Source organism: Streptomyces sp. NPDC001634, assembly GCF_040298185.1.
Classification (GTDB): Bacteria; Actinomycetota; Actinomycetes; order Streptomycetales; family Streptomycetaceae; genus Streptomyces.
Genome location: NZ_JBEOZU010000003.1, coordinates 1 through 57671 on the forward strand (window position 1 = coordinate 1; position 57671 = coordinate 57671).

44 protein-coding genes and 2 pseudogenes (1 of these 46 running past the window's edge) are annotated in these 57671 nt (G+C 69.4%); 30 read left to right on the forward strand and 16 right to left on the reverse strand.

Annotation, left to right across the window (positions count from 1 at the left end):
- Positions 1–444: 444 nt before the first annotated feature.
- A pseudogene (locus ABT186_RS02570) lies at positions 445–618 on the forward strand (helix-turn-helix domain-containing protein); the annotation flags it as partial.
- Positions 619–682: 64 nt separating this feature from the next.
- On the opposite strand, the gene ABT186_RS02575 reads toward ABT186_RS02570, so the two are convergent.
- Positions 683–1315 (reverse strand): DUF2461 family protein, encoded by a 633-nt coding sequence (locus ABT186_RS02575; RefSeq protein ID WP_351226585.1) that lies wholly within the window; start codon positions 1313–1315, stop codon positions 683–685.
- A gap of 693 nt (positions 1316–2008) precedes the next feature.
- Between ABT186_RS02575 and ABT186_RS02580 the strand changes: the two genes are divergently transcribed.
- The 8 genes from ABT186_RS02580 to ABT186_RS02615 all read left to right on the forward strand — a co-directional run bounded on the left by ABT186_RS02580 (position 2009) and on the right by ABT186_RS02615 (position 13027).
- A complete protein-coding gene (locus ABT186_RS02580; RefSeq protein ID WP_351923249.1) occupies positions 2009–2863 on the forward strand; it encodes an aspartyl/asparaginyl beta-hydroxylase domain-containing protein in 855 nt (284 codons plus the stop codon).
- A gap of 118 nt (positions 2864–2981) precedes the next feature.
- Entirely contained in the window at positions 2982–3929 is a 948-nt protein-coding gene (locus ABT186_RS02585) for an LLM class flavin-dependent oxidoreductase (protein WP_351923251.1), read from the forward strand.
- The gene (locus tag ABT186_RS02590) at positions 3926–5467 is read left to right on the forward strand and encodes an acetolactate synthase large subunit (protein ID WP_351226577.1); all 1542 of its coding nucleotides are present in this window, start codon (positions 3926–3928) and stop codon (positions 5465–5467) included. Before ABT186_RS02585 ends, ABT186_RS02590 begins: the two co-directional genes overlap by 4 nt.
- 103 nt (positions 5468–5570) lie before the next feature.
- Positions 5571–6419, forward strand: a complete 849-nt coding sequence (locus tag ABT186_RS02595; protein ID WP_351226575.1) for a 2OG-Fe(II)-dependent halogenase WelO5 family protein — start codon at positions 5571–5573, stop codon at positions 6417–6419.
- A gap of 36 nt (positions 6420–6455) precedes the next feature.
- On the forward strand, positions 6456–7253 hold the full coding sequence (locus ABT186_RS02600; RefSeq protein WP_351226573.1) for a phytanoyl-CoA dioxygenase family protein: 798 nt from the start codon (positions 6456–6458) through the stop codon (positions 7251–7253).
- Between the two features lie 45 nt (positions 7254–7298).
- Positions 7299–8396, forward strand: coding sequence for a zinc-binding dehydrogenase (locus ABT186_RS02605; RefSeq protein WP_351923253.1), 1098 nt, complete (start codon positions 7299–7301; stop codon positions 8394–8396).
- Positions 8393–11572 carry a non-ribosomal peptide synthetase gene (locus ABT186_RS02610; protein WP_351923255.1) on the forward strand — a complete coding sequence of 1060 codons (3180 nt, stop codon included), beginning with the start codon at positions 8393–8395 and terminating at the stop codon, positions 11570–11572. Before ABT186_RS02605 ends, ABT186_RS02610 begins: the two co-directional genes overlap by 4 nt.
- A 180-nt stretch (positions 11573–11752) precedes the next feature.
- Positions 11753–13027: an MFS transporter gene (locus ABT186_RS02615; protein WP_351226567.1), complete on the forward strand. Its 1275-nt coding sequence runs from the start codon at positions 11753–11755 to the stop codon at positions 13025–13027.
- Positions 13028–13050: 23 nt separating this feature from the next.
- Here ABT186_RS02615 and ABT186_RS02620 read toward each other — a convergent pair whose 3' ends face one another.
- Positions 13051–14427, reverse strand: a complete 1377-nt coding sequence (locus ABT186_RS02620; protein WP_351923256.1) for an aspartate aminotransferase family protein — start codon at positions 14425–14427, stop codon at positions 13051–13053.
- Positions 14428–14761: 334 nt separating this feature from the next.
- Between ABT186_RS02620 and ABT186_RS02625 the strand changes: the two genes are divergently transcribed.
- From ABT186_RS02625 to ABT186_RS02665, 9 genes are all read left to right on the forward strand, one after another.
- A complete protein-coding gene (locus ABT186_RS02625) occupies positions 14762–16924 on the forward strand; it encodes a SidA/IucD/PvdA family monooxygenase (protein WP_351226563.1) in 2163 nt (720 codons plus the stop codon).
- Positions 16917–17141 carry an MbtH family protein gene (locus ABT186_RS02630; RefSeq protein WP_351226561.1) on the forward strand — a complete coding sequence of 75 codons (225 nt, stop codon included), beginning with the start codon at positions 16917–16919 and terminating at the stop codon, positions 17139–17141. Before ABT186_RS02625 ends, ABT186_RS02630 begins: the two co-directional genes overlap by 8 nt.
- Positions 17142–17169: 28 nt before the next feature.
- Positions 17170–17679, forward strand: coding sequence for a VOC family protein (locus tag ABT186_RS02635; RefSeq protein ID WP_351923258.1), 510 nt, complete (start codon positions 17170–17172; stop codon positions 17677–17679).
- Positions 17680–17710: 31 nt separating this feature from the next.
- Positions 17711–18598 carry a 3-methyl-L-tyrosine peroxygenase-related protein gene (locus ABT186_RS02640; RefSeq protein ID WP_351226557.1) on the forward strand — a complete coding sequence of 296 codons (888 nt, stop codon included), beginning with the start codon at positions 17711–17713 and terminating at the stop codon, positions 18596–18598.
- Positions 18599–18661: 63 nt separating this feature from the next.
- The gene (locus ABT186_RS02645) at positions 18662–20995 is read left to right on the forward strand and encodes a non-ribosomal peptide synthetase (protein ID WP_351226555.1); all 2334 of its coding nucleotides are present in this window, start codon (positions 18662–18664) and stop codon (positions 20993–20995) included.
- A 6-nt stretch (positions 20996–21001) separates the two neighbouring features.
- Positions 21002–24979, forward strand: coding sequence for a non-ribosomal peptide synthetase (locus tag ABT186_RS02650; protein WP_351923260.1), 3978 nt, complete (start codon positions 21002–21004; stop codon positions 24977–24979).
- A 127-nt stretch (positions 24980–25106) separates the two neighbouring features.
- Entirely contained in the window at positions 25107–31679 is a 6573-nt protein-coding gene (locus ABT186_RS02655) for a non-ribosomal peptide synthetase (RefSeq protein ID WP_351923262.1), read from the forward strand.
- Between the two features lie 30 nt (positions 31680–31709).
- The gene (locus tag ABT186_RS02660; RefSeq protein WP_351923264.1) at positions 31710–32702 is read left to right on the forward strand and encodes an alpha/beta fold hydrolase; all 993 of its coding nucleotides are present in this window, start codon (positions 31710–31712) and stop codon (positions 32700–32702) included.
- 170 nt (positions 32703–32872) lie between these two features.
- Entirely contained in the window at positions 32873–33382 is a 510-nt protein-coding gene (locus ABT186_RS02665; RefSeq protein ID WP_351226548.1) for a hypothetical protein, read from the forward strand.
- A gap of 191 nt (positions 33383–33573) precedes the next feature.
- Here ABT186_RS02665 and ABT186_RS02670 read toward each other — a convergent pair whose 3' ends face one another.
- Positions 33574–33696: a hypothetical protein gene (locus tag ABT186_RS02670; protein WP_351226546.1), complete on the reverse strand. Its 123-nt coding sequence runs from the start codon at positions 33694–33696 to the stop codon at positions 33574–33576.
- Positions 33697–33720: 24 nt separating this feature from the next.
- Positions 33721–34668 carry a helix-turn-helix domain-containing protein gene (locus tag ABT186_RS02675; protein ID WP_351923266.1) on the reverse strand — a complete coding sequence of 316 codons (948 nt, stop codon included), beginning with the start codon at positions 34666–34668 and terminating at the stop codon, positions 33721–33723.
- A 349-nt stretch (positions 34669–35017) separates the two neighbouring features.
- On the opposite strand from ABT186_RS02675, the gene ABT186_RS02680 reads away from it, so the two are divergent.
- Both ABT186_RS02680 and ABT186_RS02685 read left to right on the forward strand, forming a co-directional pair.
- Entirely contained in the window at positions 35018–35605 is a 588-nt protein-coding gene (locus ABT186_RS02680) for a hypothetical protein (protein ID WP_351923268.1), read from the forward strand.
- Between the two features lie 27 nt (positions 35606–35632).
- The gene (locus ABT186_RS02685) at positions 35633–36013 is read left to right on the forward strand and encodes a hypothetical protein (protein WP_351923270.1); all 381 of its coding nucleotides are present in this window, start codon (positions 35633–35635) and stop codon (positions 36011–36013) included.
- A gap of 12 nt (positions 36014–36025) precedes the next feature.
- Here ABT186_RS02685 and ABT186_RS02690 read toward each other — a convergent pair whose 3' ends face one another.
- Positions 36026–36154 carry a hypothetical protein gene (locus tag ABT186_RS02690; RefSeq protein WP_351226539.1) on the reverse strand — a complete coding sequence of 43 codons (129 nt, stop codon included), beginning with the start codon at positions 36152–36154 and terminating at the stop codon, positions 36026–36028.
- A gap of 114 nt (positions 36155–36268) precedes the next feature.
- Between ABT186_RS02690 and ABT186_RS02695 the strand changes: the two genes are divergently transcribed.
- Together ABT186_RS02695 and ABT186_RS02700 are read left to right on the forward strand one after the other, a co-directional pair.
- Positions 36269–36907 (forward strand): hypothetical protein, encoded by a 639-nt coding sequence (locus ABT186_RS02695; protein ID WP_351923272.1) that lies wholly within the window; start codon positions 36269–36271, stop codon positions 36905–36907.
- Between the two features lie 92 nt (positions 36908–36999).
- On the forward strand, positions 37000–37806 hold the full coding sequence (locus ABT186_RS02700) for a nucleotidyltransferase domain-containing protein (protein WP_351226535.1): 807 nt from the start codon (positions 37000–37002) through the stop codon (positions 37804–37806).
- A 37-nt stretch (positions 37807–37843) separates the two neighbouring features.
- Here ABT186_RS02700 and ABT186_RS02705 read toward each other — a convergent pair whose 3' ends face one another.
- From ABT186_RS02705 to ABT186_RS02720, 4 genes are all read right to left on the reverse strand, one after another.
- On the reverse strand, positions 37844–38464 hold the full coding sequence (locus ABT186_RS02705) for a GNAT family N-acetyltransferase (RefSeq protein WP_351923274.1): 621 nt from the start codon (positions 38462–38464) through the stop codon (positions 37844–37846).
- 169 nt (positions 38465–38633) lie between these two features.
- Positions 38634–41387, reverse strand: coding sequence for a SpoIIE family protein phosphatase (locus ABT186_RS02710; protein WP_351226531.1), 2754 nt, complete (start codon positions 41385–41387; stop codon positions 38634–38636).
- Between the two features lie 417 nt (positions 41388–41804).
- A complete protein-coding gene (locus ABT186_RS02715) occupies positions 41805–42935 on the reverse strand; it encodes a PP2C family protein-serine/threonine phosphatase (RefSeq protein ID WP_502973131.1) in 1131 nt (376 codons plus the stop codon).
- Between the two features lie 480 nt (positions 42936–43415).
- On the reverse strand, positions 43416–44117 hold the full coding sequence (locus ABT186_RS02720; RefSeq protein ID WP_351226528.1) for a hypothetical protein: 702 nt from the start codon (positions 44115–44117) through the stop codon (positions 43416–43418).
- On the opposite strand from ABT186_RS02720, the gene ABT186_RS02725 reads away from it, so the two are divergent.
- Together ABT186_RS02725 and ABT186_RS02730 are read left to right on the forward strand one after the other, a co-directional pair.
- Entirely contained in the window at positions 44098–44718 is a 621-nt protein-coding gene (locus ABT186_RS02725; protein ID WP_351923276.1) for a LysR substrate-binding domain-containing protein, read from the forward strand. The genes ABT186_RS02720 and ABT186_RS02725 overlap by 20 nt on opposite strands.
- A gap of 479 nt (positions 44719–45197) precedes the next feature.
- Positions 45198–45368 (forward strand): hypothetical protein, encoded by a 171-nt coding sequence (locus ABT186_RS02730; RefSeq protein ID WP_351226524.1) that lies wholly within the window; start codon positions 45198–45200, stop codon positions 45366–45368.
- 1 nt (position 45369) lies between these two features.
- On the opposite strand, the gene ABT186_RS02735 is transcribed toward ABT186_RS02730, so the two are convergent.
- Positions 45370–45588 (reverse strand): hypothetical protein, encoded by a 219-nt coding sequence (locus ABT186_RS02735; protein WP_351226522.1) that lies wholly within the window; start codon positions 45586–45588, stop codon positions 45370–45372.
- A 381-nt stretch (positions 45589–45969) separates the two neighbouring features.
- Between ABT186_RS02735 and ABT186_RS02740 the strand changes: the two genes are divergently transcribed.
- Complete coding sequence (locus ABT186_RS02740; RefSeq protein ID WP_351923278.1) at positions 45970–46626, forward strand: SRPBCC family protein; 657 nt, start codon at positions 45970–45972, stop codon at positions 46624–46626.
- Entirely contained in the window at positions 46607–46939 is a 333-nt protein-coding gene (locus ABT186_RS02745; RefSeq protein WP_351923280.1) for an SRPBCC family protein, read from the forward strand. Before ABT186_RS02740 ends, ABT186_RS02745 begins: the two co-directional genes overlap by 20 nt.
- Before the next feature lie 76 nt (positions 46940–47015).
- Here the strand turns inward: ABT186_RS02745 and ABT186_RS02750 are convergent, their stop codons facing one another.
- Positions 47016–48047, reverse strand: coding sequence for a LacI family DNA-binding transcriptional regulator (locus tag ABT186_RS02750; protein WP_351923282.1), 1032 nt, complete (start codon positions 48045–48047; stop codon positions 47016–47018).
- 329 nt (positions 48048–48376) lie between these two features.
- Here ABT186_RS02750 and ABT186_RS02755 point away from each other — a divergent pair, with 329 nt between their 5' ends.
- Entirely contained in the window at positions 48377–49396 is a 1020-nt protein-coding gene (locus ABT186_RS02755) for a sugar ABC transporter substrate-binding protein (protein ID WP_351923284.1), read from the forward strand.
- Positions 49397–49468: 72 nt separating this feature from the next.
- A pseudogene (locus tag ABT186_RS02760) lies at positions 49469–49982 on the forward strand (5-deoxy-glucuronate isomerase); the annotation flags it as partial.
- Between the two features lie 156 nt (positions 49983–50138).
- On the opposite strand, the gene ABT186_RS02765 reads toward ABT186_RS02760, so the two are convergent.
- From ABT186_RS02765 to ABT186_RS02780, 4 genes are all read right to left on the reverse strand, one after another.
- Positions 50139–50561, reverse strand: a complete 423-nt coding sequence (locus ABT186_RS02765; protein WP_351237291.1) for a low temperature requirement protein A — start codon at positions 50559–50561, stop codon at positions 50139–50141.
- A 122-nt stretch (positions 50562–50683) separates the two neighbouring features.
- Complete coding sequence (locus ABT186_RS02770; RefSeq protein ID WP_351237293.1) at positions 50684–51463, reverse strand: carbohydrate ABC transporter permease; 780 nt, start codon at positions 51461–51463, stop codon at positions 50684–50686.
- 50 nt (positions 51464–51513) lie between these two features.
- Complete coding sequence (locus ABT186_RS02775) at positions 51514–52440, reverse strand: carbohydrate ABC transporter permease (RefSeq protein ID WP_351237289.1); 927 nt, start codon at positions 52438–52440, stop codon at positions 51514–51516.
- A 178-nt stretch (positions 52441–52618) separates the two neighbouring features.
- Entirely contained in the window at positions 52619–53896 is a 1278-nt protein-coding gene (locus tag ABT186_RS02780) for an extracellular solute-binding protein (RefSeq protein ID WP_351923286.1), read from the reverse strand.
- Positions 53897–54234: 338 nt separating this feature from the next.
- Between ABT186_RS02780 and ABT186_RS02785 the strand changes: the two genes are divergently transcribed.
- On the forward strand, positions 54235–54987 hold the full coding sequence (locus tag ABT186_RS02785) for a DeoR/GlpR family DNA-binding transcription regulator (protein WP_351923287.1): 753 nt from the start codon (positions 54235–54237) through the stop codon (positions 54985–54987).
- Positions 54984–56345: a 6-phospho-beta-glucosidase gene (locus tag ABT186_RS02790; protein WP_351923289.1), complete on the forward strand. Its 1362-nt coding sequence runs from the start codon at positions 54984–54986 to the stop codon at positions 56343–56345. Before ABT186_RS02785 ends, ABT186_RS02790 begins: the two co-directional genes overlap by 4 nt.
- 538 nt (positions 56346–56883) lie before the next feature.
- Here the strand turns inward: ABT186_RS02790 and ABT186_RS02795 are convergent.
- Positions 56884–57671 carry the 3' portion of an amino acid permease gene (locus ABT186_RS02795; RefSeq protein ID WP_351233796.1) on the reverse strand. It continues 658 nt past the right edge of the window, so only the last 788 of its 1446 coding nucleotides appear in the window; its start codon lies beyond the right edge, outside the window — the gene reads right to left on this strand; its stop codon occupies positions 56884–56886.

Sequence of the window (57671 nt, forward strand, 5' to 3'; positions counted from 1 at the left end):
GCGCGAAAAGGGGGTGACGAGGCCGACACACCCGACCTCGTGGACCTCACACCAGCCGAAATCCGTCGTCTGCTGGCAACTGAACCCCGTCGCCATGCTGCACGCCGCGACCACGCGGTGAACTGGTCCCGATGGAGGCGCCGCCACCAAGCACGTGCCCGACGCTGTCACTACATGCGGCGCGGGCACCCGTTGGTAGGACGGTCAGCCCAAGACCGCCCCACGCATACTGAGCCCCCGCTACACTCCCCACCGCCAGGCCGTTGACCAGCAGAAATACAGAAGTCCGGCTGGAGTACTAAGAGATGACGACCCTGGTACTGGATTCCGCTTTCGCCTGACGGCTCGGCCGTGCCCGTAACACCACCGTCCAGCATCCGTGACGAGGACGAGGAACGGGGCGTGCGACGGCTCTCGCGAACCCGCAAGGCACGGCGTGATCTGATGGTGCGGGCTCAGATGGTCGAGCTGAGCTGGTCCGGACAGCGAGTGGCGGCCATCGCGGACGAGTTGAGGTGCAGTCCCAAGACGGTGCGGCGCTGGCTGCACCGCTTCAACCGCTTGGGCCCGGACGGGCTCGAGGACCTGGGTGGGCAGGGCCGCAAGCGGCGGATCACAGAGGCGGAACGCGTACGGCCCTGGAGCTCCTGCCCGACCCGATCGCGCCCGGCTGCGCGCGTACTCATGACGTACGGTTCACATGGTCCGCGAGCCAGTTCAACAAAGGATCAAGATCCTGGCAGGCCTGATAAACCTGGTCGACTCCGTCGGGATTATGCAGCCAGTCCTCGCACCCCAACGGCCGTGCCGCAATGAGTGATCGGTGCAGGAGCAGCGAGAGGCGCGGATGGTCGGCGGAATAGCCACGGGGAGGACGTTTCATAATGTCGCCCGTGATCTCGTACTCCATGGCCTGCAGCGATTCGACGATCTTGGTCAGTTCACCGCCTTGTCGCTCGTCGGCCACCGCCCTGCGAAAGCAAGCCACTTGAACGGGTTCCGGGTACCACCACGCACCCTGGATCCGCAGACCGTCCAGGTCGAACCGAATACCGATCTCCACGTTCCGCGCCATTCGGATGACTCCGCACTGATGCTGCCACCACCATGAGGTCTTACGGAAGCTCCACACGGAGAAGTCCTCATAGGCGGGATTCATGTCCGCCAGGTCATTGAAGAGGGCGATCATGGGCTGCCGCACGAGATGTTCCCTGTCTTTTCGGTAAATTTCACGCTCGTGCGGTGAGGGCTCCCCCTGCAGATGCAGCAACACATCGAATGCCCGTTCTGGCCAGCCCGTGAACCGTCTACGCATGGTCCTACCGTAAAGCCCCGTTCACCGTCTTCGCAGCCGGCGTTCGTTCGCGGGAGCAGCCGCTCGAGCGCGGCGGTTGAGAGCCGGGTGGCCCCAGCACCTGCAACCGTCCCGCTCCGGGCAGCCCCCCGGCCCCCCAGCCCCCCAACTCGCCCGACGAGATCGCCGATATCGCGATCGCCACCCGCGCCGGACAACGGCGTCGTGCTCCAGACGTTCACCGGTCAGCGGTTGCGGGGTGAGGGTTCGGCGAGCGCCAAAGAGGCGGCTTCGAGCCGCAACGGCGTGCCAGCGAGGCCAGGCAGTGACGGTTTTTGTTCGGCACCATTGGCCGAGAACTGCTCCACAGCCGCTGCCGTCATGCCAGTTCACGCACCTCTTCGTGCCGAGTACCTCCTCATGGCGTTCCGTGTCGGCAATGGCCGGAAACCCTATCTCAATCTTTCTCCTTCACCACTAACCAGCCACGGGCAGGGAGTTGACTCGATATTGGGATGCTCCTAGGGTCAGGTCTGTTCGTCCGAGCCACCCCCTTTCGGTCATTCCCGTGAATTGCGGCCGGTGGTGGCTCGTCGAGCCGAGCCCATGGCCGCGTAATAGCCACCTGCTGAGCCCGTGCCGATTGCGCGGCGCCGGTTCTCTGCCCCACTGGGACTGCTTACGACAAACCTCCGTTCCGAAGGGTTATTCGTCATGCATACGGGTCGGGTTAGCGCGCTAGAGCTGGACCAGGAGAAGCTGCGCAGCGAGATGGAGCTGACCCGCACTTTCCGCTTCACTGAGGCCTACCAGGAATTCGTCTCGGGCAAGCTCTCGAAGGACGTGATGCTGTGGACCCCGGGCGGCGTGAGCGGTGACGGCATCATCGCGCACTACGACCAGAGCCTGGAACCCCGGATCACGGAGTACGGCGAGCGGCTTCCCTATCTGATGCAGACGGTCGAGGAGAACTTCGCGACCGAGCACATTCGCTTCGCGCGCCTCGCGGTCCTGTCCGAGATGGTGCACATTCCGCATCGGGACTACGTGGAGTTCGCCGGCGCGGCCAGTCAGGCCACGCCCGCCCACCGTCTCCACCTGCCGATCATCACCAACCCGAGTTGCCTGTTCAGCGAGGACAACACTGTGTACCGGATGAAGGTTGGCGAGGTGTGGTTCCTGGACGCCTCCCGTGAGCACGGTTCGGCAGCCCTGTCCGCGGAGACGCGGATCCATCTGATCGTCGATTTCACCGACGAGGCGGGAGACACCGGTCTGGTTCGCGGGGCCGGTGAAGAGCCCGTCTCCATACCCCAGTCGCATCTCGTCCACCGCGAACCGCTGTCGGACGAGGAGCGTGCAGGGCTGTACTCACTCGCGTCGATCGTCGACCGGGACAACCTCAAGGACGTGCTCGCCATCATCGCGAAGAAGCACTACCGGCGCGACGGCGGCGACGGATTCTTCTGGAACACCGTGGACGCGCTCGTCGAGCGGATACCGGACCGTGAACTGGCCAAGCACGTCGCCGGCCTGCGGGAGTACTTCCTCCTCGACCGCACCGAATGACCGTCCGATCGGACCACACGGCAGGACATCCCGTTGGTTCTGCAGGCCCAAGAGGCAGGACCGGCCACAGGCCGAGGACCGCAGGCCCCACACACTCCGACGCGGAAGGGCACCACCCGTGCGCCACGGCATAGTCATCCTCCCGGACTCGCCATGGTCCGAAGCCGCTCGGCGGTGGCGGCGCGCCGAACAGCTCGGTTTCGATCACGCATGGACCTTCGACCATCTGATGTGGCGCACGCTGCGGGAACACACCTGGTTCTCCGCCATCCCCACGCTCACCGCGGCCGCCGGCGTAACCCGCCGCATCCGTCTCGGCACGCTGGTGGCAAGCCCCAACATCCGGCATCCGCTGACCTTCGCCAAGGAGGTCATGACCTTGGACGACATCTCCGGCGGCAGGGTGGTGTGCGGCATAGGTGCCGGCGCCTACGGATTCGATGCCGAGGTGTTCGGTGATTCCCCGCTTCCGGTCGGCGAACGGCACGCGCGGTTCAAGGAGTTCACGGAGCTGACCGATCTGCTGCTGCGGCAGAGCGAGACGGACTACTCCGGCGCCTACTACCGAGCCCGCGGCGCCCACATGGCCCCCGGCTGCATTCAACGACCGCGGGTGCCGCTCGCCGTGGCCGCAGGCGGCCCCCAGGGCATGAGGCTCGCGGCACGGCTGGCGGAGTCGTGGATCACGGTCGGACTGCCCGGCCTGGGTGAGACCGCGCGGTTCGACGAGGCGAGCGGGCTCCTGCAGGATCAGGCCAAACGCCTCGACGAAGCCTGCGGGGCCGAGGGACGTGATCCGCGGTCCCTCGGCCGGACCGTGGTGGCCGGAGCGCAGCTGGGCGGCGTGCTGTCGTCGCGGGACGCGTTCGAAACGGCTCGGGGCATGTTCGAGGACCTGGGATTCACCGACATGGTGGTGTTCTGGCCGCGGCACGAGGAGCCCTTCCAGGGCACCGAGGACGTACTCGATGACATCGCACCCCTGCTGGGGGCGGCACCGGACGATCCCGAAGGGTCCGGCGGCGACCCGGGCAGCCGGGTGCGGCCGGCAGGAGGGCAGCGGTGAACGGTGCGCAAGCGCTGATCGGCACGCTGGCCGCCTCCGGCATCGGGGTCTGCTTCGCCAATCCGGGGACGTCCGAGCTTCATCTGCTCCAGGCGGTCGACGAGCATCCGGACCTGCGCGGGGTCCTCTGCCTGTTCGAGGGGGTGGCGACGGGGGCGGCCGACGGCTACGGCCGGCTTGCCCCGACGCCCGCTGCCACATTGCTGCACCAGGGGGCCGGCCTCGCCAACGGCCTGGCTCATCTGCACAACGCCCGGCGCGCCCACACCCCGCTGGTCACCCTCGTCGGTGACGGCGCGACCACACGCTCCGCCCTTGACGGGCCCCTTGACTGCGACGTCGAGGCCCTGGCCCGCCCCATGTCGTGCTGGGTCGCGACCGCGACCGCGGCCACAGACGCCGCGGCCGCCGTGGAGGCGGCCACACGTGCCCCGGGTGGTCCGGCCACCCTGGTCGTACCCGCGGACGTGGCGTGGTCGCCGGCGGAACCCGGCCCGGCGGCGACGCCGCCCCCACCCGCTCCCGCCGTCGACGAGGAAACGCTGGCCCATGTCGCCAAGGTGCTGCGGGCGGAACCGCACACCATGCTGCTGCTGGGGGGACCGGCACTGACCCCTCGCGGGCTCGCCGCAGCGGACCGCATCGCCGCAGCAACCGGTGTTGCCGTCCTCACCGAGGCCTTCCCCGCCCGGCTCCCGAGGGGCACCGGCCTGCCGCGCGTGGAACGGCTGAGCGGAGACCCTGCCGCGGCCCGCGCGCGGCTCGAGACGTTTCGGCATCTGGTACTGGCCGGTGCCTCCCGGCCGGTCGCCGCCTTCGCCGAGCCCGGACGCCCGGGCGAACTCCTCCCCGCCGACTGCGCCATCACATCGCTCGGCACCTGCGGTGACGACCTGGTCACCGCGCTGGAGAACCTGGCCGACGGCCTCGCTGCGCGGAGCCGACCGCGGCTGCTGCGGCGCCGGCCGCCCGCGCCGCAGGCACCGGAGCGGCCACTGGACGGCTCCACCCTGGCCTCTCTGGTGGCGGCGGCGCTGCCCGAGGACGCCATTGTGGTGGACGAGTCCAACACCTTCGGCGGCGTACTGTCGGACGCTCTGGCCACGGCCTCGCGCCACGACCTGCTCACCCTGTGCGGTTTCGCGATCGGTCAGGGCCTGCCCCTGTCCATCGGCGCGGCATTGGCCTGTCCGGGACGTCCGGTGCTCTGCCTCGAGGCGGACGGCAGCGCAATGTACTCCCTCAGCGCCCTGTGGACCCAGGCACGCGAGGGGCTCGACATCACCACCGTCGTCCTCGACAACGGGGGTTACGCGATCCTGCGGCGCGAGAGCAGACGTCTTCTGGGCGAACAGACCGTCCTCTCACCCCTGTTCGACATCCGTGCGCCCGCTGTGGACTTCGCGGCCCTGAGCACGGGGCTCGGCGTCCCCGCCTCACGTGCCCACACGTCCGGCGAGCTGGCCGCACAACTCGCCCGGGCCCTCTCGGAGTCCGGTCCGCACCTCATCCAAGTGACGCTGCCCGCGTTGCACTGAACCGCCGACCGCCCACTCCCCCACCTCTTGCCGCCCACGTCCCGCACCGCTTCGGACCGACGCGAGTCGGCCCGCACGAGCACCGTGGAAGGAAGAACAGCCCATGACCACCGATACCGGACCCCAGCACGCAGCCGTGCCCAGCGGGAACGTCAGCGCCAACGACTCGCCCATCTACACCCTGTTCGATACGGACGTGACCACGGCCCTCGAACGCGAGCACATCCTGCGGCTGGCAGCCGGCGTCAGCGGCTCGGTGCATGTCAAGGGCTTCGGACGGCCGCAGGACTGCCGCGACATCATGGAGGCACTGGCCGACCACCCGCTCGGCGCCTACGACGAGCGTCTCATCTACCCGCGGATCGCCAAACTCGGGCCCGCCGCCTACGACTTCTATGTGGCCCACGGACTGGACGAGGAGTACTGGAAGCGCGCCGAGGAGGCCGTGGGCATCCGCAGGACGCTGCTGCGTGGCCAGGACCCCATGGACATCGCCGTCGCGCGGGTCCGCAAGGGATGGGGTGACGATGTGGAGTACGCCCGGTCCGGCGGACGGCCCATGTTCGCCGGCATGATCCGCGAGGTCGCCAACGGCGCGAAACTGCACTTCGACGAGATCACCCGGGAGAGTCCCGGGCTGCTCGACGAGACCCCGGCCGGCTTCCTCACTCTCAACTGGTACCTCGACATGCCGGAGCACGGCGGGAGCGTGTCGGTGTACCGGCACCGCTGGCGCCCGGCCGACGAGCAGTACCGCGACCGGTACGGCTACACCCAGGAGGCGGTGGCCGACGAGCCGTACGTCACGGTCCGTCCGGAAGTGGGCGACGCCGTGCTGTTCGACTCGCGCAATCTGCACTCCATCGAGCAGATCTCCGGTGGGGGCCGCCGCGTGACGCTGTCCTTCTTCCTCGGTATCACCGGACGCGGCCCTCTGCATCTGTGGTCCTGAAGACGCACCCGAAGGCATGGAAGACGAGGACCCGCCATGCTCACAGCTGACGACATCGCCACCTACCACAGGGACGGCGTGCTGTTCGTGCCCGGTATGTTCAGTCAGTCGGAGACCGAAGCACTCCGGTCCGCCTTCGAACGGGATGCGAAGATCCCCGGCGACCACCGCATCACCGAGTCCAACGACAGCGACGTGCGCGCGGTGTACGCCTCCCATGTGCGCCAGCCCGAGTTCGCCTCGCTCACCCGGTCGGCGCGGCTGCTCGGCTCCGCGCAGCGGCTGCTGGACACGCCCCTGTACGTGTACCAGCTCAAGACGAACGCCAAGCCCGCGTTCGCCGGCGACAAGTGGGCCTGGCACCAGGACTTCCTGGCCTGGCGGCTGGCCGACAACATCGCCCGTCCGCGGCTGGTCAACGCCGCGGTCTTCCTGGACGACGTCACCGAGTTCAACGGACCGGTCATCTTCGTGCCCGGGTCGCACACCGCCGGTCTGGTCCACCGCGACCGCAACGACATGGCGAGGTCGGAGCAGCACCTCGACCCCGACGACATCGCGCTGACCCCGGGTGAGCTCGCCGCCTGTGTGGAACGGGGCGGCATGGTGAGCCCGAAGGGACCGGCCGGCTCGGTCGTCTTCTTCCATCCGGAGATCGTGCACGGCTCGGCACCCAACATGGCCCCGTACCCCCGTCGCCTGGCGATCATCACCTACAACGACGTCGCCAATCCGCCACGGCCCGTCGGGACGCCACGCCCCGAGTACCTCGCGAGCCGGGACGTCACCGCGCTCACGGTCGCCGACGACGCACTCATCAGCGGGCGGCCGTGACTCAATTCCTCTCCCCCGACCGTGAGCAGCAGGGAAGGTGATCAAGTGACCACCAGTCGTGCCATCGTCCTCCAGGAGTACAACTCGCCGCCCGTCATCGCGGAGTTCGACCTCGCGGCACCCGCGCCCGGCGGCATGACCGTGGCCTGCCGCTACGGCGGTATCTGCGGCACGGACCTGCACCTGATCGGCGGTCATCTCGACGTACCGATCCCGCTCGTGCTGGGCCATGAAGGACTGGGCACCGTGCACGAACTGGGCGAGGGCACCACGCACGACGTCAACGGCCGGCCGCTCGCGCCCGGCGACACCGTCATGTGGGCCTCCTCCATCGCCTGCGGCCGCTGCCACGCCTGCCAGGAACTGCGAGAACCGACCCTGTGCGAGAACCGGCGTACCTACGGCGTCAACCGGTCGATGACCGCAGGATCTCCACTCGCCGGCTCCTGGGCGGAGTTCATCAGGCTCGCGCCGGGCACCACGGTGATCAAACTCCCCGAAGGCATCGATCCCGTCGCGGCGATGTCCCTGGCCTGCGCCGGACCCACCATGATCCACGCCCTCTGGGAACGGCGGCCGGTCCGGCTCGGTGAGACCGTCGTCGTCCAGGGCAGCGGTCCCGTCGGCCTCGCCGCGGCCTGTTTCGCCCAGCTGGCCGGCGCCCACGTGATCATGGTGGGCGGGCCGCGCGCCCGCCTCGCGCTCGCCCGTACCGCAGGGATCGCGGACCAGCACATCGATGTCGTCGACTCCGGTGACATGGAGGCCGCCCGCAAGGTCGTGCTGGAGACGACCGGGGGCCGCGGTGCCGATCTGGTCATCGAGTGTGCCGGGGTGCCCGAAGCCGTCGAGCAGGGTACGCGGCTGGTGCGGCGCAGCGGCTCGTACCTGGTCGTCGGCCAGTACACCGACAGCGGCAACACCTGGTTCAACCCTCATCAGATCGTGTACCGGCAGCTGGAGGTCATCGGTTCCTGGGCCTTCACGGGCGCCCATCTCAATCAGTACGTACGCATGCTGCCCGCCCTCACCGAACGCTTCGACCTGGCCAGTGTCGTGACGACATTCCCGCTGGCCGACGTCCACGACGCCCTGGAGCACGTGGCGGCCGGCGCCGTCATGAAGGCTGTGCTCGCCGCATGACGCCGACACCTTCGACCGCGGCGTACGACGCCGTCCCGACGGTCGCCGAGGAGTTCCGCCGGCAGGCGGCGCTGACCCCGCAGGCGGTGGCCGTCGAAACGGACGACGCGCGCTACAGCTATGCCGAGTTGGACGCCTGGGCCGACGACTTGGCACGGCAGCTGCGTACGGCCGGCCTCGGGCCGGAGGACATCGTGGGCGTGGCGTTGCCCCGCTCGCCGGCCCTCGTGGCCGCTCTCCTCGCCGTGCTGCGCGTGCATGCGGCCTATCTGCCGCTGGATCCGGACGCGCCTCGGGGACGCGTCGAGCACATCCTGCAGGACGCCGCTCCGGCCCTGCTGCTGCACGACACCGCCACCCGGGAGTTCGCCGCCCACACCGCCGTACGCCGCTCGCTCGAGGTCGCGGCGCTGCCGCCCGACGGCCTGAAGACTTCGTCGGTGCCCGACGGGGGCACCGACTCCACCCATCCCGGCACACCGGTCTACGTGATCTACACCTCCGGGTCGACCGGTCGGCCCAAGGGCGTGGTGATGGGCGCCGGCGCGCTGTGCAACCTCCTGCGCTGGCACCTCGCGAGCATGGCACCCGGTCCCGGCCGGCGCATCGCCCAGTACACCGCCATCGGCTTCGACATCTCCGCGCAGGAGATCTTCTCCACCCTGGTTTCGGGTGCCACGCTGGTGATCCCCGGTGAGGAGACCCGCCGCGACCCGACGCGCTTGGCCCGGTGGCTCGGGCGTCGGCGCGTCAGCGACCTCTTCGCCCCCAACCTGATCGTGGAGGCCGTCTGCGAAGCCGCCCTCGCGCAGGGGCTGACACTTCCCGACCTCACCCATGTCGCTCAGGCCGGCGAACAGCTCACGCTCAGCGAGACGGTGCGCACGTTCTTCCGTCTGCGACCGGGCCGTCTCCTGCACAACCACTACGGCCCTACCGAGACCCACGCCGCCACGTTCCACGTGCTGCCCGCCGACCCCGCCGACTGGCCCCGGCGCGCCCCGGTGGGCGGGCCCATACCCGAGACCGGTGTACACCTCCTCGACGACCGCCTGCGGGAGGTCCCCGACGGCGCCGAGGGCGAGGTCTTCGTCAGCGGAAAGGCCCTGGCGCGCGGCTACCACGGACGCCCTGACCTGACGGCGGACCGCTTCCTGCCGAGTCTGTTCGGCGTGGCGGGCGAGCGGATGTACCGCACCGGGGACATTGCGCGCCGCCGTCCCGACGGGCTGCTGGAGTATCTCGGCCGCGCCGACCAGCAGCTGAAGATCCGAGGAGTCCGAGTCGAACTGGGTGAGGTCGACGCCGCCCTCCGGGAACATCCGGATGTGCGCGACGTCGCCGTCGTCGCCCGGGGCAAGGGCGGCGCGCGGCGGCTGGACGGCTACCTGGTCGCTGCCGACGGTGCCCGGGACGTCGTCGCCCGGGTGCGGGCACGGCTGGCCGAGACGCTGCCCCCGGAGATGATCCCGGCGACGTTCACGCTGCTGCCGGCGATTCCGGCCAATTCCAACGGCAAGGTGGACCGCAACGCCCTCCCGCTTCCCGCCGGGGCGATCGATGCGCCCGATGGGCGAACGGGGGGCCCGAACACCTTGGCGCAGATCTTCGCCGACTGCCTGAACGTCTCCGGAGTGGGCGAGGACGACGATTTCTTCCTGCTGGGCGGGCACTCGCTGTCCGCTGCCCGCCTCGTGGCGCGGGTCCGTGCCGAGCTCGGCCATGAGGTGACCATCGCCGACGTCTTCCGCCACCCGACGGTGCGCCGGCTGGCCGGGGTGCTGCGGTCCAAGGAGTCGCTCCTGCCGGCCGTCGTCCCCGTCGAACGCCGCTCCTTTCTGCCGACCGCATTCGCCCAGGAACGGCTGTGGGTCCTGGACCAGTTCACCGGGCCCACCGACCTCTACAACGTCCCTGTGGCGGTGAGCCTGCGCGGAGCACTCGACGTCGCCGCTCTGCGGACGGCGGTGGGCGACGTACTGGAGCGCCACGAGGCGCTGCGCACCGTCGTGGGCTGGGACGAGAACGCGCTGTGTCAGCGGGTGCTGCGCACCGACGAGGCCCTGCACTGGCAGGTCAGGGACGGCCTGCGCGGCACCACTCTGCACGAGGCCGTGCGCGACGCGGCCCGGCGCCCCTTCCGGCTGGACGAGGAAGTGCCGCTGAGGGCCGAGCTGTTCGGTGACGGCGAAAGCGACCACGTCCTGCTGCTCCTGCTCCACCACATCGCGGTGGACGGCTGGTCGGTCAAGCCCCTGGCCAAAGATCTCGGCTTCGCCTATGCCTCCCGCAGGGCCGGTCTGAAGCCGCCCTGGCGGGCGCTGCCCGTGCAGTACGCCGACTACGCCGTCTGGCAGCGGACGTTGTTCGACGTCGAGCGGCCCTCTGAGCTGTGTCGGCGTCAGGAAGCGTACTGGCTCAAGAACCTCAGCGGCGCGCCCGAAGTGCTGCCGTTGGCCACCGACCGCCCGCGTCCCGGGGTGCTCAGCACGCGCGGAGCCCGGGTCGAGGTCCGCATCGGCGGTGACCTGCACCGGGCCGTGCGGGCCATGGCGCAGCGGCTGGGCTGCACGGTCTTCATGCTGGTGCACACGGCCCTTGCCCTTCTGCTCCGCAGCCGGGGCGCGGGCGACGACGTCGTCATCGGCGCGACCGTGGCCGGGCGGCTGGACGGGGCGCTGGACGAACTCATCGGGCTGTTCGTCAACACGCTCGCCCTGCGCGTCAACCTGTCAGGTGACCCCACGCTGGCCGATGCGGTCGCGCGGGTACGGGAGACCGACACGGCCGCCTTCGAGGCACAGGAGCTGCCGTTCGACCGCGTCGTGGAGGCGCTGAACCCGGAACGGTCGATGTCCCGCAATCCCGTGGTGCAGGTCATGCTGGCCTTCCAGGTCGGCGGCCCCGAGATCCCCGGACTTCCCGAACTGGAGGCGGAGGTGCGGGTGCTCGGACTGGACGTGGCCAAGTTCGACCTCACCTTCGAACTCACCGAGGTCGAGGACGCGGGTTTCGGGTCCGGGGGGATCACCGGGCACCTGGAGTACGCCACGGACCTCTTCGACCACGAGACGGCACGGGACATGGTCCGCGACCTGGACGCCGTGCTGCGGACCATGGTCGCGCGACCAGGTCTTCCCATCCACCGGCTCGAGGAGACCCTCGTGGGCACCTGACCCTCCGCGGGCGTACCGGGCTTGCCGGTACGCCCGCCCACGCCGGCACACCCGCCCTGACGACCGGCAGAACAGTGCAGAACAGAAAGGCGCCTTGTGGCACGTTCCGATCCCCGATCCGCCGACGGTCCGCCGAGCTCCCCCGGCCGGCCCACGCCCGACGACGAGAGGGCGGCGGAGATGTCCGCGCCCGCGGCGACCGGGCTCGCCGACCGGGTGCTGCGCAGGGTTCCGGCCCTGCTGCGGCACACCGGCTTCCGTCGCTACTGGACCGCCCAGACGATCTCCTACCTGGGTGACCAGGTCACCATCGTGGCGCTGCCCCTGGTCGCGGTGGTCACGCTGGACGCCGGCCCCGGCGAGGTGGCGGTCCTGTCGGCGGCCGGCTCACTGCCCAGTCTGCTGTTCTCGCTGCATGCCGGGGCCTTCGCCGACCGCCGCGGCCACCGGCGCCGGATGATGGTCGTGGCCGACGTCGCCCGGGCGTTCCTGCTGCTGACCGTGCCGGTCGCGTACCTCCTGGACGCGCTCACTCTCAACCAGCTGTACGTCGTGGCCTTCTGCACCGGTTCGCTCGCCGTGTTCTTCAACGTGTGCGCGACCGGACTGTTCACCTCGGTGGTGCCGCGCTCCGGCTATGTCCAGGGGATGTCGCTGGTCAAGGGAAGCTACTCCTTCTCCTGGACCGCGGGCCCCAGCTTCGCGGGCGTGCTGGTGCAGATCCTGTCCGCACCGGTCGTACTCGTACTGGACGTCCTGTCCTTCCTCGGATCGGCATCGCTGATCGGGTCGATCTCCGCGAAGGAACCGTCCGGCGAACCGGCCCAGCGCGGACACATCAAGGAGGGTCTCCGGTTCGTCCTGCGCACCCCGGCGCTGCTGGCGAAGTTCCTGACCGACGCGAGCCTGAACTTCTTCTACTCGGTGTACTTCGCGCTGCTGATCCTGTACGCCACCCATGAGCTGGGCCTGGCGCCGGGGCTCATCGGCCTGGTGCTCGGCGGCGGCGCGGTGGGGGCGCTGATCGGCTCGGCGGCGGCCTCCGCGGTCATCCGCCGGACCGGGATCGGGCGGGCCTTCTTCCTCGGGTCGCTGCTGTATCCGGGGGCGCTGGCGCTCGCGCCGCTGGCCTCCGGATCGCCATGGCCGGCCGCCATGCTGCTGACGGCCGCCGAGTTCGCCTCCGGATTCGGCCTCATGGTGTGCGACATCGCCGGCAGTTCGATCCAGCAGGCCCTCACCCCGGACCGGCTGCGGTCCCGGGTGCAGGGGGCCTATCTGCTGTTCGACAACGGGGCCCGGCCGCTGGGTGCCCTGGCCGGCGGGGCGTTGGGCACCTGGATGGGGCTTCGGCCCACCCTGTGGGTGGCCGTCGTCGGCGGTGTCGGCTGCGTCCTCCTCCTGCTGCTCTCCCCGCTGAGCCGGATGCGGGAGTTGCCGGAGGAGGCGAAGTGACGGCGGGTTTCCCGGTTTCGTGGTCAGCTGCGCAGCTCCGCCGCCATCTCCTCGAACGCCGCCGCATAGGCGTCGACCGCCTGTTCGTCATGCGTGACCGACAAGGTCCATTCCTGATCCCGGTTGGGCGTGGTGTAGACGCCCCGGTTGAAGTGGTACAGCCAGAACAGCCGACTGAGCTCGGGGTCACGGTGCCGGTGGAACGACGCGAAGTCGGTGACCGGTGCGGGCGCGAAGGTGACGCATCCTTTGGCTCCGATGCCGACCGTGTAGGCGGGCAGCCCGTATTTGGCGATGACGTCGTCGCAGGCGTCGGTCAGGCGCTGGTTGATGCGTTCCAGGTGGGTGTACGCCTCAGGTGTGAGCACGTCCAGCAGGTTGGCCCGGGCGGCGGCGGTGCCCAGGGGGTTGCCGTTGTAGGTGCCCACCTGGTAGACGGCGCCGTCCCGTACCACGGACATGACCTCGTCCGATCCGCCGATCGCGCCCATGGGCAGTCCACCGCCCAGGGCCTTGGCGAGGGTGACGAGGTCCGGCCGGACGCCGAATCGCTCGGTGCCCCCGCCGGCGGCCACGCACAGTCCGGTCTTCACCTCGTCGAAGATGAGGACGATGCCGTGCCGTCGGGTGATGTCGCGCACGGCCTCGAGGTATCCGTCGAGGGGCAGGACGACCCGCATGTTCATCACGACCGGCTCGAGGATGAAGCAGGCCGGTGTCCGGCCTTCCACGACGAGCCGCTCGATGCGCCGTTCGGTCGCCTGCGCGTCGTTGTAGGGCACGGCCACCGTCAGATCCACCGTGGCGGGCGGGATGCCGGCGCCGTAGGGCAGGGAGGCCAGCCGGTCGGGTGTGCCGATGTCGTCGTGGTCCCCGGCGATCGACACCATGACCGTGTCATGGTGCCCGTGGTAGCCGCCGAACACCTTCAGAACCGTGTCCCTTCCGGTGTGAGCGCGGGCGATCCGGATGGCGTCCATGGTCGCCTCGGAGCCGGAGTTGGTGTAGCGCCACTGCGGCAGTCCCCAGCGCCGTCGCAGCTCCTCCGCGACGATCACGGCGTCCTCGGTGGGGGCGGCGAAGTGGGTTCCGAGGCCGTAGCGTTCGGCGATCGCCCGGCCGATCGCGGGATGGGCGTGGCCCTGGATCATCGAACCGAAGCCGTTGTGGAAGTCCCACATCTCATTGCCGCTGACGTCCCGGACGCGGGGCCCGCTGCCGCCGGTGAAGTAGATCGGCCAGGGTTCACGCACTTGGTAGGAGGAGGCGACACCGCCGGAGAGCGCGGAACGCGCACGACGGTACATCTCGCCGGACTCCCTGGTCCGGCCGGCCAGCCGCTTCTCCTCGCGCTCGGTGAGATCGCGCACTCGTCGGCGGTCGACCGGTTCGGGGGACATGGCCACGCGATTCCTCCGTTGCATCGGACGGGCACGGAAAGATCCGGACAGGAAGGGGATCTACTGAATCGACTGCTTCAGCAAACACGCGGCCACAGTATTTCTCCGTCTTTGCGCGTGCGTCAAGAGCCGTTCATCGACAACGCTGTTGATGTCGGCGCATTTATTACGGCAGCATTGACCGCCTGTTGGCGGTCTGGATATTCTGCCTGCGTTCACGTCGCACGGCCCCCTCCGGAACTTTCGGCCGCTACCGCGCAAGCCGTCAACTCGACACGTTGTCCGTCCCGTCCAGCACAATTCTCCATGGTGCGGGAAGAGGGATCATCCAGGTATGTCGCCCCGCCATACCCAGGCGGACGATATTCCGGAAACGATATGCGAGGGTGAGGCAGGAACATTGAGGAACGCGAGATCAAAGCCTCCTTCCACGAAAGACAACTCAATTTCGGACAGCGGCGACGGGTTACTGGACCCGTACGATCTGGTAGGAGTCGGATTCGGCCCCTCGAATCTCTCCCTGGCCATCGCGGCCCGGGAGCTCGATCCCACCAGAAGCTGCCTTTTCATCGAGCGAAAACCGGAATTCAGCTGGCATCCGGGAATGATGATCGATGGTTCCCGTATGCAAATCTCGTATCTCAAAGATCTCGCCACGATGCGCAATCCTAGAAGTGCGTACTCGTTCCTCAACTACCTCAAGCAGTGCGGCCGGCTCGAACACTTCCTCAACCTCAACGAACTGCACCCCTCCCGCCTGGAGTACAGCGGCTATCTGCGCTGGGCCGCGGACGACTTCGCCGACCAGGTGCGCTACGGCACGCACGTCGAGGCCGTTTCCCCCGTCGCGCAGGACGACGGCATCGCGGGAGCGCTGTTCGAGGTGCGGATACGGGATGCCGCGACCGGACAGGCCGAGACCGTCCACGCCCGCAACGTGGTGGTGGCACCCGGTGGCGTGCCCCGCATCCCTCCGGGCGTGGACGCGTCCTGCGCCGTCCACTCCGGCGAGTTCCTGCCGGGGTTCGCCCGGAAGCTGCCCGACACGACGGCGCGGCAGAGGGTCCTTGTCGCGGGCGACGGCCAGAGCGCCGGCGAGATCACGCTGTTCCTGCTCAACGGCTACCCCGAGACCGAGGTCCACCTGGTCGTCTCCGGCTACGCCCCCCGTCCCACGGACAACAGCCCCTTCGTCAACGAGCAGTTCTACTCAGCCAGCGCCAAGGCGTTCCACGCACGGGAGCCACGCCGGCGCGCCCAGGAGCTGTCCGCCCTGCGCAACGCCAACTACAGCGTCATCGAGGGCGAGCTGATCGACACCATCTACCGCATCGCCTATCAGGACAGGGTCCGGGCACGTCAGCGCCTGCACATCCATCCCTACGCACGTCTGGTCGGCGGCGAGCCCGGCGCCGACGGCCGCGGCGTACTGACGACGATCGAGGACCGGCTGGACGGCACCCGCAGCAACCTGCTGTGCGACGCCGTCGTCCTGGCCACCGGTTACGACCGGGAGCTCGACAAGCAGATCTTCGCGGACGTCCTGCCGCACATCGACCGGGACGAGGCCGGCGAACTGGTCCTGTCGGACGCCTGTCGTGTGGCACTCGCGCCGCACATCACCGCGGGGCTCTACGTCCAGGGCCTGGGTGAGCAGGCCTTCGGCCTCGGCGACACGCTGCTCTCCCTACTGCCCTTCCGGTCCGCGGAGATCTTCCAGGACGTCCGGCGACACCTCGGGCCCACCAGGCAGCCCGCCGCCACCCGCAACCGCCGGGCCCCGTACCCGCCCTCGCGGCACCTGGAGCACGACATCGAGAAGCTGTACGCGGTCATGGACCGTTACCGGTTCGCCACACTGATATCGGCCCGCGGGGCCGACGATCCGGTCGTCACGCAGCTGCCGTTGATCCTCGACCGGCAACGCGGCGCCCATGGCGTGCTGTTCGGCCATCTGGACCGCACGAACCCGCACGCGCGGCTCCTCGACGACCGCCCGGTGACCATACTGTTCCACGGCCCGAACAGCTACATCTCCCCGCACGTCTACGTATCCGACCAGTTGCCCACATGGAACTCGGTCACAGTGACAGTGCGCGGGCGTGCCCGCATCCTCGACTCCCAGGAGCGGGTCGTCGAGGGTCTGTGCGCCATCTCCCGGCTCAACGAGCAACCGGGGAGAGAGCCCCTGAGCCCGCACGACGAACGGATCGGACGGCTCATCGAGTTCATCGTCGGCTTCGAGATCGACATCGACGACATCACCGGACGCTTCAAACTCTCCCAGGACCGCGAGGACACCGACCGTCGACTGGCGGCCATCGCGCTGGCCGAGACCGCCCGCACCAGCCAGCGGGACTTCCTCGGCTACCTCGTCGGCCTGCCGCTGGACCCACCGGCGAGCGAGAACACGGCCACGGTCCGCCCGGTCCGGCTCACGCCGGCGGAACCGGCAAGCGACCACCACAGCGAAATCGGAGGACATGTCAGTGGCTGACACCGGCAACGGCCGTACCCAGGACCTCTTCCTCGTCGTGCGCAACGCCGAGGAGCAGTACTCGATCTGGCCGGAAGGGCGTGAGGTCCCGGACGGCTGGACAGCGATCGGCGATCCGCGCCCCAAGGAGGAATGCCTCGCCCATATCGGCGAAGTCTGGACGGACATGCGCCCGGCGAGTCTCCGGCGGAGCATGGCGCAGGACTCCGCGAGGTAGCACCCGTACGCACTCTCCAGGAGACATCATGAGTACACCGGACGTCACCGCCCAGCGGTCCTCGCGCTTCGAGGTGAACCGCGCGTTACCGGCCCCCCTCTTCCATCACGTCGGCGTCCAAACCGCCGATCTGGAGACTTCGCAGGCGTGGTACGCGGAGTTCTTCCAGGCCCGCACCTCATGGACTCTCACCCGCTTCTCCGAGCTGACCCTCAGCCGCCTTCCCGGCATCACCCGTCTCGTGGAGATGGTGTGCGGCCCGCTGCGCTTCCACCTGTTCGAGCGGCCCGGCAGCGGGACGGGCACGCTGGACGACGGCGCGACGCAGTACCAGCACCTGTGCCTGGAGGTGGACTCCCCCGAGACGCTCCGGCAGTGGCGCGCACGCTGGCTCGAGGTGTCGCGCAGCGGCCGTTACAGCTTTCGCTCCGAGGACGGCCCGACAGAGGTGGTGGTCGACAGCGACGGGGTGCAGAGCTTCTACTGCCTCGATCCCAACGGGCTGGAGTTCGAGTTCACCTACGTTCCGGGACCGTGACATGCCGGCGGGGGACACCACACACCGACCCGTGCCGGCGGACGACGAGTGGGACTACGGCGGCTACCGCTACGGCCTGGAACCGTTGTTCCTGCCCTCCCCGGGGGAGGCGGCCCGGGCCCGGCGGGCGCCCCTGACACTGGCGGGCACCACGGACCAACGGCGCGCCGAGCCGGCCACGCCGGCCTTCGCGGCCGTACGACCGTCGAACGCACCGGACCTTGAAGTCATGGACGACATCTTCTGGTTCCGGTGGATCACCGGACATCAGGTCACCTTCCTGCTCTGGCATCTCATGGCCCGCGCCCTGCCGTCCGGACCGTCCGTGGACGACGAGGCGGCTATCGCCCAGCTGACCTGCCTCACCGAGGGCTGCAACGCGATGCTGCTTTACACCGGTTCGTGCACGCCCGAGGCGTACGACAGATTCATCCGCCCCGCCATGTACCGCCAGCATCATGGTTTCTCCGGTGCCTGGGCGCCGGACTACGCACCGGTGCGGAGGCTGTTCGGCGTGCGGCCGCCGACCTGGGTGGCGGCCCCCGGGGCGAAGCAGCTGCACGACGCCCTGCGCGTCAACCACGCCGTGCACGGTGCCGTGGCGGCACGGCTGGCGCCCGGCAGCCAATCGTTGCTCCAGCGGTTCGCCCCCGCCATGCGGGCACAGGAACGGTCCGTGTACGGAGTCATGTTCGACGACTTCTTCCTCACCACCCGCCGTGACGTCTCCGACGAGCACGTCCACGCGCAGCTGGAACGCCGCCTGCACGCCGTCCTCTTCGACATCCACCGCAACCGGTTCCACCCGGCCGGCCCGACCACTGCGCCGGCGCAGCACGGTGTGCCCGTCCGAGAGTGCGAAGAACGCTTCCCCACCATCGTGGCGCGGCTGATGCCGCTGCCCAGGGTCACCGTCTGACCCGGTCCGGCCCGAGGCGGACGGGGCGCAGGCGTGACCTCGCAGCGCGAAGGAGTGAGTGACTTGCCGAACTCGACACTGGCCCTGGACGCCGCGGTCCTACGGGACGTGGCGGCACTCGCCCATGCCTGTGCGGCCCCTGAGCCCGCCGTCCTGGCCGCCGCCGTGTGCGCCACCCTGTACCGCTACGACGTCGGGGAGACCTACGCGGTGTCCTTCGCCGGCGTCGGCGCCGCGCCACCGAACGGATCGGCGGCGCTACGCATCACCATGGCGGACGACGAGCCGTTCTCAGCCCTGTGCCGCCGCGCCCCGGAACCGGCGCCGGAGGACACCGCCCCCACCGTATGGATCGAGGCGGCGGGAGGGGCGGCGGGCGGATTCCTCGTCACGCCGAAGGAACTTCCCGAGGGCGCGGCGTCGTCCTGGCCCGGGGCACTGCGCTGTCTGCTGCGGGACGCCCTCTCCCGGCCGGAGACACCGGTCGGCTGTCTGCGCCTGCAGTCCGCCCGAGCGGCACACGAAGAGGTGACCGCGGTCAACGGTCGGGCGGAGGCCCCACCCCAGCACCCATTGCTGCACCAGATGTTCGAACGGGCCGCCGCACGGCACCCGGATCGGCCGGCGGTGATCACGGACAAGGCCACGGTCACCTATCGCACGCTCGACATCTGGGCCGACCGGTTCGCCGCCCGCCTGCGCGCCTGCGGAGCAGGACCCGAGCGCACGGTCGGTGTACGCCTCGACCGGTCCGTCGACCTGGTGGTGGCGCTGCTGGGTGTCCTCAAGAGCGGATCCGCGTTCGTGCCGCTGGACAGGCGGCTGCCGCCGGAACGCACCCGCGCGGTGCTGCGGGCCGCGGACAGCGTCCTGGTGGTCTGCGACGACGACCAGCGTCCGGACTTGGAGGAACTGCGGGTGCCGCTGGTCAGCGACGTCGTCCCCGAAGCCACGCCGCCCGAGACGGCTCGCGCTGCCCGGCCGCGGCCCGCGCAGATCCCGCTCAGCCCCGAGAACGCCGCCTGTCTGTACTTCACCTCCGGCTCCACGGGGGTGCCCAAAGGTGTGGTCATCGACCACCGCAACGCGGCCGGACGGGTCGACTGGATCGCGCGGCGCTACGGCATGGGCCCCGGCTTCGTGGTGCTGCACAAGACTCCCCTCATCTTCGACGTGGCCGTCATCGAGATCCTGTCGCCACTGGCCGTTGGTGGCGCTGTCCGTCTCGCCGCGGCCGAGGGCGAGGCGGACACCAGTCATCTGGCCGATGTGCTGCGCTCCGGCGAGGTGACCTTCGTGCATTTCGTGCCCTCGATGCTCAAGACGTTCCTGGCCGCGGTCGCAAACGCCGCCTTCCCCGGGGTGCGATGGGTGCAGACCTCGGGCGAGGCGATGCCCGCGTGGCTGGTGGAACCGGTGCGGCGCGCCTTCCCGGACGCCGTTGTCCACTCCGCGTACGGCCAGACGGAGACCTCGGAGGTGGCCGTCTGGGAGGCCGGCACGGCGACGGGACCGAATGTGCCGGTCGGCCGGCAGGTGGGCCCCTACCGGCTGTACGTCCTGGACGAGGCGCTCAACCCCGTGCCTGCGGGCGTGCCCGGTGAGATCTGTGTGGCCTGCGTCGGCGGGCTGGCCCGCGGCTACCACGGCCTGCCGGCTGCCACCGCCGAACGCTTCGTCCCGCATCCCTACGCGGTGGCGCCCGGAGAGCGGCTGTACCGCACGGGCGACCTCGGGGTGCGCGCCCCGGATGGCACCATCGAGTTCCGGGGACGCAGGGACACACAGGTCAAACTGCGCGGCGCCCGGGTCGAACCGGCGGAGGTCGAGGCCGTGCTGGCGGCGGATCCACAGGTGCGCGACTGTGCCGTGGTGGTACGCGAGGACGCCGGTGGGGACGCCGAGCTCGTCGCGTACGTCGTGGCGCCCGGTGCGCGCGTGGACGACCTGGCCCGACGTGCCGCGGCCGCGCTGCCCGCGTACATGCTCCCGGCCGCGTACGTGCCCATGGAGGCGTTTCCCCACACCGGATCGGGCAAGCTCGACCGGGCCTCCCTGCCGGCGCCCACCGCGGCACAGCGCAGAGCCCGCGGTCGGGGCGAGGCGCCTCGCACACCGCTGGAATCCGAACTGGCCTCGCTCTGGTCGACCGTCCTCGGCGTGGACGACGTGGGCCGCACCGACGCGTTCTTCGCGATCGGCGGCAACTCCCTCAAGGCCGCCCAGGTCATGGGCCGCATCAGCGCCCTGTTCGGGGTCCGCGTCCCGGTGGCAGCGTTCTTCGCCGATCCCACGGTGCGCGGGCTGGCCGCGGAGATCGAGCGCCTGGTGGCGGAGTTGGTGGCGGAGCTGCCGGAGGACGAAGCCGCCCGTCGCATCGAGTCGCTGAAGGAGTGACCAGGCATGGCTGAACTCACCTCCGCGCAGCAGGCCCTGATGCGCCGGCTGCTCGCCCGCAGGTTCTCCGACGACCTCGGCCGGGAGATACCGCGCCGGGAGCCGGGAGCCAAGGTCGGCCTCACCCCGGCGCAGGCCAGCATCTGGTTCTCCGCGCAGCTGTTTCCCGACAGCCCCGAGTACAACATCTTCGACGTGCTGCGGGTGCACCGTCCCGTCACCGAGACGGGCCTGCGCACGGCGCTGCGCGCGCTCGTCGAGCGGCACGACGCCCTGCGCCTGCGCATCGCGGTGGAGGGCAGTGAGGCGTACCAGGAGGAGCTGCCGGTGTTCACCCCCGAGGTGACGTGGTTCGACCTCCGCGACCATCCCGCGGACCGCGCCGACGAGCTCGCCTCGGAACTGGCCAACGACCGCGCCCGCGCCCTGCTGCCTCTCAGCGGCCACCCCCTCTTCCAGGTGTCGGCGATCGCGCTGCCCACCGGTGACACCCTGGTGGTCCTGGTGCTGCACCATGTGATCGCCGACTACGTCACCGAGTACGTGCTGCTGGGCGAGCTGAGCCGCCTGCTGGCCGGCGAGCCCGTCGGGCCGCCGCCTCGGACGGGTTTTCTGGACTACGCGGCCTGGACGAACGTGCGGGCCGACCAGGACCGCGTGGCGGCGGACCTCGGCTACTGGACGACCGTCCTCGCGGGTGACCTGCCCGACCTGGGCGTACCGCACGACCGTCAGCGCCCGGCCGAGCCGACCAGGCGCGGCCACTCGGTGGCTCTGGAAGTACCGGCAGACGTGACGGCGGCGTTGGAGAAGCTGGCCGAGGAACGGGGCACCACCTTGTTCACGGTCTTCCTGGCGGCCTACTACGTGCTGCTGGCCCGGCTCGGCGGCCAGCAGGACGTCATCGTGGGCACCGCGCTGGCCGGCCGGGACCATCCCGAGGTCGAACGCATGGCGGGCTGTTTCGTCAGGACCGTCGCGCTGCGCTCCCAGGTGGAGCGGGGCATGTCCTTTCTCGAACTCGTCGACGCCGTCCACCGCACCGTGATCGGCGCCCAGGATCATCAGACGGCCCCGTTCGAACGGGTGGTGGATGCGCTCGGCGTGCCGCGCCGGCTGGGCGTGCACCCGGTCTTCCAGACGTACTTCGGGTTCCTCAGCGCTCAGGACGAGCAGGTCACCGCGGCCGAGATCGATCCGATCAAGCTGCTGAACTACGACTCCTCGAAATGGGACATGTCGATGTCGCTGTGGGAGACCGACCACGGCGTGGACGGCATCGTGGAGAGCTCCCAGGACCTCTTCAGCCACGACACGGTGGTGCGCCACAAGGACACCTACCTCCACCTGTGTGCCTGCCTGGCCCAGGCCCCGCAGGCCCGGATCGGCTCCCACCCGCTGGTCTCCGCCGCGGAGGCCCACCGCATCCTGTACGGCCTCAACGACCACGCGGCGACCGAGGTGAACGACACCACACTGGCCCGATCCTTCGAGCGGCAGGCCGCGCGCACGCCGGACGCGGTGGCGGTGGTGGCCGGGGACCACACCCTGACGTACCGCCGGCTCGACCGCTGGGCGAACCGCCTGGCGCACGCCCTGCGGGAGTTGGGGGCCCAGCGGGTGGCCCTGCTGATGGAACGCAGCGCCGATGTCATGGTGGCCCTCTATGCGATCGCCAAGAGCGGAGCCGCCTATGTGCCGCTCGAGCCGGACCTTCCGCCGGGACGCCTGGCCATGATGCTTGAGGACACCGCCCCACAGGTCGTCATCGCCGATGCGGCCCGGCTGCCGGAGCTGCCGGACGGCCCCTGGACCGCCGTCACCTTCGCCGCACTCGACGGGCGCGCGGCTCACCTGCCACAGAGCCCGCCGCCCGTGCCGGGCACGGGCGCCCGCCTGTCCCATCTGCTGTACACCTCGGGCTCCACCGGCCGTCCCAAGGCGGTCGCCTGCTCGGTCGCCACCGCGGTCGCCGACATCGCCTGGATGCAGCGCAATCTGGACTACGGTGCCGGGGACGCCATCCTGTTCAAGACGTCCTACGGCTTCGACACCTCGCTGTGGGAGATCTTCTGGCCGCTGTACACCGGAGCCCGGGTCGTCGTGTGCCCCCCGGGCGCGGAGAAGGACCCCGTCCGGCTGCTCGAGGTCATCGAACGCCACCGCGTCACCGTCGTCGATCTCACCCCCACCGTGCTGCAGGCGTTCATGACGGAACTGCGGCCCGGGCGCTGTCCCTCGCTTCGCTATCTGCACACCGGCGGGGAGTTGGTCACCGCCTCGGTACGGGACGCCTTCCGGGCCCGCAGCGACGCCCGGCTGATCAACGGCTACGGGCCCACGGAGACCGGCTGCGTGGCCCACACCCCGCTCGACGACGACACCGGCGCCACCGTGCCGGTCGGCCACCCGCACCGGCACGTGCGCATCCACGTCCTGGACGAGGCACTGAACGTCGTCCCCATCGGCACTCCCGGGGAGGCGTACATCAGCGCCGGCACGATCGCCCACGGCTACCACAACCGCCCGGAGCTGACCGCCGAACGCTTCCTGCCGGACCCTTACGGCCCGCCGGGCCTGCGTATGTACCGCACCGGTGACCTGTGCCGCTATCGCCCGGACGGAACGCTGGAGGTCCTGGGCCGGCTCGACGCCCAGGTCAAGATCCGCGGGATGCGGGTCGAACTCGGCGAGATCGAGGCAGTGCTGCGCCGCCACCAGGACGTCGCGGAGAGCGCCGTCATCACCGTGGGCGAGGGAGAGGGCCTGAACCTGGCCGCCTTCGTCCGCCTGCGGACCGGCGCCACCGCGCAGGCCACCGAACTCCGCGCCCTCGTGGCACGTGAACTGCCGCGCCACATGGTGCCCTTGGCCGTGCAGCCGGTGGACCGCATCCCGGTCACCGTCAACGGCAAGGCCGACCACGCCGCGCTGCGGGGGCTGTGGCGCGGCGCCGTCGCGGCACCGGCGGCCGAGACTGTGCCCCCTGCCGACGATCTGGAGCGGACACTGGCGGACATCTACGCCAAGGTCCTGGGCCTTTCCGGGGTCGGTGTGACGGAGGGCTTCTTCGACCTGGGCGGGCATTCGCTGCTCATCTTCAAACTGATCGCCGAGTGCGAAACGCGGTTGCGTCTGCGACCGCAGGTGGCCGACGTGTTCGCGGCACCGAGCGTGCGGGAGCTGGCCGGCCGGCTGCGCACCGCCGCCACGGACCGGGGCACCCTCCTGGTACCGCTGGCGCCCCGGCCGGGAAAGCCGCTGCTGGTGTGCGTCCACGCCGTGAGCGGGTCGGCCCTGCCGTTCGTCGACCTCGCGAAGAACCTGGACGAGGATTTCTCCGTCTACGGGCTGGAGGCGCCGGACGGCGTCGCGGGACAGCGGACACCTTCGCTGACGGACCTGGCGCGGCACTACGTGCCGGTCGTCGACAGGATCCGAGGGCTCAGCCCGGTGTTCCTGGCCGGCTGGTCGATGGGCGGGTGCATCGCCGTTGAGATGGCCCGTATCTGGCGCCGGACGGGCGTGGACGTCGCCGGTGTCCTGCTGCTGGACTCCTGGCCGCCGGTCCGCTCGCTGCCCGACCCGGTCCACCGCAGTCGTGCCCGGGCCGCGTTCGAGGCGACGGACGTACTGGCGATGGAAGGCGTGGACGCCGCCCTCGCGGGAACCCCGGGCGAGCTGGACAGGCTGCGCCGCGTCACCGACGCGAACAAGAACGCCTACCTCGGCCACGTGCCCGAGCCCTACGACGGGGAGGTGCACCTGCTGCGCGCGAGCCAGGAGTCGACGGAAGAAGTCCGGCACGGCCTGCCGAGCAGCTACGCCTCCCGCGACCGCGGCTGGGGACGGCTGGCGGACACCGTCACCGTGCACGACGTGCCGGGCAATCACCACACCCTGCTCCGTGGTCCGAACGCCGCAGCGCTCGCCGCCGTCATCCGCGACATCGCTGCCGCCGACACGTCCTTCGCCGAACTGTGACGCCGACGCCCACGCCGAACCTCACCGATCTGGAGCTGCCTGTGCCGGATATCTCCACCCGGTGCATGTTCATGCGTCTCGAGCAAAGCGGCAGGGGCCCACGGAACCGTCATGAGGTGGTCGTGTCATGAAGGACATGCGTGAACTACTGGAAGACCTGCGGGCGGACGGCGTGCGCCTGTGGCTGCATCAGGGACGCCTGCGGTACCGCCCGCATCCGGCGCTGACCCAGGAGCGCATCGACCTCCTGCGGACGCATCGGGAGGAGGTCGTCGCGCTACTGCAGGCGGCGGTCACGCACGAGTCGGCGCCCTCCACCGTCCGGCGCCCCGATGCGCTGCCGCTGTCCTTCGCACAGGAGGGTCTGTGGTTCCTCCAGCAACTCGAGGAACCCGGCTCCGCGTACAACGTCGTGACGACGGTGAGCGTTGACGGCATCCTGGACCTGGCGGCGCTGGAACGCTCCGTCCGGGACATCGTGCGCCGCCACGAGGCCCTGCGCACCACCTTCCGGGAGGTGGACGGCGTTCCCATCCAGGTCGTCGGCGACTTCCAGAGGGGCCAGTTCGCCCTGCTGGACCTGCGGTCGGCGGACGAGGAGACACGGGACGGCGCGGTGCATCAGCGGCTGCGGGCGCACGCCGAGCGGCATTTCTCGCTGGCCGACGAGAACCCGTTCGTGGTCGAGGTGGTCACGCTGCGGGACACCGCGCACCTCCTCGTCGTCAACGCCCATCACCTGGTCTTCGACGGTTCGTCCTCCGAGATCTTCTTCCGTGAACTGCGGCTTCTGTACGAGGAGTACGCCGCGGGTGCTCCCGCTTCGCTGCCCGCGCTGCCCGCGCAGTACGCCGACCACGCGCTCTGGCAGCGGCAGTCGTGGGACGAGCGGACCGAGGGAGAGCAGCTCGCCTACTGGCGGGAGCAACTCGCCGGTGCCCCCGACGAGTTGGCGTTGCCTCTGGACCGCGAGCGGCCGCCGGTCTTCGACTTCAGGGGCGCCCAGCACGTCTTCGAGGTCCCGGCACCGCTCGCGGACGACCTGCGCGGGCTGGGCCGCCGGCACGACGCCACACTGTTCATGGTCACGCTGGCCGCCTACCACCTGTTACTGGCGCAGTGGAGCGGCCGACAGGACATCAGTGTCGGCATCCCGGTGGACGGACGGGGTCATCGCGACGCTGAAGGGCTGATCGGGTGCTTCGTCAACACGGCCGTGATCCGGGCTCGTACGGACATCGCCGAGAACTTCACCCGGCTGCTGGAGCAGGTGCGGGAGGCCGTCGTGGGCGCCTACGACCACCGGCACCTGCCCTTCAGTCATCTGGTGGCCGCGCTGCGCCCGGACCGTGCCCGGCTGCGCCAGCCGCTCTTCCAGGTGATGTTCGCCTACCTCAGGCAGGACGACCTGGGCCTGGGCGACCTGAAGCTGTCCCCCGTCGAAGCCCTGGGTCCCAGCGCCAAGTTCGATCTGACCCTGTTCGTCGCCGAGACGCCCGGCGGGCTCCAGGCAACCATCGAGTACGCCACCAGCCTCTTCGACGCCGCGACCATCGAGCGGCTGGCCGCCCGCTACCTACGGCTGCTGGAGACGGTCGTGGCGGCCGCGCACACGCCGTTGGACCGGCTGCCGCTGGTGACCGGCGAGGAGGCGCACCAGGTACTCACCGCCTGGAACGACACCGACGCGCCGTACGAGGAGGGCCGCTGCCTGCACGAACTGGTCGAAACGGCGGCCGGCGCGGCCCCCGACGCGGTGGCCGTCGTCCTCCGGGACGAGGCCCTCACCTACGCCGAGCTGAACCGGCGGGCCAACCGGGTCGCGCACCGGCTGCGCAAGGAAGGTGTCGTACCGGAGTCCCGGGTGGCGATCTGCGCCGAACGCTCCCCGGACCTCGTGGTCGGCCTGCTGGGCATCCTGAAGTCCGGCGCCGCCTACGTACCGCTCGATCCGTCCTACCCCGCGGAACGGCTCGCCTTCATGCTCGAGGACAGCGGTGCCGAGCTGCTGCTGACCCACCGCGGCCTGCACCCTCCGGCGCCGGGCCGTACCGTCCTCGGGCTGGATGCCGCCGATGAGTGGGAGCACCTGCCGGCCCACGACCCGGCCCCGGCGGCGGTCCCCGACAACGCCGCCTATGTCATCTACACCTCCGGCTCCACCGGGCGGCCCAAGGGCGTGGTCGTCTCGCACCGCAGCGTCGTCAACCGGCTGTGCTGGCAGCGGCGCGATCATCCCCTCGGCAGGGACGGCCGGGTGCTGCAGAAGACCCCCGTGTCGTTCGACGTGTCCGTGTGGGAGCTGTTCTGGCCGCTGGTCTGCGGCGCGCGCCTGGTCCTGGCCGCTCCGGGCCGGCACGGAGATCCGGTCCACCTGCGGCAGCTGTGCCGGAAGGAGGGCGTCACCGATGCGCACTTCGTGCCGTCGATGCTGCGCGCGTTCCTGGCGGAGGGGACCGCGGAAGGCTGCGGCACATTGCGCCGGGTGTTCTGCAGCGGCGAGGAGCTCACTCCCGACCTGGCCGAGCGGTTCCGCAGCCTGTTCGACTGCGCGCTGTACAACATGTACGGACCGACCGAGACGACGATCGAGGTCACCGCGTGGCACTGCGCCGACCGGGGTGCCACCGGACGGGTGCCGATCGGCGGGCCGGTGAGCAACACCGCGCTGTACGTCCTGGATCCGTCGCTGCGCCCGGTGCCGGTCGGGGTCGCGGGCGAACTGCACATCGGCGGCGTGCAGGTGGCACGGGGGTACCTGGGGCGGGCCGGCCTGACGGCGCAACGGTTCCTGCCGGATCCGTTCGCCGGGGGCGGGCGGCGCATGTACCGCTCGGGGGACCTGGTGCGTTGGCGGGCCGACGGAACCCTGGAGTTCCTGGGACGCCTCGACGACCAGGTCAAGGTACGTGGCTTCCGGATCGAACCGGGTGAGGTGGAGGCGGGCTTGCGCCGGTGCCACGGGGTGACCGACGCCGCGGTCACGGTCCGGGAGGACACACCGGGTGATCGTCGTCTGGTGGCCTACACCACGGGACCACAGCAGGATCCGGTCCAACTGCGGCAGCAACTCGGGCAGGCACTGCCGGCGCACATGGTCCCGTCGGAGTTCGTGCATCTGGACAGGCTTCCGCTCACCGCCAGCGGGAAGACGGACCGCCGGGCGCTGCCGGCGCCTCGGGCGGCCGTCGCCGCAGCCTCCTACCGCGCGCCGCACACCGACACGGAGCGGGCACTGGCGGAGATCTGGCAGGAGGTGCTGCGGACCGGAAAGGTGGGCACGGAGGATTCCTTCTTCGACCTGGGCGGACACTCACTGCTGGCCACGCAGGTCATCGCGCGCGCCCGCCGAAGGTTCCGGACCGACATCCCCCTCGGCGAGTTCTACGCCCACCCCACCATCGGCCACCTCGCCCGGCTGCTGGAGGTGAGTGGTCCGGTGTCACAGGACACCATCCCCCCTCGGCCTCCGGACAGCAGGCCCGTGGCGTCGTACGAACAGCGGCGCATGTGGTTCCTTCAGCAACTGTCCCCCACCATGAACCTCTACAACGTGCCCCTCGTGTGGCGCCTGCGGGGCGCCTTGGACCCGGGGCCGCTGGAGTCCGCTCTGCGTGAGATCGTGCGCCGCCACGAGGCGCTGCGCACCACCTTCTCGCTGTGGGACGACGAACCGCTGCCGCAGACGCGTGACCCACGGCCCTTCACGCTCGCCTTCACCCGGCTCACGGGTTCGGCGGACGCCGAGGACGAGGCGCGTATCATCGTCGACCGGGAGATCCGGGAGGTCTTCGACCTCGCGACGGACTTCATGCTGCGCGCCCGCCTGGTCCGCCTCTCGGACACGGACCACATTCTGGTGCTGACAGTGCATCACATCGCCGTCGACGGCTGGTCTTTCGACGTGCTCGCGCGCGAACTGCACTCCCTGTACGAGGCCTTCGCCTCCGGGGCACCCTCGCCCCTCCCGCCGCTGCCTCTGCAGTACTCCGACTATGCCGCCTGGCAGCAGCGGCGGATGGAGGGCGACGCCCTGCGGGAACACCTGGAGTACTGGCGGGCGTACCTGGCCGACGCGCCAAGGGCCCTGGAACTTCCTCAGGACCGGGCCCGTCCCCAGGTCCCCGGCCATCGGGGCGCCACGGTGGACTTCGCACTCGGCACCGATCTGACGGACCGGCTGCGGGCCCTGAGCAGGAACGGCAACGTGACCCTGTTCATGACGCTCACCGCCGGGTTCACCGCCCTCCTGCACCGGCTCAGCGGCCAGGACGACCTCTGCCTGGGCTACTTCGTCGGCAACCGTCACCTGGAGACGGAGAATCTGATCGGCCTCTTCGTCAACAGCCTGGTGGTGCGTTCCCGTACCCGTCCCGGCCACACCTTCGCCGACGAGCTGGCCCAGGTCAGGGCGGCCATGCTGGCCGGCGACGCGCACCGTGACCTGCCGTTCGACCGGCTCGTCGAGGAGCTGCGACCGGACCGCGCGCTGTCCCGGCACCCGGTGTTCCAGGTCACCATCAGCTACCAGACCGGCGGCCCCGAGCAGAACCGGGCCTCCCGTCCGCACACATCACCCGGCGGCGCCCGGACGAGCCTGCTGCCGGGGATCGACGCCACCATGCTGGGCGTCCAGGACGACACCGCGAAATTCGACCTGACGTTGTTCCTCTCCGACCCCGGCCCGGGACACGGCCTGGAGGCCCGGTTCGAGTACGACGCCGACCTGTTCGACCTGACGACCGTGGAACGCTTCGCCGAATACTTCGTGCGGCTGCTGACCGCGGCGGCCGCCGGTCCGGAGACCTCGCTGGCCGACCTGCCGCTGCTCACGGACGACCAGTCCGCGGCGCTGACGGGTGCGGCACGCCCCCTCGGGGAGTTCCCTCCCGGCATCATCCCGGCCCTCTTCCAGGAGCAGGCGGCGCGCACGCCCGACGCCGTCGCGGTCAGCGACGGGCTGGGCGCATCCCTCACCTATCGCGAGCTCAACACCCGTGCCAACCGGCTCGCCCATCACCTGGTCGAGCGGGGGGCCGGTCCCGAGCGCCTGGTCGCACTCGTGCTGCCGCGAACCATCGACCTGGTCGTCGCCGTCCTCGCGGTCCTCAAGTCGGGCGCCGCCTATGTCCCCGTCGATCCCGCCTACCCGCAGGAACGCATCGCCTCCGTCCTGGCGGACGCGGAACCCGTGCACACGGTCACCACCACTGCCCATCCCCTGCCGGGCAGGCCGGTGACCGTACTGGACGACGCGGCACACGACGCCGCGGTACGCCGCTGCCCCGGCACCGATCCGGACGTGGCCCTCCTGCCCGGGCATCCGGCATACGCGATCTACACCTCGGGCTCCACCGGGCGCCCCAAGGGCGTCGTCGTCACCCACCACAACGTGGTCCGTCTGCTGCACGCCACCCGTTCACGCTTCGGTTTCGGGTCCGACGACGTGTGGACGCTGTTCCACTCCTACGCCTTCGACTTCTCGGTGTGGGAGATCTGGGGCGCCCTGCTCCACGGCGGCAGGCTGGTCGTCGTGCCGGACGGTGTGCCACGTCAGCCGCTGGAGTTTCTGCGGCTGCTGGCTCACGAAGGGGTCACCGTCCTCAATCAGATCCCCTCGGCCTTCTACCAGTTGATGCTCGCGGACGCCGGCGAGCTCGGCCCCGTCGAGCCGTCCTGGGCCGCCAGGCTGCGCTATGTGATCTTCGGCGGCGAGGCACTCGACCTCCGCCACCTGGAGGACTGGTACCGGCGGCACCCCGACGACGCTCCCCTCCTGGTGAACATGTACGGGATCACCGAGACCACCGTGCACGTCACCCACTACCCCCTCCGGCGCGACACGGCGGCACACGTGCACGGCAGTGTCGTCGGCACCCCCGTCGACGACCTGCGGACGTACGTCCTGGACGAGCGACTGCGCCCCGTCCCGGTCGGTGTGGCCGGCGAACTGTACGTCTCCGGCCCGGGCGTCGCACGGGGGTACCTGCGGCGGGCGGGGCTGACGGCCGAGAGGTTCCTGCCGGACCCCTTCGCGGCGGACGGGCAGCGCATGTACCGCTCGGGGGACCTGGCACGGTGGCGGGCCGACGGCACTCTGGAGTACCTGGGGCGCGCGGACGACCAGGTCAAGGTGCGCGGGTTCAGGATCGAACTCGGCGAGGTGGAGGCCGCGTTGCGGCAATGCACGGGCGTCCTGGACGCCGCCGTCACGGTACGGGAGGACGTGCCCGGCGACCGGCGTCTGGTCGCCTACACCACGGGAGCGCACCGGGATGCGGAGGCGTTGCGCGGGCAACTCGCCGGCATGCTTCCGGCCCATATGCTCCCGTCCCTCTTCGTCCGGGTGGACGGCCTCCCGGTGACGGCGAGCGGGAAGACCGACCGGAAGGCCCTGCCCCCGCCTCCGGACACCGGCCCGTCGAGCAGGCATCGCGCACCGCGCACCGCGGCAGAGCGGGCCATAGCCGACATCTGGAGGGACGTCCTGCAGGTGAGCCGGGTCGGCATCGACGACTCCTTCTTCGCCTTGGGCGGTCACTCCCTGCTGGCCACTCGGGTCATGGCCCGCATCCAACGCGAGTTCGGCACCGAGGTCCCTCTCGGTGCTTTCTACGCCCGGCCGACCGTCACCCACCTCGCACAGCTGGTCGAGGAGCACGCACACGCCGGCGGTGAGCGGTCCACCGGTGTGCTGTGAGCCCCGGACACCACGTGGGAAGGCATGAGCATGGCCCTGCACGAAACAGAACATGACACCGGCTCCCGGCCGGCAGCCGGAGCGGCTTTCTCGTTCGCCGACCGGCTGCTGGAGGAGCTGCGGCGGCGACGGATCCGGCTGTGGGTCGACGGGGGGCGACTCCACTACGACGCACCGGCACACGCGATCGACGACCGGATCCTCGGCCTGCTGCGCCGCCACCGAGACACCCTCGTCCAGCGCTTGCTCCACGCCGAGGAGCCCACGGCGGGCCCTGGCACCCCCGGGTCCCAGTGGCTACGGCCGTTGAAGCAGACCCCGCACGGCACAAATACCGTCGTCTTCGTGATCCCGGCGGCCGGCTCCGGGCCCAGTACGTACCGGAGTTGGGCGGAAGCGGCGCCCGAGGGGCTGGACGTGGTCTGTGTGCACCTGCCCGGCCGCGAGGAGCGATTCGCGGAGGAGCCGTACACCACGGTCGGGCCGCTCGCCGACCGCATCGCACACGAGGTGGCGGGCCATCTCGCGGACAGCGCACGCCCGTTCGTACTCTTCGGGCACAGTGCGGGCGGTCTGATCGGCTACGAGGTGGCACGGCGCCTGGACAGCGCACGCCTGAAGCTTCTCGTCGTCGCCGCGTCCACGCCGCCCAGCGAGGCCCACACCGCAGATCTCACCGACACGGAACTCCTCGACGCCCTGCGCGACTGGGGCGGCACCCCGGAAGAGGCCCTCTCCGACTCGGCCGTGCGTACGGCCGTCCTCCCCCGGCTGCGCGCCGACCTGGCCGTGGTCGCCTCCTGCCACCGGCCGTGGTCGGAAGCGGCACGTCTCGCCGTCCCCATCGTGGTGTTCGCCGGCGCAGAGGACGAATCCGGTACGCCCGAGGACTGCGCCGCCTGGTCGCACTGGACCACGGACGGATTCCGTCTTCATACGGTGCCGGGCGGCCATTTCTTCCCCGCGCAGCAGCCCGCGCGATTACTGCGCACCATTGCCGAAACGGTGTCCGGCGCCGGGTGAGGAAACCACTCAACAAGGGGATCAGTGGCGTGCCCTGCCGCGCGCAGCAGCGGGCATGATGCGCCGGACGCTCCCGCGCGCCTCTGTGAGTGAGTTCGCCCGGAGTGCACGTGTGGGCAGTGATCGGTGGGCAGTCAGCGACACGCCGCTCACGAAAGGAACGACTGCGAATGAACCGATACTTGGCCCGCCGGACCGGGCTCGCCGCCTCCACCGCACTGTTGGCCCTCGGGCTGCTGTCCGCCGCCGCGCCCTCAGGAGTCGCCGCACCCGCGAAGTACACACACGCGGCCGCCGCGCAGCAGTTACAGAGGGCCGGCATCAACTGGACCTCGTCCGGCGGCTGCAGCGACCGGAACAACCCGAAGTGCACCTCCTTCGAGCAGATCAACAAGACCACCGTGTCCGGTGTCATCGCCTTCAAGAAGGCCGGCAAGTGCCCGGTGACCATCACTGGCGGCACGGAGAAAGGGCACTCACCCGGCACGTACAGCCACTGGAACGGATACAAGGTCGACGTCAAAGTGACGTCGTGCGTCGACACATATGTGACCACCAAGCTCCATTACATCGGCCAGCGGCCCGGTGACCACGCGAAGCAGTACAAGTCACCTGCGGGCAACGTCTACGCCCGCGAAGGCTCGCACTGGGACATCACCTACTACAACGGCAACAGCTGAACCCACGACGTGGTGGGGTCGACTGCCGTCGGCCCCCCGGGTGCCGTGTCCCGGATAAACCCAGGCCGACCGGTACGGCGGCGTCGATGCGTGGTGGCGAGGGCTGTCCAGATCGGACGGAGCCCCGCGCGACCCGTTCGAGCGCGGCCGCCGGCTACTTCCGCGCCGTCGCTTCCGGATCGGGGAACAGCTCAGCGGGCCGCCGGGTCGGTGGCGCGGCACAGATCGTCCTGCGGGGGCCCGTACTTGGGGTTCTCCATGGACTCACCCACGACATTGCCGTCCCGGTCCACCAGCCACCAGCGTCGGTTCACGCGCCGCGGCCGGCCCCGGCGTTCTCACTGCAGGCAGGGAGTCCGGGCGGTCGGCCCGGCGCCCTTGGGCGTGACGACGACGGACTCGATCCAGACGCAGCCCGTCCCGGTGGACAGCATGTCACCGTAGCTGCCCGGCGGAGTGTTGTTGCTCCACTCCGAGTGGACCTCGGCACCGTCGGCCGGGCGGTGTGCGGCCAACCGCACCGTGTACAGCGACGGATTGCTGTAATAGGCCGACGCCCAGACCGTCCCGCAGCTGTTGCTGCGCCGCAGGCGCAGGTCACCGAAGCGCCGGCCGCCGGGGAGGTCGAGGGCCACGGTCGTCACGGTGGAGGCGTCAGCGCCACAGCCGCGGGCCCGCGGATCGTCTCCGTCCATGTCCTCGTGCGCGCCGGAGGGCACCCGCTGGTCGGTGACGTGCTGGTTGGCGGCTTGCCAGCCATGCCGTGCGGCAACAGAGCCAGGCGGCTGGGAGCCGAAGACGAGCGTGGCCGCGACGCCGCCTGCGGCGAGGACGGCGATGCCCGTGCCCACGAGGAACCGGCGCCGCTTGCGCCACCGCCCCGGGGTCGGAGCCGCCTGCTCGGCAGGCGGGGCCTGTTGAGCGCCCGAGGCGGCAGAGGCGGTGGCAGGGACAGCATCCGCCGGGTCGGGAGAGGTACGGGCGGTCGCCCCCTCCGGCTCGTCCGCCGGTTCATCGGCGTTGAGGGCCTTATGCGCCTGCCGCCACCTCTGCTCGTACGGGCCCGGATCGACGCCGCATGCTTCGGCGAAGGCCTTGACCACCGGCAGCGAGGGCAGCTGGCATCCTCTGGCTGCACGCGAGAGCACCGAAGCCGAGTAGTGGGTGCGCGCGGCCATCTGCCGGTAAGTCGGTAATCCGGAGGCCGCACGCAGGTCTCTCAAGGCGGTGGCCAGTTCCTCGACGGGCCCGGCCAGCGGATTGATCTCAACCTCTCGACGGCCCATGGCTCTCCCCCAGTGGATTGATGCATTGATGCGTGGTCAGGCGCATCAGCAACGCATCATGCCCATCGAGTTCCCAATCCACTAGATGGTTGAGCGACCGAGTTGGTGGAACGCCGCAGGGCCGCGGAGCCCAGGCGTGTGCGTGCCGGCCGTACGGCAGGTCCACGAGATCCACCAGGTCCACGACAGGCGGCCGGGATTCCCCAGCCGCCACCGCCGGCCAGCGGCGTCACAACGGGACGCCGGGATGGGAGGGTTCATGAGTCGCAGTGCACCAAGGGGCGGTTCAGCGAGATCGTCCGCACCAGAACGGCGCATCGAAGAACGTGGTCGCCTGCGTACGAGAGTGATGGCGCCGCTCGCGGTGGCGGCCGCGCTCCTCCTGGGCGTCGTCGCACCGTCGCACCAGGCTTTCGCCCAGGGCCGGGGCCAGGCCTGCGTCTTCCTCGCGCCCAAGGGAGCCGGTGGCTTCGGGCACGTCGGATGGGCCTTCCAGGAACCACCGGCCGACCACTGGTTCTTCGGAGCGACGGAGGGCGCTGGAGGCGAAGAGGGCGGGCCGAACGCCCGCAAGATTCCGCCGGGTCAGCGCAACGGCGCCTGGGTGGACACCGGCAACTGGCAAAAGGTGCTCGACACGTTCCGCAACGCGAGGGCCAACGAGCACCCCGGCGGCTACTACAAGCAGTACACCTGCGCCTACGCGGACCAGAGCGCGGTGCACTCCGCAGCCGTGCAGGCCCAGGCCAACATCAGCAGAGGTTACGACCTGTTCGGCGACAACTGCATGAACCACGCCTATGACGTGCTGCGGGCCTACAACCTCACGCTCCCCAGCCCGAACGATCCCATCTACATCAGCCCCTCGTGGGCGCCCAACCGCTGGGTCAGCAAGCTCTCCCGCACCCCCGGCTGGAACGGGCTCAACTCCCTGTGACCACAAGTCGAGAGGAACGGATCATCAATGCGTAGCAGGATGCGGAAGGGTTCCGCAGCGGTCGCGGTGACGGCGGCCACGGTCGCCCTTGCGGTACCGACGTTCGCCACTCCGGCGGTTGCAGCAACGACGGGTACCCGCACGGAAGTTGGGCTCTCACCACGGGTGCCCGCCAGTCGGGTGGAGTGCGACATCGTCTACGGTGACGGGGCGAACGGGCATCCGGACGACAGCCGCACACATGCCTATTGCAGCGGCGACGGAGCCGTGACCCTTCATGTGTGGTGCGCCGTCACCCCATGGACCGAAGTCGAACGAACCGCCCACGCCGTCGTCCACGGCTGGGTCGAACTCTCCCTGGGCTGCGCAGCGTTCAAGACCAACCGCGCCAAGTGGACCAGCCCCTGACCCGCACCCGCCTCACGGCCCCGCCGCCAGGCCCCGACGACCGCTCCCCCGGCCGAACGCCGGAGGGAGCGGCTCGGCGCACAGCACCGCCAGGCACTCGGCCGCCACGGCGTTCTTGAAGGCGCCTGCCCCATCGTTCACCCTTGGCAATTGCGTACCCGACGTGGCTTTGAGGCGGCAGGGTCAACGCTGTCCGAAACGTGGCACGCCACGGGTCCTGGACGACGCCCGGGGGCAGTGAGGGGTAGAAGCGCGATGCCGGAAATCGGCACGGATGTCGACGCCTTGAGACCGGTCGCGCTGGCCCGTCCCGGTTCACGTGTGCTGCTCGTCGGAACGAGTCGGCATCCTGCCGGATCGCCACTGCCGGACATCGATGCGGTCGAACGGTCAGTGGAGGAGCTGGCATACGTCCTGCACCAGCGGGTCGGCGTACCGGAGGCCAACCTGCGCGTCCTGGTGAATCCGCCGAGCCCGCTGGAGTTCGGGAACGCTGTCAAGCGGGCGGCGGAGGAAGCGGACGACACCCTGCTGGTGCACTTCACCGGCCACGGCCTTGTGGGCGCCGACGACGGTCTCTGCCTGGCGACCTGCGCCACCGACGACCTGGTGGACGGCCTTTCGTGGAGTGTTCACACGTCAACATCCCCCACGTTGCTGGCCACCATCACACCAGCCGCCCAAACAGTGCAGCTCTCAGCCTCGTTTTCGCCCTGGAGCGAAAGACTCGCGGTCGCCGCCTCCGACTCCGACTCCGTGGTGCTCTACGACACCAACCCGCACAGGCTCGCCGACACCCTGTGTTCGTACACGGGCAACTCGATCACCGCCGCCCAGTGGCAGAAGTACGCACCCGGTGTGCCCTACCAAAACCCGTGCCCAAGCAGAAGCTGACCAACTTGAGCCATCGCGAGGACCTGTGATCGTCTAACGTGGGTGCCATGTCTTTACCGTCTTTACCATCGCTCCCTGATGAAGTCCACCGCGTGGTCGAGGCCTACTTGAAGTTGACCGACCAGGCTGTTCCTGGCTTGATCGAGGGCTTGTATCTGCATGGCTCGCTCACGTACGGCGACTTCCGTCCTGGACGCAGCGACGTTGACTTTCTGGCGGTAGTGAGCGAGCGTCCCGCGGAACGGACCGTGGAAGCTCTCCGGCGCGTGTTCGAGGAGCTGAGTGGCTGTTACCCGCGGCCGTACTTCGACGGATTGCATGTCACGCGTGCGGATCTGGTCGGCCCGCCGAAGGATTGCCCCGATGTGCCATGCGTCGGTGAATGGAACTTCCAGTCAGCGGGCCGTCACGGCCTCAACCCAGTCACCTGGCACGAGCTTGCCCAACAAGCCATCACGCTGCGTGGCCCAAAACTGACAGCGAACGACATCTGGACCGACCGGATGGCTCTCCACGCCTATTCACACGCCAACCTGGGCGAATACTGGCGGCCATCACTCGAAAAACTTCGCGCAGGGCAGGAACGAGTCCTCGCTGCACCGATTGAGCGGGCCGAGTGGTTGACCGAGTGGTTTGTACTCGGTGTCGCACGCCTGCATCACCTGCTCACCACAGATCGGCTCTCCTCCAAGGGCGGCGCCGGGCAGTATGCTCTGACCGCCTTCGACAAGCGCTGGCATCCGATCGTCAACGAAGCGCTCCGTATCCGTGAAGGCTCCACCGCCATATCTCCTGCGTACGACGGCGAGCCTGCTGCGCGCGTGCGTGACACCATCGCGTTCGCCGCGATGGCGATCGAGGAAGGACAGAAGCTCGCCCGTCAAGTACATGTCCTCTGATGCCCAGGAAAGACAACCGCGATTGCCGGGGACCCTTTCACGCCGGGCTACGGCCGCCCCGTGATGCGTCGGGCCACTCGTCGCCTCGTATTCGGGCGTGGAGATGTTCATCGTGCCACCCGTCCGCATGCAGCAGGGCGCTTCGCATGGTGCCTTCCAGGGCGAAACCGGCCCTCGTCGCAACCCGGCAGGACGCCGGGTTGGCTACGGAATGGGTGAGGCGCAGCCGGTGCAAGCCCAGCTCGTCCATTGCCCACCGGCTGAGGCGGACGGTGGCGTCGACCATTACGCCACCACCGCGACCAACTGGCAGCAGCCAGTAAAGGATCTCAGCGCTCCCGCCCTTGAGATCGATGTCACCCCAGCCGATCAAGCCCATGGGCCGCTCACGGGGCCGCGCGATGGCCCAGATCGCCGATTGCTCTGATTTCCAGCGCTCATGCCAGCGTGCGATCCTCTCCTGCGCATCCTCCAGTGACACGTCACGCCCTGGCCGGTTCCACTGCTGAATGTCCGGGTCCAGACAGGCATCCACGATGACCTCCGCATCGTCCTGCCGCCACGGACGCAGTTCCACGTTCCCAGCAAGCTCGAACACCGGTTGTTCGCTCCGGCCCATCCGACCTGCAGGCACTACGGGAGGTGTCGAAGAGATCATCGCTGCATCTTGCCACCTGGACACTGCCGCTCGGGGACGATCACGGATCGCAGGACGGCCCCGTGCCGGGCTCCCGGCCTCAGTCGTTCGCCACAGCCCCGGAAGATCCTGTCCCGGCCCGACCGGAGCGTGTGCCGGGCCCCGGATCAGAACGTCAACCTCTTCTGGATCACGCCGAGGTTTCCGGATCGGCTGGCCATCCGCCTGGAGGGTCCGCGCCGGCCGGAGCCGGGGCAGGATCCTCGGTGACCTCCGGCAGGGCCTGTTCCGCCCAGATCACCTTGCCCTGGGGTGTGTACCGGGTGCCCCAGCGCTCGGTCATCTGTGACACCAGGAACAGACCCCGGCCGCCTTCGTCGGTCGTAGCGGCATAGCGCAGATGCGGCGAGGTGCTACTGCCGTCGGCCACCTCGCAGATCAGTGTGCGGTCGCGGATCAGCCGTACGTGGATCGGCTCGGAACCGTAACGGATGGCGTTGGTGACAAGCTCGCTCAGCACGAGCTCCATGCTGAAGCCGAGTTCGGACAGGCCCCACTCGTCGAGCTTCTCGGACAGCGCGAGGCGCATCCTGGCGACGGCGGCCGCCTCGGGCGGCACATCCCAGTCGGCGATCCGGTCGGGCTGCAGTGCATGGGTTCGGGCGATGAGCAGAGCAACGTCGTCGGTGGGCCCCCCAGGCAGCAACTCGTCCAGTACGGCTTGGCAGCTCTCCTCCGGCGACCGGTGGGGGTGACCTGCCAGGGCTTCGCGCAGCAGTTCCATTCCCACGTCCAGGTCCCGTGTGCGGTCCTCGATGAGTCCGTCGGTGTACAGGACGAGCTGGGTGCCCTCGGCAAGGTCCAGCTCCGCCGTCTGGAACGGCATGCCCCCCAGGCCCAGCGGCGGCCCGGCCGGCAGGTCGGGGAAGGTGACACTTCCGTCGGGGCTCACCAGCGCGGGCGCCAGGTGGCCTGCGCGTGCCATGACACACCGGCACGTCACTGGATCGTAGATCGCGTACAGACAGGTGGCGCCCACGACACCGGTGGCGGCCTGGGTGCTGGCCTCGTCCTGGTCGATACGGCCGACCAGGTCGTCCAAATGGCTCAGCAGCTCATCGGGGGGCAGGTCAAGCGTGGAGAAGTTGTGCACTGCGGTCCGCAGTCGCCCCATCGTGGCGGCGGCGTGGAGGCCGTGGCCGACCACGTCACCGACAACCATGGCCACCCGGCTGCCCGGCAGGGGAATCACGTCGAACCAGTCGCCGCTCACACCCGACTGGGCGGGGAGGTAGCGGTAGCCGACCTCGAGGGCGCTCTGCTCGGGCAGGGCCCGCGGCAGCAGGCTGCGCTGGAGGGTGACCGCCAGGGCGTGCTCGCGGGTGTACCGGCGGGCGTTGTCGATACTGACCGCAGCCCGAGCCACCAGCTCCTCCGCCAGTGACAGCTCCTCCTCGTCGAAGGGGCCGTGCTCCTTGGAGCGCAGGAAGTTGGCCATGCCCAGCACGACACCACGGGCTTGGATCGGGGCGGCTATGAGCGAGTGGATGCCGTAGTTCACGATCTTCTGGGCGCGTACGGGGTCCTGCGCGCGCCAGTCCATGGCGGTCGACAGGTCGCTCACCAGTTCGGAGTGGCCGGTCCCATAGCCGCGCGCCTGGGGCGTAGAGGGCAGGAAGTCGATCAGTCGGCCCTTTTCGTAGAGCGGATGGTCGTCCCGGATGCCGCTCACGGCGACGCGTCGCATGCCTGTCGCGGTGGCGGCCGGCTCCTCGCCGCGCAGTACGGCGTCGGCCAGGTCCACGGAGACGAAGTCGGCAAAGCGAGGGACGGCGACCCGCGCGAGCTCGTCGGCCGTTTGGACCACGTCGAGGGTGGTGCCGACGCGCAGTCCGGCGTCGTACAGCAGCTTGAGCCGCTCACGTGCGACCTCCGCCCTCCCGGACACGGCCTTCAGCTCGGTGGAGTCGCGCAGCGTCACCACCGTTCCCTTGGGGCCACCGCAGCGATCCGTGGGCCGCTGGTTGACCGCCAGAAATCGCGGCCCGGCGAAGTGGACCTCGTCGGTGGCCTCGCGCCCGGAGATGAGCAGCGCAGCCATTTCGGGTTCAAGGGTCGTCAGCTGCGCCACATGCCTGCCCTCGGCGTCCAAGGGCAGTTCCAGGAGCTGTCTGGCCTCGTCGTTCGCCAGCAGCAGCCGCCCGTCGTCACCGACGATGAGCACCCCTTCGCGCACGGAGTGCAGCACCGCGTCGTGGTGGTCGTACATGCGGGTCATCTCGTCCGGCGCCAGGCTGTGGGTCTGCCGCTGCAGCCGTCTGCCAACCAGTACCGTCATGCCGGTGGCCACCACGAGAGCGCCTGCCCCGGCGCTCAGGATGATCGGTATCTGCCGGTCCACCTGGTTGGTCACGTTCTTGACCTTCAGGCCGGCGGAGACGAGGGCCACCACCCTGCCGTGGGGATTCTCGATGGGAACGGTCGCCTGTACCTCATGGCCGAGCGGGCCGTGGACGCTTTCGGTATAGACCTTCCCCGCCAGCGACGGCCCGATTTTGCCGACGAACCGCTTTCCGATCCGGCTTGGCAGGGGATGGGTGTAGCGGATGCCCTTGGTGTCCATCACCACGATGAAGTCGACACCCGCGGACTTGCGCCCCGCCTCGGTCAGCGGCTGAAGCACTTTCGACGGTTGGGGGGTCTGCAGCGCGGTCAAAATGCCTGGGGAGTGGGCAAAGGTCTGCGCGACGGCTATGGAGCGGCGCTTGGCCTCGGAGGTCGTGTCCCGCTGCGACTGCAGGAGGAGGGTGAAGACCGCAAAGGCCACAAGCAGCACCACCAGCGCCACCTGCAGGACGAACACCTGCCCGGCAACACTTCGCGGGCTCTTGCCCATCAGCACTCGCGGCGATATGCGTCGAAGCCGGGCGAAACGGTCCTCCATCCGGCCTTTCTAGCATCCCGGATCCCCGCTCGTCACGACCCGCCCGAAGAACATTCGTCACTCGCTCCTCTCATGGCTCCTGAACCACACGGACCCCCAGGAAAGGTCTAGCCTCTGTAGCCTCATTCAGTACCGACAACACCACAGCCCACACCGAGAGCAGGAAGCGCTACGTACCTCTGCGGGGCGTGCACGCGCCCCACACGTCCGCCGGACCGCCGCGACCCAGCGGTGACGCGAGGCACACCGAACAGCACCAAGCACAGTCCGTGTGGACGACTGGCGCCGTCCTCCTGGCGTTCGGCCTACGGGCAGTGGCGGCGCCGTTGGCCGCCGGCAAAAGGCGATGGAGGCCGGTAGGGGAACCCGCCCGTGCACCAACACCGGCGGACGGGTCCCGACACGACTTCCAGCCGCCTACGCAGGGCGCTCCTGGGCCCAGGAGTACCCGCAGCGGACGGCCAGGGCAGCGATGTCGTCATCGATCCTTCCGCCGCTGTAGTGAAGCAGGTCCCGGTGAAGTCGGTCCAGCAGCTCACGGGGCGGCGGTGCCGGGCTGTGCTGCCTCATCCAGTCGGGCAGCGGGAAGAACTCGCCGGTACGGTCCCGGGCCTCCGTTACACCGTCGGTATAGAGCAACATCTGGTCGCCCGCGGAGAAGGCGATCGTGTCCACGTAGTAGTGGTCTCCGATGAGCGTCGCGAGGTTGAGGGGCGGCGAGGGGATGGTGGGCTCAAGGACGCGGATCTCCCCGCGCTGCACAAGCAGCGGTGGCGGGTGTCCGCAGTTGAGAATTCTGACCTGCCCGCTGCCGCACGGGATCTCGACGATGAGAGCGGTAGCGAAGTGCTCCGGCTGATCCTGACCGGGCACCCCGCGGGTGTAGCGGGCGATGCTGGTATCCAGGCGTTGGATGATTCCCCTCAGGTCGGGCTGGTCGTACGCGTTCTCCCTGAAGCAGTTGATCACCGCCGAGGCCGCGCCCACAGCCGAAAGCCCCTTTCCGCGCACGTCGCCGATGAGGAGCCGGACCCCGTAGGGGGTGTCGGCCGCCTCGTAGAAGTCGCCTCCGATCCGGGCCTGCTCTTGGGCAGCCATGTACAGCGACTCGATTTCGACGTCGTGGATGCGGCGCGGCAGCGGGCGCAGCAGCACCTTCTGGGCCGCGTCCGCGACGAGCCGAACCTGGAAGAGTGTCTCCTCCCGCTGAAGCCGCAGATGGCTTGCGTATGCGGCCGCCAAGGTGACCAAAACGATCGCGGCACCCGTGTACGGTGTCCCCAGATCGGAGTAGACGAAGCTGAGCCCGATCATGACCAGCAGGCAGAACGCCCCCAGCAGGACCGTCGGGATCACCGGCCACATCGCGGCGGCGAGAGCGGGTGCCGCGGGGAGCAGGCGGCTGAAGGCGATCTGTCTCGGCGTGGAGAATGCCAGGCCGGTGATGAGGACGGTGACAATCACCGGTGACAGCAGGACCGGGTCCCACCGGCCACCGTACGGAGGGCGGCGGCGCCGGAGCCGTCCTGACTTGGTCACAAAGTGCATCTTATCGGGGCGAAGTGGCCATCGAGCCGCATTGGAGGATGCACTCTGCCAGGACGCCGGGGCCGCGACGTCGCGATGGCACGCCGGCTCACTGACAAGCCGCTCGGCGGTTGGGACCAGCTCACCCGGATCCCTTGGGGCAGTGCGTCGCGTATGGCGGTCCTCGCTTGCGACGGCGCACGCGTTCTGGCGGTCATTCTGGAGTCGTTCAAATAACTGGAGTTTTGCATCCACCGCCAGGCGGTCCGCCGTCCGAGGTCACCTCCGAGGTCCAGCATGCCGAGGACGCCAAGCAGCCGCGACGCTTCGACCAGGACCCGGTCCGTGATCAGCCCCTTCGTCGCGAGCTCTCCGGGCTCCTCGGCATGAAGACGCCGGGCTGGTACTCGGACTCAGCTTCCGTCCGAAGCTGCTGTAGGCATCCTGTTCGGCCTGGCGATGGACCACGAGGTCTTCCTGGCCTCCCGGGCCGGCTCTTCGTCATCGGGCCGCTGACACGCGGGAGCCCTTTGCGTGCCGCTGGTCCTCGCTGCCACGCCGTTCCTTGTCGACCTGTGCATCGTGTTCAAGCGATCGGACGGCGAGCCGGCCGGAGGCGGCACGGACCAAGCCGTCCAGCCACGCCTGGTGGCCGTTGAGCATCGGGTTCGGGCTCTGGGCGGCCAGGTCGGCGGCCGGCTGCGGATCTGCGTCTCCTGGGTCAGGACGCGCACCCGGCCGCCGGGCAGGTCCTCGACGAGCCAGGCGTGCAGCACGTCGAGCTGTTTGTTCCTCGGGCTTGCCGTCCTGGTTGGCCGTCCACGCCAAGCGGCCCGGGACGTTCTCGGCCGGGGCCTGGAACTCGACGACGCGCGCGTCCAGGGGCGGGAAGCCGAAGGTGCCGAAGCTGAAGACGGTGCCGTCCTTCAGTTCCGGGCCGCCGCCCTGCGGGAAGGAGATGCCGGAGACGTTGTCGTAGTACGACACCCAGGTGGACGTGTCGGTCAGGTAGTGCCAGATCCAGGCGGCGGTAACGCCCTTGCAGGACACGCTGGCGAGGTCGTCCGCTGGCTGTGAACGGATACGACTTCGGAGGTGGCCGTGCCCGAACTGTGGGCCGGTGCGGATGCGGGCAAGGCCGCGCATCCCGGCGGCGCCGCGGCTCGGACTGTCCCAGCCGACCGTGACCGCCCAGATCCGCACCCTGGAGCAGCAGACCGGTCGCGAGCTGTTCACGCGGCTGCCGCGCGGAGTGGAGCCCTCACCGCACGCGCACGAACTCGCCGGAAGGATCGCCGCCCCTCTGGACGCGCCGGCCCGCCTGGAGGACACCGGCGACGTCACGGCACCCGTGCACCTGGCCGGGCCCTCGGAGCTGATGAGCGTTGAGGAATGCCTGCTGGTCGCGAGCCCTGCCTGGGCCGAGCGCGTCGCCGGGCAACCCAGCACCGAAGACCTGTGCGCCGCACTGCGCGACGTGCCGATGGTGACGTACGCCGAGGACCTGCCGATCGTCCGCCGCTACTGGCGCAACGTCTTCGGCAAGCAGCTCACGGCCCGGGCCGCAGTCACCGTGCCCAACCCGTACGCGGTACTGTCCGCGGTCAACGCGGGCGCCGGCTACAGCGTCCTGCCCCGCTCGCTGTGTCAGGAGCATCTGGACTCCGGCCGCCTCGCCCTCCTCCACAACCCGGAGGAGCCGCCGCTGAACACCCTCTTCCTCGTCCAGCGCCCCGGCGCCGACACCAACCCCGACGTCATCCGCGTCCGTGACCGCCTCCGACAGGCGGCCCGCACCTGGTAGCCACCGCTCTCACCGAACGACCGCATCGCCTCGGCGCCGGCACCGTACTTCGCCTCCGACCGACAACCATGGAGTGAGAGGAGTGGCTCGCCGATACCTGCCGATCCGACCCTGATCGGATGCACAGCGGCGACCATCGCCACTTGATGGCGACCGTCGCCACTTGATGGGGCATCCTCAACGCGCCCCATCTCGGTTGCTCAACGGCCCGCGGGCGGCCTGGGCGGCGGTTGAGTGGTACCCCACCGCGGGGCGCGGCAGGAACCCATGTGCCGCACCGGCGAGACAAGGCCGTGCACAGGCAATTGGCCCCCGCGTGGCCCGCCGTCCCGGGACCGGCGGGCCGACGCCTCGATGGGCGCCGTCGCGGAGTAATCGGAACCTACGCTTCCGCCAGTCGAAAGGGAAGACCCCTTCCCTATTGACCCTCGACATGCACAGACGCACCCTGAACCCCACGCGCCACAAGGGAGCACAGGATGAGCCGAGCCACCGACACAACTCGCGTCGTCGAGTACTGGACGGACAAGGGCACCCACGTGATCTTTCCCGTCGGACGAAGCGAAGAGGTTGACCGCATGAGCGACGAGCAGCTGATCTCGAAGTACGGGAATCCCGAAGACGGGGCTGTCGCGCGCATCGTCCGGTAGGTCACTCCATCGCAGGCCACACCTCAGGCCCACCTCCATGCCACTCGATGAGCGGCGACATAGCCACATCCAGTTCGTCCACGTCCTCCAGGCCGGCCCGCTGCAGGTACACGGTCAGCTCATGGAGCGAGTACGCGGTACCGACGACCTCGTCCCCCACGAGCACCTGTCGGCCGCCTTTCGGAAGCGGCGGGGAAACGATCACACGCTGCTCAGCCATGCGCCAAGCCTCGCCCGCGAGTCGTGTCCGCGCACGTGGGGGACGGCTATCAGTGTCGGCACGTACGGCTGATGCAGCTGCCCGCCGTCAAGCTGCCGGACGGCCGGCAGGGTGCTGCACGCCGCCCGATTTACAGCACCACGAGCAGCGAGCCCCGGCCGAGCCGATGTCGGCCAGGGCTTCGCCGATGGCATGCGGCACGCCGGGACCTGTATCAACCGGCACATCAACGGCAACGGCCGTCCTTGCACGGATGCCGCAGCAGCCCGCCACCCAAACGGCTCGGCCGCCCCCAACAAGCAACCAATGGTTGCGTGAGGGCCGGTGGCCGACTGGCGTGGACGCGCAACCAAACGTTGCGCATCAGGGAGGGTGGAGATCATGGAGTACGGCAGCATCGAACGAGAGATCTACGTCGACGCCTCGCCCGACGTGGTCTTCGAAGTCGTCAGCAGCCCTGAGCACATCTCGGAATGGTGGACGGACGATGCCGAGGTCGCAGCCACTCCCGGCGCGGTCGGCGAGCTTGTCTGGGGCGACAGGGCAGAGGTGGTCCCGATCACCGTGGTGAACGCCGATCCGCCTCGGTTGTTCTCGTTCCGCTGGTGCTGTCCCGAGGGCAAGGTCGGTGACTCCGCCGACTCACTGCTGGCCACCTTCGTGCTCACCCCTTCGGGCGCGGGCACCAGGATTCGGCTCACCGGGAGCGGGTTCGGGGAGATGGGCTGGGAGGCAGCGAAGTTGGAGGAGCAGTACCGCGAACACAGCTCGGCTGGGACACCTTTGTTCCCCGACTCGGCGCGTACCTCGCGCGGCTCGTGTCAACCGACCCGTCGGCGGATGCTGGAAACATCTCGGCGTGCTCGACCGCGTCGGCCTGGTGCACGCCACGCCTGCATGGTGAGAGAGGCGCTACCGGGTGGACGAGGTCCAACTAGCCCCCGCGGCCAACGCCCGAGGCGAAGGCCACAAACTCGGCGGCGAGCTCCAATTCCGCTTCGGGGCCGCGGGATTCGATATGAAGGTCCTCGAGCTTGACCCGGGCAGGCACGTACTGTGGGAGGTGGTCGACGGACCCGAAGAATGGATCGCCACGCATGTGGACTGGGGCCTCGATCAGGTCGACGACTACACCGTCGTCCTCTTCAAGCACCAGGGTTGGAAGCAGCCGGTGGAATTCATGCACCACTGCAGCACGAAGTGGGCGGTCCTTCTTCGGAAGCGAATAATCCGCGGTCGCGCACCGTCGCACAACGGGCCGGAAAACCGTCGTACAACGCCCGAAACCCTGGGTCCCTGCGTGACTCGCGGACGTCTCTCCCGCAGTAGCCACGGTGTCGTGGATTTCTGACCCGCCCAGTGATGACAGTCAGCCCTGACCCGTGTTGCCAGTCCGCCCGCGGACTGGCAACACTTCGCAGTGCTCGTCAGGCGGGTTCGGCTGTGGTGCCGCGCAGGACGATGCGCGGGGTGAGTACGACCTCGCGGGGCTCGGTGCGGTTCTGGTCGAGGCGTTCGACGGCGGCGGTCACCGCGTGCCGGGCCTGTTCCCGGGCGCTCTGGCTGACTGTGGTCAGATTGAAGCAGCTCAGCCGGGAGAGCGTGTCGTCGTCGTAGCCGGCCACGGACACCTCGCCCGGGACGGCGACACCGGCTCGGGAGAGGGCGGCCAGGACACCGATGGCGCACTGGTCGTTGAACGCGACGACGGCGGTGGGCAGTTGGGGACCGCCGAGGAGGTGACGGACGGCGCGTTCACCCGCCGCTTCGGTGTGGTCTCCGGCCAGGACCCGGACATGGTCGTCCAGGCCGTGGCGGCGCATGGCCGTGCGGTAGCCGCGGCGCCGGTCGGTGGCGATGACACCCTTGCCGCCGTCCACGTAGACGATCTCGCGATGACCGAGTTCGACCAGGTGATCGACGATCTGGCCCACACCGACGTCGTCGGCGGTACGTACGACGTCCAGTGCGGCGTCGGCGATCCGGCGGCCGACGGCGATGACGGGGGCCCTGCTGTCGAGGGCGGCGAGGGTGGCCGCGGGGGCGGTCGGGCCGAGCAGGATCAGTGCCTCGCTGCGGAAGGCCAGCAGGGTCTCCACCGCGGTGTGTTCGCCGCGGGTGCGGGTGAGGGTGCTCAGGACGAGGTCGTAGCCGACCTCCTCGGCCGCGGTGTGCAGGTGCTCGACCAGTTCCGCGTGGAAGGGGCTGTGGATGTCGACCATGACGCCGAGCAGGCGGCTGCGCTTGCTGGCCAGCGTACTGGCGGTGCGGTCCACCTGGTAGCCGAGATCGGCTGCCGCCTTCAGGACACGCTGCCGGGTCCGTTCGCTGGGGCCGGGCACACCGCGCAGCACCAGGGACACCGATGCCGTGGACAGGCCCACTCGTGCGGCCACGTCCTCCAACCTGGGGCGCTTGTGCGTGCCGTTCTGGTGACGCACGGAACCGCCGTCGTCCACTTGTGCCTCCCCGCGGCAAATCTCCTTGTGCAACACCCTTGACACCCTCGCGAAACAAGACCGATAGTACCAGCACTTAAAGCGCTTTAAATTGTCCTGTTGTTCCAACGAAGCAAGCTTAGGAGCGCGGCAGTCACCCCTACTGCCCGCGTCCGACTCCGCCCCCGGCCGCCGCCCTGCCCCCGAGACCTGCCGAACCGATTCGTCCGCTCACTCCTTCCGGAGTGCGCCCCGACGGGGGCCGTCGCGTCCGCCTCTGCCCACCCGGCGGTCGGGCGGCGGCCGGTGATCCATACTCCCTCCCAGTTGCACAGTGAGGTGCACGCAGCATGAATCACACGTCTCTCCCCCGTTCCCGCCGACTCCTTCCCGTCGTGGCCGTCGCCGCCGCGGCCGCCCTGACCCTCGCGGGATGTTCCAGCAGCTCCGGCGGCAAGAAGGCCGAGGAGAGCGCGGTCGGCGCATCCGCAGGCAAGGCCAACACGCCCCGTATGACAGTAGCGATGGTCACCCACGCGCCTTCCGGGGACACCTTCTGGGACACCATCCGCAAGGGCGCCGAGGCCGCCGCCGCCAAGGACAACATCAAGCTGATCTACTCCAACGACGAGAACGCTGCCAACCAGGCCAACCTCGTACAGAACGCCATCGACCAGAAGGTCGACGGCATCGCCGTCACCCTGGCCAAGCCGGACGCCCTGAAGGACGTGGTCGCCAAGGCGGAGAAGGCCGGCATCCCTGTCGTCGGCCTCAACGCGGGCCTGAGCGTCTGGAAACAGCAGGGCCTGCTGTCGTTCTTCGGACAGGACGAGGCCGTTTCCGGCCAGGCACTCGGCACCAAGATCAACGGCACCGGCACCAAGCACGCCCTCTGCGTGATCCAGGCCCAGGGAGACGTCAACCTCGAAGAGCGCTGCGCCGGCGTGAAGAAGACCTTCAGCGGCAAGACGGACATCCTCTATGTCAACGGCACCGACATGCCGTCCGTGAAGTCCACCATCACCGCCAAGCTCAAGCAGGACTCCTCCATCGACGAGGTGGTCACCCTCGGAGCCCCGATCGCGCTGACCGCCGTGCAGTCGGTGTCCGAGACCGGCAGCAAGGCGAAGCTCGCCACCTTCGATCTGAACAAGGACCTGGTCTCCGCCATCCAGAAGGGCACCATCCAGTTTGCGGTCGACCAGCAGCCCTACCTGCAGGGCTACCTCGCCGTCGACTCCCTGTGGCTCTACAAGAACAACGGTAACTACAGCGGCGGCGGCGAGGCTCCCGTGCTGACCGGTCCCGCGTTCGTGGACAAGTCCAACGTCGACAGCGTCGCCGCGTTCGCCGCGAAGGGCACCCGGTGATGAGCATGACCCAGCACGCCGAACCGGCGGTGGGCACACCGCCGGCCTCCGGCGGCCGGGCTCGCCGGCTCCGTGTTCGAGATCGATGGCACCTACGGCCTCCTGGTCACGCCCCAGTCGGCGGGCTGGGAATACTCCGGCCTCAGGATCCTGACCCTGAAGCCGGGTGAGGCGCACACCCTGTCCACCGGGGAGTCCGAGTTCCCGGTCCTGCCGCTGACCCGGTGGCTGCACCGTCACCGTCGACGGACAGAGCTTCGAACTCGGCGGCCGGACGGGCGTGTTCGCCTCGGTGACCGACTTCGCCCACCTGCCCCGCGAGTCGCAGGCCCTGACCGGCAGTGTGTTCGGTGGGAGGTTCGCACTGCCCTCCGCCCGTACCGAGCGGAGCTCACTCTCCGCTCGGTACGGGCCCCAGCAGAACGTCCCCGTCGAACTGCGCGGCACCGGGAACTGCTCCCGCCAGGTCAACAACTACTGCCCGCCCGGCACCTTCGAGGCAGAGCACCTCCTGGTGTGCGAGGTCCTCACCCCCGGCGGCAACTGGTCCTCCCACCCGCCGCACAAGCACGACCAGGCCCGGCCGCACGGCTGGCGGCCGTCTGGACCAGGGTGGCCGTACCGATCATGGCTGCGAACCCGGCCAGGTAGACGACCGCCAGGAGGCCCCAGGTCAGTACACGGTCACCGGCGGACAGGGCGGCGCTCGAGACGAGGACAACCGCACAGACGGCCGTCCCGGTCACGAACAACCGGCTGGGGCGGTGGAACTCGGGGCTGCTCGCCGCGCGGCGAGCAGCCAGAGCACCGCCAGCACAGCGGACAACACCCCGGCGTCGACGGCGAACGCAGCTCCGCGCGCGCCGCCGGCCTCGGGGATGAACGCGCCCAGTGGGACGAGTACCAGGATCTGCAGCAGGAACATGATCCGGCCGCGGGCGTCGTCGTAACCGTGCAGTTCATGGTGGAGGCTGCCGTTGAGCCAGGCGATCCACACCAGCGCGAACACTGCGGCGAACTCGACCAGCCCGCGCCAGTTCAGGTGCACGGCCCAATGGTGGGCGGCCTGGGCGACCAGCACGACCACGACCAGGTCGTAGAAGAGTTCGAGCGGCCCACCACCCGCTCGTGCGGCTGTTCGCCGTGGGTGCGCGGCGGCTGCCACATCTGGCGGCGCAGCCGCGCCCACTGCTCATGTTTGGCGTCGGCGGACGAGCTCCGAGAGCGCGGCCCTCAGCTTGGCCGCGGCCTCTCCCACGAGCCGAGGACCTGACCTGCTCGCCGCTGTCAGCGCAGAGCCCCCTTGGTGGCGTCGGCGATGAACCCGCGGGCGAAGAAGGTGAACACCAGCACCAGCGGGATGACCGACAGCAGCACCCCGGACATCACCATGCTGTAGTCGGTGGAGTGTCCGGCGTACAGCTGGGCCAGCGCCACCTGGAGGGTGAGGCGGTCCGGGTTGACGAGCATCACCAACGGCAGGATGTAATCGTTCCAGGCGGCGATGAAGGTGTAGATGCCGAGGAACGCCAGGGCCGGTCGGACGCACGGCAGCACCACGTGCCAGTACAGGCGGAAGAACCCTGCGCCCTCGATGCGGGCCGCGTCCAGGAGTTCGTCGGGGACGCCGCTGCTGGTGTACTGACGCATCCAGAAGATGCCGAACGCATTGGCCGCGGCGGGCACGATGAGCGCCTTCAGCGTGCCCAGCCAGCCCAGCTGAGCCATGATCTCGTACTGCGGGATGATCGCCAGCTGGGTCGGCAGGATGTACATCGACAGCAGCAGGCCGAACAGGAACTTCTTGGCCGGGAAGTCGTACTTGGCGAAGGCGAAGGCGGCCAGCGAGTCGAAGAACAACACGAGCACGGTCGTGCAGACCGCCACGATCACCGTGTTGAACAGCGACCCGAAGAAGTCCATCTTGTCGAACAGGTGCTGGATGTTGGTCAGCAGATGGTCGCCGAACCACAGCTTGGGCGGATAGCGGTAGATGTCCTGCGAGCTGTTCGTCGCCATGACGATGATCCAGTAGAACGGGAACACCGAGATCACGACACCGGCCATCAGCACGACATGGACACTGAGCCCCCGCACGCGTTTACGGTTGTGGCTGTTCACGGCCGTCGCTCCTTACGCTGCACCAAGCGCCAGTTGATGACGACGATGAGCAGGATCAGCAGGAAGAAGGCCCAGACGATCGCGGCCCCGTAGCCGAAGTCGTTGTTGTCGAAGGCCTGGTGGTAGAAGTAGAGCAACGTGGTCAGGCCCGCCTGGCCCGGTCCGCCGGAGTTGGGGTTGGTGGCCGCCTCGCTGCCGAAGAGGACCTGTGGTTCGGTGAAGCTCTGCAGACCCGTGACGGTGGAGATCACCACGGTGAACAGGATGATCGGCCGCAGCAGCGGGATCGTGATGGAGAAGAAGATCCGTACCGGGCCTGCCCCGTCGATCCGTGCGGCCTCGTAGACCTCCGAGGGGACCGCCTGCAGGCCGGCGAGGTAGATGATGGCGTTGTAGCCGGTCCATTGCCAGGTCATCAGCGCCGCGATCACCAGCTTGATCGTCCACTCATTGCTCATCCAGGGCACGGCCGACAGGTGCAGGGCCCTCAGGATGGCGTTGATCAGACCGAAGTTGTTGCTGAAGACGGCGCCGAAGAAGATCGCGATGGCCACCAGCGAGGTGATGCTGGGGATGAACAGGGCGATCCGGTAGAAGGCCGTGAGACGTTTGGTGGAGTTCACCAGCACCGCGAGCACCAGGGCGAGGAAGAGCATCGGCACGGTGGACAGCACCCAGATGACAAGGGTGTTGCGCACGGACAGCCAGAACACCGGGTCGTGCCACAGAAAGCGGAACTGCTGGAACCCGACGAACTGCATGTCCCCGATGCCGTCCCACTTCTGGAACGCCAGATACACGGTGTAGAGCACCGGGGAGAGCATGAAGACCGAGAAGAGCAGGTAGTACGGTGAGACGGCCAGGTACTGCGGCCAGTACCTGAGGCCCCGCCGCCATGGCCCGCGCCGGGCCCCGCCCGACACCGGCCGGACCCGACGGCCGTTCCGGCCCGGACCGCGCGGGCGGTCCGGGGCCGGCGGGCCGGCGGGCCCGGTGCCGGATCCGGAGGAGGGCCCGGTGCCGGATCCGGAGGAGGGCCCGGTGCCGGATCCGGGGGACGGTCCGGTGGGGGCCGGGCCGGCTACCGGGCTTGACGACATGTCACTTCACTCCCTGCCGCTGGGCGATCTGCTTGGCCTGGCTGACCGCGTCCTTCCAGGCCTGGTCGGGGTCCTTCCCCTTCGCCTCGATGCTGGTCAGCTCGCTGAAGTAGGGCGCCGAGACCGCCGCGTCGGCCGGGGCCTCGTAGGCCGCGGGGATCTTCTCGGCCGCCGGACCGAAGACGTCGATGGTCTTCTGGCCGCCGAAGAAGACGTCACCGCCGGTCAGCGCCGGCAGCTTGTACGCGGCCGGGGCAGTCGGGAACAGCGCCGCGTCGGTGAAGCCGCGGGCCTGGTTCTCGGGATTGAGGATCCAGGTGATGATCTTGAAGGCAAGCTCGGGATTGCGGCAGGTGGCAGGCAGGGCGAGGAAGGAGCCGCCGAGGTTGGACGGTCCGCCGGGCAGGCTCGCCACCCGCCACATGCCCTTGGTGCCGGGCGCCGCGTTCGTGATGTCCAGCGCGTGCCAGGCGGCGCCGATCTCGGTGCCCAGGGTGCCGCCGCTGATGGCGGCGTTCCAGGTGTTGTCGTTGATCTTGGCGTCGATGCCGAGGGTGTAGGGCTTCACGGCGGTGGTCCAGGCGGTGCGGATATGGTCCTGGTCGCCGATGAACTTGTTGTCCTCGTCGATGAACCGCCGGGTGCCCTGGCCGATCATCATCGTGAAGACCGAGCTGATGTTGTTGATCAGGAAGGTCTTGGGCAGGGCCTTGTGCAGCTCGACGCCGGCCTTGAAGTAGTCGTCCCAGGTGGACAGCTGTGCGGAGACCTTGGCCGGGTCGGTGGGCAGTCCCGCCTTGGCGAAGAGGTCCTCGCGGTAGTACGTGGCGCAGGGGCCGATGTCGATCGGGAAGCCGATGAGCTTGCCGTCCTGGGTCGTGGCCTGCTTCAGCTTCCACGACAGGTACTGCGGGGCCAGCTTGTCCGCACCGACGGTGTTCAGGTCGATGAAGCGGTTGGCGTTGGGCAGGAAGGAGGCGATGTCCTCGCCCTTGATTCCGGTGATGTCGGGCGCGGACTGGGCGGCCCGCAGGCCGGTGAGCAGCTTGGTCTTGAAGTCGCCGCCGACCACGGAGGTCTTGAGGGTGGCGTCGGAGAAGTGCTTCTTGGCGTCCGCCACGACCTTGTCGCTCAGCCCGCCGGACCAGTACCAGAGGGTCAGGTTCTTGCTGTCCTTGCCGGCGCTCGATCCGGAGCCGCCGCCACACGCCGAGGTGGCGCCGGCGGCGGCCGCGGCAAGAACGGCTGCCTGAAGGAATCGTCTGCGGGAAACGTCCACGATCTTCTCCTAGTTTTTCGGCGTGTCCGGCAAGGACCTGTGAGTCGTGGGCTACGGCGGTGGTGGCGGGGGCCGAGTGGCTGAAGAGCATCGGCGTCGTGGTGAGCCCTTCAACCACTCGGGGCTGTGTGACCCGGTCCTCTCAGACGGTGCCGACGCTCATGGCGGCGGAATGCGCCGTTCATCCGCTTCGGCCGACCGGAGTGGGGTCCGGACCTGGCTCCGAATTACGCAAGAGAGTGCACCCGGTGCGCGGGTTTGACAAGACTCAAGCGAGTAACGAGACATTCCTGCGCGACTTTGCTTGAGTTTGGCGAGTTGGCGAGTATGGTCGGCGCATGCTCCCTGACCGAAGACATCAGCTGATCCTCCGCGCCCTGCGCGCGGACGGACCCACCACGGTGGCCTCCCTGGCCGAGAAGGTCGGGGCGAGTCAGGCCACGATCCGGCGCGACCTCGCGCAGTTGGAGGACGAGGGACTGCTCAAGCGCGTCTACGGCGGTGCCGCCCCGGTCGTCGGTGAGGACGATCCGTTCGCCGACGTGGCCACGGTCCGGGTGGAGGCCAAGGACTCCCTTGCCGCCTGGTGCGCGGACCTCGTCAGGGACGGCGAGACCGTGCTGCTCAACATCGGCACCACGGCCCACCGGGTGGCCCGCCATCTGCACGGCCGGTCCCTGACCGTGATCACCAGCAATCTGGCCGTGTACGAGGAGCTTCAGGACGACAAGGACATCCAGTTGATCCTGCTGGGCGGCGTGGTACGGCGCGACTATCGCTCGCTGGTCGGCTTTCTCACCGAGGACAACCTGCGGCAGGTCCACGCCGACCGGCTGTTCCTCGGCACCAGCGGGGTCCGCCCCGACGGACAGGTGCTGGACACCACCGCCGTGGAGGTGCCCGTCAAACGGGCGATGATCGCCGCCAGCGCCCAGGTGGTCCTGGTCGCGGACGCGGGCAAGTTCCCCGGCACAGGGATGGCCCGGGTGTGCGGGCCGGAGGACCTCGATGTCGTGGTGACCAACGCCCCGGCGGACGAGAAGACCTGCAACCGACTGCGAGAGGCGGGAGTGGAGGTGGTCGAGGTATGAGACTCACGATCCTGGGCGGCGGGGGCTTCCGGGTCCCTCTGGTCTACCGGGCGCTGCTGGGCGACCGTGGCGAGGGACGCGTCACCGACGTCACCCTGTACGACCTGGACGCCTCCCGGCTGGCGACCATCCGCAAGGTGCTCGCCGACCAGGCGGCCGGGCACCCCGACGCGCCGGCCGTCACCGCCACCACGGACCTGGACGAGGCGGTCGCCGGAGCCGACTTCGCGTTCTCCGCCATCCGTGTCGGCGGGCTCGCCGGCCGGGCGGCGGACGAGCGCATCGCACTGGAGGAAGGCGTTCTGGGCCAGGAGACCGTCGGCGCGGGCGGCATCTCCTTCGGGCTGCGCACGGTACCGGTGGCGATCGGGATCGCCCGTCGCATCGCCGCCCTGGCGCCCGACGCCTGGGTCATCAACTTCACCAATCCCGCCGGCATGGTCACCGAGGCGATGACCGCCCACCTCGGTGACCGGGTGATCGGGATCTGCGACTCCCCGGTGGGCCTGGGCCGCCGCGCGATCGGGGCGCTCGGCGCCGATCCCGCACGCGTCCGCCTGGACTACGTGGGACTCAACCACCTGGGCTGGCTGCGCGGCCTGTACGCGGACGGCCGGAATCTGCTGCCGTCCCTGTTGGCGGACGAATCCGCGCTGACCTCGTTCGAGGAGGGCAAGCTGTTCGGCGCCGACCTGCTGCGCACGCTCGGCGCGCTGCCCAACGAATACCTGCACTACTACTACTTCAGCCGCGAGTCGGTGCGCTCGGCCGGGGCCGCCACGCAGACCCGGGGCGCCTTCCTCCACTCCCAGCAACAGCGCTTCTACGATTCCCTGGGCGCAGCCGACGGCTCCCCGCCGGAGCCCCGCGCCGCCTGGAACGCCTGGGACGCCACCCGGCTGGAGCGCGAAACGACCTACATGGCCGAGAACCGCGACGCCGTCGGCATGGGCGAACGCGACTCCTGCGACCTGGAGTCCGGCGGCTACGAGCGGGTCGCCCTCGCCCTCATGCGGGCCATTGCCCTGGACGAGCGGGCCACCCTCATCCTCAACGTCCGCAACCGCGGCCGGATCCCCGTCCTCGACGACGACGCCGTCGTCGAGGTCCCCTGCCATGTGGACGCCAACGGCGCCCACCCGATCGCCGGAGCCGCGCTGCCCGAGCACGGCACAGGTCTGGTGTGCTCGGTGAAGGCGGTCGAACGCGCGGTCGTCCGGGCCGCCACCACCGGCGAACGCGCCCACGCGATCCGGGCCCTGACCATCCACCCGCTGATCGACTCCTACACCGTCGCCAAGCGTCTGCTGGACGCCTACCAGCGCCACTTCCCCGAACTCGCCTACCTGGGTCGCTGAGTGACTGAGCGTTCCCAGGCACCCGCTCGTCGTACGGCCCCGTGATCCCGCCGCACGCGCCTGCTGGGCAAGTGCGTCCCGCTCGGCGATGCCCGCCATGGAGTACGGCAACCGCGAGCCTCCCGCGTCAGTGCGGAGCCGTCCCGTCGCGTGTCCCGGGCCCGGACTGCCATGTGGATGGTGGTCCCCATGGTCGGCAAGATTCACCGCCCGACTCAGCCGCTGCACGGTCAACGACCGCCTCACCGAAACGGCTGGCTTCGCCCACGAACCGGCCCGCAAGCCGGCTGCCGCGTGACCGCCGGGAAGCCGCACTTCACCAGGTGAGTGCCGGACCCGGAACAGGTCCGCACCAACCACCATCCCGTGCAGCCGCCGGCACACCCCGGCCTCGTTCGGGTTCCGCAGCCGACGCCGGCACGTCAGGCCCGAACCGAAACCCGGCGGGCGGGGGCGACGACGCGGCGGTGGTGCGGCAGGAGAGCCGCACCACCGCCGTCCGTCCGGGGCTGAGCCACCATCCGGCAGGGCCTGGTCCCTACGACGAGGTGACGGCCTTGTGCGCCCGGCCCAGCCGTTCGCGGACCAGCGCGACGACCACCACGCCCGCGGCCACCAGCGTGGACAGGACCACCTGGTCGCGGCCGCCGCCCGCGGCCGTGTCCGTCAGCATGTAGCCCAGAACGAACGTGATCAGGGCGATGGTGGCCCAGGTCAGATAGGGGTAGAGCCACATCTTGACGATCAGCTTCTCCGGCGCCTCCCGCTGGAGGATCTTGCGCATCCGCAGCTGCGAGAAGCAGATCACCAGCCAGACGAACAGTGCGATCGCGCCGGAGGAGTTGAGCAGGAACTGGAAGACCGTGTCCGGCCAGAGGTAGTTGAAGGCGACGGCGACGAAGCCGAAGACCACCGAGGCCAGGATGGCCGTCCTCGGCACGCCGCGTTCCGTGGTGAGTCCGAAGGAGGCCGGGGCGTCACTGCGCCGGCCGAGGGAGAACGCCATGCGCGACGCGGTGTAGAGGCCCGAGTTGAGACAGGACAGCACGGAGGTCAGCACGATGGCGTTCATGATCTGGGCCGCGTGCGGGATGCCGATGGAGCTCAGCGCGGCGACGTACGAGCCGTCCTTGAGGATCGCCGGGTCGTCCCAGCGCAGCAGCGACACCACGATCAGGATCGAGCCCAGGTAGAACACCGCGATCCGCCAGATCACGCTGTTGGTGGCCTTGGTGACCGCGCCCCGAGGGTCCTCGGACTCGCCGGCCGCCAGCGTGACGATCTCGCTGCCCATGAAGGAGAAGACCACCATCAGGACGCCGGTAA

Excerpts from the sequence above, each read along its gene's own strand:
- ABT186_RS02575 (WP_351226585.1), bottom strand. The coding sequence starts at position 1,315 with ATGCGTAGACGGTTCACGGGCTGGCCAGAACGGGCATTCGATGTGTTG.
- ABT186_RS02580 (WP_351923249.1), top strand. The coding sequence starts at position 2,009 with ATGCATACGGGTCGGGTTAGCGCGCTAGAGCTGGACCAGGAGAAGCTG.
- ABT186_RS02595 (WP_351226575.1), top strand. The coding sequence starts at position 5,571 with ATGACCACCGATACCGGACCCCAGCACGCAGCCGTGCCCAGCGGGAAC.
- ABT186_RS02600 (WP_351226573.1), top strand. The coding sequence starts at position 6,456 with ATGCTCACAGCTGACGACATCGCCACCTACCACAGGGACGGCGTGCTG.
- ABT186_RS02610 (WP_351923255.1), top strand. The coding sequence starts at position 8,393 with ATGACGCCGACACCTTCGACCGCGGCGTACGACGCCGTCCCGACGGTC.
- ABT186_RS02615 (WP_351226567.1), top strand. The coding sequence starts at position 11,753 with ATGTCCGCGCCCGCGGCGACCGGGCTCGCCGACCGGGTGCTGCGCAGG.
- ABT186_RS02620 (WP_351923256.1), bottom strand. The coding sequence starts at position 14,427 with ATGTCCCCCGAACCGGTCGACCGCCGACGAGTGCGCGATCTCACCGAG.
- ABT186_RS02625 (WP_351226563.1), top strand. The coding sequence starts at position 14,762 with ATGTCGCCCCGCCATACCCAGGCGGACGATATTCCGGAAACGATATGC.
- ABT186_RS02635 (WP_351923258.1), top strand. The coding sequence starts at position 17,170 with ATGAGTACACCGGACGTCACCGCCCAGCGGTCCTCGCGCTTCGAGGTG.
- ABT186_RS02650 (WP_351923260.1), top strand. The coding sequence starts at position 21,002 with ATGGCTGAACTCACCTCCGCGCAGCAGGCCCTGATGCGCCGGCTGCTC.
- ABT186_RS02655 (WP_351923262.1), top strand. The coding sequence starts at position 25,107 with ATGAAGGACATGCGTGAACTACTGGAAGACCTGCGGGCGGACGGCGTG.
- ABT186_RS02660 (WP_351923264.1), top strand. The coding sequence starts at position 31,710 with ATGGCCCTGCACGAAACAGAACATGACACCGGCTCCCGGCCGGCAGCC.
- ABT186_RS02665 (WP_351226548.1), top strand. The coding sequence starts at position 32,873 with ATGAACCGATACTTGGCCCGCCGGACCGGGCTCGCCGCCTCCACCGCA.
- ABT186_RS02675 (WP_351923266.1), bottom strand. The coding sequence starts at position 34,668 with ATGGGCCGTCGAGAGGTTGAGATCAATCCGCTGGCCGGGCCCGTCGAG.
- ABT186_RS02680 (WP_351923268.1), top strand. The coding sequence starts at position 35,018 with ATGGCGCCGCTCGCGGTGGCGGCCGCGCTCCTCCTGGGCGTCGTCGCA.
- ABT186_RS02685 (WP_351923270.1), top strand. The coding sequence starts at position 35,633 with ATGCGTAGCAGGATGCGGAAGGGTTCCGCAGCGGTCGCGGTGACGGCG.
- ABT186_RS02695 (WP_351923272.1), top strand. The coding sequence starts at position 36,269 with ATGCCGGAAATCGGCACGGATGTCGACGCCTTGAGACCGGTCGCGCTG.
- ABT186_RS02705 (WP_351923274.1), bottom strand. The coding sequence starts at position 38,464 with ATGATCTCTTCGACACCTCCCGTAGTGCCTGCAGGTCGGATGGGCCGG.
- ABT186_RS02710 (WP_351226531.1), bottom strand. The coding sequence starts at position 41,387 with ATGGAGGACCGTTTCGCCCGGCTTCGACGCATATCGCCGCGAGTGCTG.
- ABT186_RS02715 (WP_502973131.1), bottom strand. The coding sequence starts at position 42,935 with ATGCACTTTGTGACCAAGTCAGGACGGCTCCGGCGCCGCCGCCCTCCG.
- ABT186_RS02730 (WP_351226524.1), top strand. The coding sequence starts at position 45,198 with ATGAGCCGAGCCACCGACACAACTCGCGTCGTCGAGTACTGGACGGAC.
- ABT186_RS02735 (WP_351226522.1), bottom strand. The coding sequence starts at position 45,588 with ATGGCTGAGCAGCGTGTGATCGTTTCCCCGCCGCTTCCGAAAGGCGGC.
- ABT186_RS02740 (WP_351923278.1), top strand. The coding sequence starts at position 45,970 with ATGGAGTACGGCAGCATCGAACGAGAGATCTACGTCGACGCCTCGCCC.
- ABT186_RS02745 (WP_351923280.1), top strand. The coding sequence starts at position 46,607 with ATGAAGGTCCTCGAGCTTGACCCGGGCAGGCACGTACTGTGGGAGGTG.
- ABT186_RS02755 (WP_351923284.1), top strand. The coding sequence starts at position 48,377 with ATGAATCACACGTCTCTCCCCCGTTCCCGCCGACTCCTTCCCGTCGTG.
- ABT186_RS02770 (WP_351237293.1), bottom strand. The coding sequence starts at position 51,463 with ATGGCCGGTGTCGTGATCTCGGTGTTCCCGTTCTACTGGATCATCGTC.
- ABT186_RS02785 (WP_351923287.1), top strand. The coding sequence starts at position 54,235 with ATGCTCCCTGACCGAAGACATCAGCTGATCCTCCGCGCCCTGCGCGCG.
- ABT186_RS02790 (WP_351923289.1), top strand. The coding sequence starts at position 54,984 with ATGAGACTCACGATCCTGGGCGGCGGGGGCTTCCGGGTCCCTCTGGTC.